This window comes from Buttiauxella brennerae ATCC 51605, assembly GCF_001654925.1.
Lineage (GTDB): Bacteria > Pseudomonadota > Gammaproteobacteria > Enterobacterales > Enterobacteriaceae > Buttiauxella > Buttiauxella brennerae.
On sequence record NZ_LXER01000032.1, the window covers coordinates 57,672 to 115,143 of the forward strand.

Consider the following 57,472-nt stretch of genomic DNA (forward strand, 5'->3'; position numbering starts at 1 on the left):
CAGCGGCGAACCGAGGATCCAGGTGACGTAATACATCATCGCGCCGCCACGGATACACACCGCCATAATATTGAGAATGGTGAGCAGGCCGACGATGCGCCACTGGTCGTTTTGCCAGATATCGCGCAAATCTTCACGCGCAGAAGTGGTGCTCGGTGGCGCTTCCACGCGTTCTTTAGTGAAGAAGAAACAGGTCGCCAGCATGATAAATGCCACCACAGACAGCACCGCAATGCCGCCCTGGAAGCCGAAGGCTTTATCTTCACCGCCAATAAATTTGACCAGTGGCATCATCAACACGGTGGAAAGCATGCCGCCCGCCGTCGCCAGCACAAAGCGCCAGGATTGCAGGGAGATGCGTTGCGTTGGGTCGTTGGTGATAACGCCGCCGAGCGCGCAATAAGGGATGTTGACCACGGTGTACATCAGCGTCAGCAGCGTGTAGGTGATGGCGGCGTAAATCATTTTGCCGTGCAGGCTGAAATCTGGCGTGCTGTAAGCAAACACACAGACGATGCCGAACGGGATCGCGCCGAACAATATCCACGGGCGGAATTTCCCCCAGCGGCTGCGGGTGCGGTCGGCAATCAGCCCCATGCACGGGTCGGAAATCGCATCCAGCGCACGCGCCAGCAGGAACATGGTGCCGACGAACCCGGCAGGGATACCGAAGATATCGGTATAAAAGAACATCATGTACATCATGACGTTATCGAAAATGATATGGCTTGCGGCATCACCCAGGCCGTAACCAAACTTTTCCTTCGCGGAAAGTATCTGACTTTTCATTGCTCTCTTCCTTGGCCAAACGGCTGCGAAAATTCTCTGCCTAACGTTTTAGTGGATTGCGAGGGGCGCAGGAATTCCAATTTCTGGTTATCAGATTACGTTTCTTAATAACTGTGAGCAGTGTCGCTCTCTTAGCAGACTAAGAGTTAAGGAATGCGTGTTTTTCGGGCGGTTTGATTGATCTGGCTAATAGTTTCTGAGAAATGATTGGGGAAAGAGGAAACCATTGTTTGGTAAGGATGAAAAACTGGGTATACTGCGCACCGCCTCCATGTAGCAATCGAGGCTAGGAAGATCGTCGTCTCCGGTGAGGCGGCTGGACTTCAACTCCAGTTGGTGCCGCCAGCGGTGCCGGGCAGGTTCGACTCCTGTGATCTTCCGCCATTAAGCACTCTCGAAGTGTAATTTAACCTAAATTTCTTCCTATTATATGAATGAGTCATTTAATATTAAATTCTTTATTATGCAAGAGCATAGGAATTTAAAAAGACTTTCTATATATCATCTATCTTTTTTCAATCTGTTAGGAATGTTCATCATTTATTGGCGTATTCACTAGGTGAAATTTGTGATATAGATCAATCCAAATCTATCAAATTTTCTATTAACTGAAGTCTCATTATGTGAAGCTATTGTCTTTGACAAAAGATAAAACTACTTTAGGTGAGAAATTAGTGATCAAAGAAATACAAAAAAACATTCAAGAATGGATGCAAAGAATACCAGTAGTTGTTCTTGGTAGTGGAGCATCGGTCCCTCACGGGATTCCCGGAATGTGGCATCTCGGCCAGCATTTGATTTCAACAAAATTACCTCAAATATGCTCATCAGAAGAACACACAAAAGGATGGCAGGAATTCTTATCTCTAATTGAAACCACGGATTTAGAATCTGCTCTTACCAAAGTAAATGTTACAACAGAAGTCACTCAGCATATTGTTAATTCAACATGGCATTTTCTGAACGCGTCGGATCTAAACGTATATTATAATGTACTTGCTGATAGACAACTCTTACCATTAAGTAAATTATTCAAATTTCTACTGAGTGGAACAATGAGGGAAGTAAATGTTGTGACACCAAACTATGACCGGATTGCTGAGTACGCTGCTGAATCAGCGGGATTCTGTGCTTTCTCTGGTTTTAACTTTGGTTATATTGGTGAAAGAGCACAAAACCCACATCCCGTTATAATACAAAATAATCAAAGGTTACGTACAGTTAATGTTTGGAAGGTTCATGGCTCATTCGGATGGTTTTTTGATAGCTCTGGAGTTGTCGTATCAGTACCACCGATGCACCAATTACCCCCAAATTTAAGCCCTGTAATTGTAACTCCTGGGGTCGAAAAATTTAGAAAAACTCACGATGAGCCATTCCGCAGCACAATACAAAATGCTGATAGGGTAATGGGTAATGCTTCCGCATTTTTATGTATAGGATATGGTTTCAATGATAGTCATTTACAACCTAGATTAATTGAAAGATGCAAAAACCATGAAGTTCCATTGATATTAATAACAAAAGAAATAAGCTCAACTGCTCATGACTTTTTCAAAAGTGGAGATTGTAAGAAGTATATAGCCATTGAGAATTTTGAAGGAGGGATACGATATTTCACCGAAGAAGATCCAAGTGGAGTAATTGTGAAAGGCGTTGCATACTGGGAGCTAGACAACTTTATTTCTTTATTTGCTTAAGGATACACACAGTGCCAATTCTTGATTATAACGATAACGAAATTTTAGGGCGCGTTAGATCTGTTGATACAGCAACAGTAATTGTTGCTGTAGAAGATGTTGAACGTCTTCGTAAGTTACAGGTAAATCGCCTTGCAGTATTACAAAGTAGTCGCCCTGGCCAACACTTAATTGGAATAATTCAAAAAATAACAAGAACTGCGATTGAATCTAAAGAAAAGAAAAACGACCCCGATAAAAATAATGAAGAAGATTTTAATGAACAAAATAATGTAAAAATAACTTTAATTGGTACCTTAATAAATCGTTTAGGTGATAAAAGTAATGTTTTTCGCAGAACACTTGAAACAGTTCCAGAAATTGAAGCCAATTGTTTTTCTTTAGAAGGCGAAAGACTGACGAACTTTATGAGAGTGATTGCCAATATTGCTGAAGATAAACAACGACTATCTATTGGTCAATATACTCTTGATGATGCTGCCGATGCTTATCTAAATGGTAATAAATTTTTCCAACGCCATGCTGTTATTGTTGGTAGCACTGGCTCAGGAAAATCATGGACAACAGCAAGAATTCTTGAACAAGTGGCAAGACTAGACAACGCAAATGCTATTGTTTTTGATGTTCACGGAGAATATTCACCACTGATAGGATCTGGTTTTCAACATTACAGGATTGCAGGGCCTGCAGATCTTGATACAAATACCTCTTTAGAGGATGGTGTTTTATTTTTACCATTTTGGTTACTTGGTTATGAAGCAATGACATCCATGTTTGTAGATAGAAGTGATCAGAATGCTCCAAATCAGACAATGTTAATGTCGAGGACTATTGTTAACGCAAAGCGTAAATACCTTGAAAATGGAATGCATAATGACATTCTAGATAACTTCACAATAGACAGTCCAATTCCTTTTAATCTAGATTTTGTAATAAATGAACTAAATAGGCTCAACTCAGAAATGGTGCCGGGAGTGAAAGCTGGTACTGAAAAAGCAGGCGAGTTTAATGGGAAACTGAGCAGGTTAATTCAGCGTCTAGAGAATAAAATGACAGATCGTCGGTTGGGTTTCCTTTTCCAAGGGACAAACGAAACGATGCAATTTGATTGGCTAGAGAAATTGGTAACTGCTTTGATTGCTGGCACTAAAGATCAGACAAGCCAAAAAGGCGGGGTTAAAATAATAGATTTCTCAGAGGTCCCATCTGATATCCTACCATTAATGGTTAGTTTGGTTGCAAAAATAGTATTTTCTATCCAGCAATGGACCTTATCGACAAATCGACATCCCATTGCTATTTTTTGCGATGAAGCTCATCTTTATATTCCGGAAAGAAATTCTGCGGGTAGCTCTGGTGATATTTCAGTTGAGATATTCGAACGCATCGCAAAGGAAGGCCGTAAGTATGGTGTGGGACTTGTAGTTGTTAGTCAGAGACCTTCGGAAGTAAATAGAACAGTCTTAAGCCAATGCAATAACTTAGTAGCTATGAGGCTAACAAATGGTGATGACCAGGCTGTAGTTCGTCGATTATTACCAGATAGCTTAGGAGGATTTGGTGACTTATTACCAGTATTAGACACTGGAGAAGCATTAGTCGTAGGAGATGCAAGTTTGCTTCCGACAAGAATTAGGATTTCCGAACCTAGTAATAGACCTAATAGTAATACTATTGATTTTTGGGAGCGCTGGGCTGAAGATGCAAGTGTTGGTGGGCATATTTCTGCTGTAAATGGCTGGCGAAAACAAAGCGTTCAAACGGAAATCCTATAAATATTATTCATGGCCCCAGAACGATATTTTATTTATTCTGGGGTACTTTAGATATAATCAGCAAAAAAAAATTTATATTTTTAATAATCCCGCGCCGCCCCCTAAATGCTCCAACTCCTTCCTCCCAAGCTCTTTCAGCCAATTACCCAAACTCATGCCTGCATCTTTCGCTGCAACTTCAAATTGAGCTTTCAGTTCCGGTGTGATGCGGATCTGAAATGTTGGAGATTTACCTGATGTTGACCGTTTTACATCCCTTTTCACAGTTGACATGTACGTACCCACAGGATTATTTTAAGTAGTCATCTGACACCCTATCATAGGGCTACCTGAAAAAAAACGCCCCCGAAAGGTATTACGAGTACCAGACGGAGGCTCACCACAATCGTTAAAGGAGTTAACGACATGGCTAACACGAATACTACCACAACCGCTCGCCCTGAAATCCTGTGCACTCAACCAGTAATTGAATCCGCAATCACAACGCTTTTAAAAACCCCGCTCGGTGCCACGCACGATCTCTTCCAGGTGCTCGACGCCTGCCAGCATTATGTTGATGCGCTGATTGAAAACGACGACAACACCGAACGCATGGCCTTGTGCGGGCGCTTGCTTGCCGCGCTTGAAGTATTGAAAGTTGCGCTAAAAACGCCGCTGCCCGCACATTTAATCGAGCGCCTGACGGTGGATGTGGCAGAACCCGATAACTATCGCGGCCCGCTTTCTACTGATTCCGAAACCCTGCGCGAGTACTGTTCCGCACTTACTATCTTGCTGCTGCAACGCCAGCAGTCGCCTGAGCAGGAAGAACAGCTCACAGGTTTATTGTTCGAGTTGATTAACCTTCTGGTCGAGGATTTAAAAACGCCGCGCTTTGTTCGCACCGATGGCGGGCTGGCAATGATCAGTGGCGAGGCAGTGCCAGGAATTCACTAGGTTTTGTAGGGCGGTTAAGTACAGCGTCACTCGCCAAAAATGGTGGATGACGCTTATCCACCCAACGAATACTGGTCCGGGAATCAAACCATGAATAACATGATTAAAATTGACGGCCACACCGCCATTGTTAGCTTCGACCCAGACATTGAAATGTTTCGCGGCGAGTTCGTTGGCTTAAACGGCGGTGCAGATTTTTACGCCTACAGTGTGCAGGAATTGAAAACAGAGGGAGCCGAATCTCTGAAATTCTTTCTTGATACATGTCGTGCAAAAAACATTGAGCCTTATAAATCATACAGCGGGAAGATTTCTGCACGTCTAACACCTGAAGACCATGCAGCTCTTGAACGTATCGCGCTGGCATGCGGCGAGAGTATTAATCAGTTACTCAATCAGGGCGCAAAATTAATCATTAAGCAACATGATGCGTGATTAGCAGGGCCAGCAATTAATCAGGTTTTGTAGCGCGGATTCGCTTGCGACATCCGCCATTTTTTAAAGCAACGCCTTCATCCACACGTCCCCTGCATGCTCTTCTTTGTCACTCCAGCATGTGAGATACTGCGCCAATATTATTTCCGCCGCATAAGCAAAAGAATCAGTCCGTTAGACTTACCTGGCGTAAACGAAATAAAACAAGGGGTTACGTGATGCGTAGCCCTTTTTTAATGCCTGATAAAGCAGGCAGCAATTGAAGAGGTTTTTATGAATTGGGATGTGTTGAAGTGGTTGATTGGCATCTACTTTGGCTGTTTTTTTGGTCTTCTCAAAGTGGCCTACTCAGACCCCAAATTTTATCTTGAGTATATTGATAAAAAGCTCACCTGGTTCTGTTACACCTGCATGATAGCGTTCAGCGCCTTCTGGTACGGGCTATACGCTTGCAGAAGCTACACGGTAGATAACATCGACCTCATTTCAGAACAGCTGACTCATTTAGACAAAGAATATAACTACGTCACTTCATACCTTCTGGTGCTGATTATTACATCCTGTTTATCCTTTGCTGCCAGCATTTTGTTTATTGATGTCGCACGCAGGAAACAAGCGCATTTGGCTTCTTAAGCCTCGCTAACACTCTGAACACGTTGAAAGCCCACATGGTAAAACTATGTGGGCTTTTTTTTGGCTGTAACAGGGCCAAACTCACCCTGCTTAAAACCATTCGTCATACACCTTAACAATCTGTCTTGAGCGCAGCAGGTAGAATCCCCTTCTTATTTAAAAGGGATATTTCAGTATGAAAAAATTGATGGCAGTTCTGCTATTAAGCGGTGTGGCGCTTTCGATCACGGCGTGTTCGAGCGATTACGTTATGTCGACCAAAACAGGCGATATGATTGTGACACAGGGGAAACCGCAAGTGGATTCAGATACTGGCCTGATCAGTTACACCGATCAGCAAGGTAACGAGCATCAGATTAATGACGACCAAATCGTGCAGATGATTAAGAAAGACTGATCTGTTGCGAAAATATCAGCCAGCTTAGGTTGGCTGATATGACATCCCCCCACTTATTTCCCCCTACAAAAAAATTCGTGCTGGAGGGGGTGCTCCTTCACTCCTAACAGAAAAATTTTTCATTTTCCTGGCAATATTTCTGCTTCTCATTCGTCTACCTCATCAGAAGCAATAATGAACTAATCTGATGAGGAGTAAAAATGATGAGAGATTTTGATATGCGTGGACATGGCCGGGAGCGCGGTCACGGATTCGGTGGTCACCCGATGGCTAAACCACTTCTGATGGGCATTGTGTTTATTGCCGCGTTGAGCCTGCTGGTGATGTCGCTGTGGAATGCACTGCTGCCTGCGATTATCGGCGTGAAAAGCATTGGTTTCTGGCAGGCGCTTGGGTTGCTGGCGCTGTGCCGTATTCTGTTCGGCGGCCTTGGGCTGCGTCCTGGGATGTTAGGTATGGGCCGGGAGCGCCGTCGTATGCATGAACGCTGGATGCAAATGACACCAGAGCAGCGCGACCAGTTTGTTCAACAGCGCCGCGGAGGATTCTGGCGTCATGGTCGCGGCCATTGCCATCATCGCGATGAGCGGCAGGGTGAGAATGAGCATTGCCGTCAGAAGCCGGATGATAACGCCCAGAAACCGACGCAAGCTGAGTGACGGCAATGAAAGCCGGGACGGCAGGACATTCTCGAGTCATGCTGGCGCTCAATGCGTGTCGCTCGAAGCTGAAAGCTTTTATCGTTGGCCGCACGCCGGTACGTGATGACGCAGACGATATCCTGCAAGAAGTGACATGGCAGTTGATGAAAGTGGAGCAACCGGTGGAGAACGTCGCCGCCTGGTTGTTTCGCGCCGCACGTAATGAAATGACCGACAGGGCACGCAAAAAGCGCGAGCTTCCGCTTTCTGATTATTATTCTGACGACGATGAGGGTTTTCTTCCGGAAGACGAACTGGCGGAAACGTTGTTTGGCGTGCCGCAGTCACCAGAAGACGAATATCTGAGCCAACTGCTCTGGGATGAGCTGGAAGATGCGATGTCGGAGCTTCCTGTGGCGCAGCGTGAGGCGTTCGAAAAAACCGAACTCCACGGCTACAGCTTTAAAGAGTTAGCGGAAGAAACAGGCATTAGCGTTCAGGCACTGTCATCCCGCAAGCACAAAGCCGTGCTTTATCTACGAATCCGTCTTCGCAATCTTTATGATGAGCTAACGGAAGACTGAGTGCGCAGAATCGGGTTTTTCTGAACTAAAAGCCCCCTGCCCGGAGTGGTGCAAGGGGTTGATTGAGCTTATTGTCCGACCCGCCACGCAACATCACGCATGGCATTGCGCGCTGCCTGGCTGATGCCACCAAGCTGGAAGAAGCCGTGGATCACACCGAGATAGCGTTGGCAGGTGGACTCAACGCCCTGGTCCATCAGGCACTCATGCAGCACCTCGCCTTCATTGCGAAGGGGGTCGTATTCAGCGGTGATGATATGCACCGGTGGCAGGCCTGCAAAATCTTCACGAAATAACGGGCTGGCTTCATCATCCATTGCGTCCAGAGCGGGCATATAGGCTTCGTAACCGGAAAGCAGCGTATCGCGGGTAATGATGTAGTCGTAGCCATTTTCCTGATAGCTGACAGATTCCGCCGTCGCGTCCAGCATCGGGTAAATCAGCACGAGGCGCGCAGGCAACCAGTTTCCCGCACTTTTCAGGCGCAGGGCGGTGACCAGGGCAATATGTCCACCGGCGCTGTCGCCCGCGAGCGTGATTCGTTCACGATCCACTTCCAGCTGTTCAGCCGCTTGCCAGATAGCGTCCGCTGCACGCTCAGCATCATCATGTGCTGCCGGATAAGTGTGCTCCGGTGCCACGCGATACTGAACGGCAATCACCCGGCAACCACTGTGATAGCAAAGCTGGCGTAACTGATTGTCATGGGTTTCAAACCCACCGCTGACAAAGCAACCGCCGTGGTAGTAGATCACGGCAGGAAGCGATCCGGTGGCATTGAGCGGGGAAAACATACGTAACGTGCAGCCATCAAGACAGATGTCTTTCACGTCGACCCGGGTTTCCGTGTCGCCCGCTAAAACCGTGCTGGCGATATACCCGGCGCGGCGTTCGGCAAAAGTTTGTTGACGTGAAGAAGGACGGCCAGAGTCGATGAATTCATCAACCAGCCCGGAAATTGCGGGTTCGAGGGACATACGGTGATCCTGTGTGATGACCAGGGCGGATAAGCCAAAGCTCACCGCCCTGGGAACTGATTACTCGCCTTCCCCTGGGAACAGGAAAGGATTGATGCTGCTGCGGGCAAAGCCTTCTTGCTCCATGCGCGCATCCAGCACCAGCGAAGCTAAATCGTCGGCCACGGCTTCCACTTTGGCATCTTTTTCCTGATAGAGGATCTTCAGGTAAGTGCCGCAGTCGCCACAGCTTTCCGCTTTAATCGCTGACTGTTCGCTTTCCAGCGACCAGTAGTTCAGGTCGCGGGTTTGCTCGCAGTTGCTGCATTTAATGCGCACCACATGCCATTCGGTTTCGCACAGGTTGCAGTGCAAATAACGCAGGCCACTGGTGCCACCGATTTGCACGACGCTGGATACCGGAATCGAACCACAAACCGGGCAGAACTGGCGTTGCTCGCCGTATTCCGCTTTCGCACGGCCCGGGATCAGGCTTGCCATTTGCGCCCAGTAGAGTGACAACGCCGCCCAAATGAACGGGGCTTTGTCGCTCGAAACCAGCGCAAAATCAGCGTTAAACAGCGCAGTCGCCATCTCTTCCAGTTCTTGCGAAGAGGCTTTTTCCAGGTTTTCGATAACCGCTAATGCCTGGCCGTCCATTTCTGGTTTCAACTCGGCAATCAGTGAATTCAGCAGGCGCTGCCAGTGCGGGTCACGCGGTAGCACGTGAATATCCAATGGCGGCTTACCCGTTTCAGACGCTTTCTGAATCAGATCGGTTAAATCCATTTGCAGCGGGTGGTCGTAGAGCACCACTTCCTGCGCATGGGCGATAAGTGCCGCAAAGCGCAAGAAATCGCCCAGCGGATTATCAGTCGCCAACTCGCGCAGGCGTTCTGCGCGGCGGTTGTAGAGGTTTTTCAGCCTTGGGAACAATAACGGCGGGATCATTTCCGCCGTGCGTTTATCGCTCTTCTCCAGCTGATCTTGCGGGATTATGCGAATACTCATTCCTGTCGTTTTTCCTGTTTTTGGCGAACTTCACGATACCATTTCGGATGGTGTTTCTTCGCCCAGGTCGTGGTGACCCAGCCTTCCACCATCGCAGTAATCGTGCCTTTCACCCAAAGGGCGGCGTAGATGTGGACCATAATAACCACAATCAGTGCCACTGCGGCAAATGAATGCACCATCAGGGCTACGCGAATCACCGGGATTGAGAAAGCAGGAGCGAAGTAAGGACGCCAGATAATCACGCCGCTCACCAGCAGTAACACCAGGAAAATAATCGCCGCCCAGAACACGCATTTCTGGCCGAAGTTATAACGCCCGGTATCACCCACTTCCTCGTTGACGATGATCTTACGAATATTCTTCGCCCAAAAGATATCATCCCGATTGATTAGGTTGTGGTGCCAGTAACGGAAAAACATGATGATAAACGAGGCAAACATCACCACACCGACGAACGGGTGGAGGATGCGCGCCAGCTGCGGCGTGCCGAGAACATGCATCAACCAGTTGAAGGAGGGGAAGAAAAAGCCCAGCCCGCTAATGGCCGCCAACATAAAGCAGAAGGCGGTTACCCAATGGTTGATGCGCTCAGGCGCGCTATAACGCTGAATAGTCACTTGTTTTTTCATGGTTTGCGCACCTCGTCATCCTCATGGTGCAAGTTATCGTCCTCTTCTTCGGCACGGTTCGGGCCGACACCCACATAGTGGAACACGCTGGCGGCAAAGGTTGCAGCAAAGCCAATGGCGGCCAGCGGCTTCCAGACACCTTTCCAGAATTTCACGGTTGGGCTGATGGACGGATTTTCCGGCAGGCCGTGATACAGCGTCGGCTTGTCCGCATGATGCAGCACGTACATGACGTGAGTGCCGCCAACGCCTTCCGGGTCGTACAATCCGGCGTTGTCGAAACCACGCGTTTTCAACTCAGCCACACGATCCCCCGCCAGCGTTTTCATATCCTCTTTCGAGCCGAAATGAATCGCCCCGGTTGGGCACGTTTTAACGCAAGCAGGCTCCTGGCCGACGGTCACACGGTCTACACACAAGGTGCATTTGTAGACACGGTTGTCCTCCGGGTTCAGGCGCGGCACGTCGAACGGGCAACCGGCGATACAGTAACCGCAGCCGATGCACTGTTCGGACTGGAAATCGACAATGCCGTTGGCGTACTGAATGATCGCACCTTCAGCCGGGCAGGCTTTCAGGCAGCCCGGATCCGCACAGTGCATACAGCCATCTTTGCGGATCAGCCATTCCAGCTTGTCGTTTTGCTCCACTTCCGAGAAACGCATCACCGTCCACGATTTCGCGGTCAGATCCGCCGGGTTGTCATACACCCCGACGTTGCTGCCGATCTCATCGCGCAGATCGTTCCACTCCGAACAAGCCACCTGGCAGGCTTTGCAGCCGATGCAGGTGGTCACGTCGATAAGTTTCGCGACCTCTTGCTGGTGATCCCGCGCCTGAGGCGCGGGCGTGAGGCCGTTGGTGGCGGAACGGCGGATAATATCTTGAGATTGATAAGCCATAATTCCTCTCCGCTACACCTTTTCCACATTGACCAGGAACGCCTTAAATTCAGGCGTTTGCGTGTTGGCATCACCGACAAATGGCGTCAGGGTGTTAGCGATAAAGCCTTTCTTCGCCACGCCTTCATAACCCCAGTGAATCGGAATACCGATGGTGTCCACTTTCTGGCCGTTCACATCGAGCTGGCGTATACGCTTGGTCACCACCGCTTTGGCTTTAATAAAGCCACGGTTGGAGGAGACTTTCACCGTGTCGCCGTGAGCAATACCGAGTGAATTTGCGAGCTTCTCGCCAATCTCGATAAACTGCTCTGGCTGCGCGATGGCGTTGAGTACCGCGTGTTTGGTCCAGTAGTGGAAGTGCTCGGTCAGACGATACGTGGTGCCGACATACGGGAACTTGTCGTGTTTTCCCATCGCTTCCAGGTCACCTTTAAACACGCGCGCCGCCGGGTTAGAAACCACGTTCGGGTGCAGCGGGTTGGTGCCAAGCGGTGTTTCAAACGGCTCGTAATGTTCAGGGAACGGCCCTTCCGCCATCTTGTCGATAGCAAACAGACGCCCTAAACCTTCCGGCTGCATGATGAATGGCCCAACGTCGGTGCCCGGTGCAGCAGTGCTGTAGTCGGCAATATCCGCGCCGCTCCACTTCGCGCCATCCCAGGAAATCAGGCGGCGTTTTTCATCCCACGGTTTACCTGCGGGATCAGCAGAAGCACGGTTATACAGAATGCGGCGGTTAAGCGGCCACGCCCAGGCCCAGCCTAGTGTGTTCCCTAAACCTGATGGGTCCGCGTTATCGCGGCGTGCCATCTGGTTACCGTCTGGCGTCCAGGAACCAGCGAAAATCCAGCAGCCACTGGAAGTGGTGCCGTCGTCGCGAAGTTGTGCAAACGAGCTGAGTTGCTGGCCTTTTTTCACCAGCACCGCGCCGGTTGCCGGGTCGACCACGTCCTGCAACGCTTTACCGTTGCTTTCCATCGCCACTTCTTCCGGCGCCGGGTTATCAGGCGTCTGGTAATTCCAGCTCATGTTCAGCACTTGCTCAGGCACCGCACCGCCTTCGGCCTGGTACATATGGCGCAGGCGGCTAAAGATACCCGCAAGGATTTCGCCGTCGTTCAGCGCTTCCCCTGGGGCGTCCGCACCTTTCCAGTGCCACTGCAACCAGCGGCCGGAGTTAACGATAGAACCGTTTTCTTCAGCAAAGCAGGTGGATGGCAGGCGGAACACTTCGGTCTGGATTTTCGACGGGTCGACATCGTTCATCTCGCCGTGGTTTTGCCAGAAGTTCGAGGTTTCAGTGTTCAGCGGGTCGATGGTCACGAGGAATTTCAACTTCGACAGTGACGCAATAACCTTGTTTTTATTCGGGAACGAGGCGACAGGGTTAAAGCCCTGGCACAGATAACCGTTCACGTGGCCCTGGTTCATCATCTCGAAATATTGCAGGACGTCGTAGCCCTTGTCCCACTTCGGCAACCAGTCATAACCCCAGCTGTTTTCCGCTGTGGCTTTGTCACCAAAGAAGGCTTTCATCATCGAAACGAAGAATTTCGGGTAGTTGCCCCAATAGTTGACCTGGCCTTCCAGCAGCGGTTTCGGCGTGTTGGCGGCAAGATAAGTCTGGAGATCGGCTTGTTTCTCGTTCGGCAGCGTCATGTAGCCCGGCAGGCTTTGTGACAGCAGGCCGAGGTCCGTCAGACCCTGAATGTTGGAGTGACCGCGCAGGGCGTTCACGCCACCGCCTGCCATTCCCATGTTGCCGAGCAGCAACTGAATCATCGCCATGGTGCGAATGTTCTGCGCGCCCACGGAGTGTTGCGTCCAGCCCAGCGCATACAAGAACGATGCGGTTTTATTTTTTGCGCTGGTTTCTGCGATGTATTCACAAACTTTCAGGAAATCATCTTTCGGGGTGCCGCAAATATTGGAAACCACATCTGGCGTGTAACGAGAAACGTGCTCTTTGAGCAGGTTCCATACGCAACGCGGGTGAGTCAGCGTCAGGTCGCGTTTGGCGAAACCTTTTTCGTCCAGCTCATAGTTCCAGGTGGTTTTGTCGTATTTACGGTTTGCCGCGTCGTAGCCCGAGAACAGGCCGTCTTCGAAGCTGTAATCCTCACGCACAATCAGATTGGCGTTGGTGTAAGCCTCAACGTATTCGCGGTTGAATTTATTGTTGTTTATCAGGTACAGCAGCACGCCTGACAGGAAAGCAATGTCAGAACCGGAACGAATCGGGGTGTAGAAATCCGCCACCGATGCAGTTCGCGTAAAGCGCGGATCGATAACAATCAGCTTCGCGCCGTTGTGGATTTTGGCTTCCATCGCCCAGCGGAACCCGACTGGATGCGCTTCTGCCGCGTTTCCACCCATCACAATAATGAGATCGGCGTTCTTGATATCAACCCAGTGGTTGGTCATCGCACCGCGACCAAATGTTGGAGCAAGACTTGCTACCGTTGGTCCGTGTCAGACACGCGCCTGGTTATCCACGGCTAACATGCCGAGGGCGCGGGAAAATTTCTGGGTTAAATAGCCTGTTTCATTACTGGAAGCGGATGCACACAACATGCCGGTGGAAAGCCAACGGTTGACCGTTGTTCCCTGGGCGTTCTGGGCAATAAAGTTCGCGTCGCGGTCAGCTTTCATCAGTTTGGCAATACGGTCAAATGCCGTTTCCCAACTGATCTGCTCCCACTTATCCGAGCCTGGTGCGCGGTAAGACGGGAATTTGAGACGGCTTTCACTGTGGATGAAATCCACAAGTCCTGCACCTTTAGGGCAAAGTGCACCACGGTTAACCGGGTGATCCGGGTCGCCTTCGATATGGAAGATAGATGCTTTGGCATTTTTCGCGCCGTCGCCGAGGCTATACATCAATAGCCCACAACCAACGGAACAGTATGTGCAGGTATTACGCGTTTCACGGGTGCGCAGCAATTTATATTGCCGTGTTTCCGCTAGTGCCACGCCTGGGGCAAAGCCCAATGCAGCTGCCGTAGTCCCTGCCATACCGCCAGCACAGATCTTAAAGAACTGTCTTCTGCTGACCTGCATGGGTGCTCCTTGTTTCGACATTTTTCACATGACTTATAAGTGTAATTTTTGCGGTTTGACCGATGAAGGTTCACAATCAAACCCAAACTGGAAATACCCCCTAATCCAATAGGGGTAGTGTTTCCAGAATACCACATTAGAATTAAGGCTGTTCCAATCAGGTTAAGACAAAGTGAACAATTCCAACTCAAATCAGAACAAATTTGTGAACGCCGTCACTGGCGCACGGACAATAGCGCTATGGCAGCGCCAGGATTTAGATCGGGCAAAAGATGACTGGCTGGCAGAAGAAGTCCCGGTGGCTCTGGTCTACAATGGCATTTCGCATGTGGTTATGATGGCATCGCCCAAAGATCTGGAACTATTTGCGTTAGGATTTTCTTTATCTGAAGGGATTATTGAGTCCCCGGCAGACATTTACGGAATTGATGTTTCGCCAGTGTGTAACGGCCTGGAAGTGCAAATTGAGCTCTCAAGCCGCCGCTTTATGGGGCTGAAAGAACGCCGCCGTTCTCTTGCCGGGCGCACTGGCTGCGGCGTTTGTGGAGTTGAGCAACTCAACGATATTGGCCGCCCAATCTCTCCCCTGCCGTTTACGCAAACATTCGACCTGAACAACCTTGATGCAGCCTTAAACCAGATGCGTGACTACCAGCCAGTCGGGCAACTCACCGGCTGCACGCATGCCGCACTCTGGCTTAATGAAAACGGCACTATTCTGGATGGCAAAGAAGACATTGGCCGCCACGTAGCGCTGGATAAACTGCTCGGCGCCCGTGGGCGTGAGGGTTGGCAAAACGGTGCAGTTTTAGTCTCAAGCCGCGCCAGCTATGAGATGGTGCAAAAATCTGCTCAGTGCGGCGTCGAAATTCTGTTTGCTGTATCTGCCGCCACCACGCTTGCCGTTGAAGTGGCAAGCCGTTGCAATCTGACGCTAATCGGTTTTAGCAAACCAGGCCGTGCGACGGTATATACCCATCCGCAGCGGTTGTGTTAACCAGTTGTACATTCCGTTACGTACCGACACCAATCACTCACTGAAGGTATTTGTTTATTGGAATAAAGTTATTTCAACGGGCCAGCAGGCCACACATAAACAAATACGAGACTATCAAAATGAAAAAAGTATTAACTCTGATTGCTGTTGCTGTAATGGGTCTGTCCTCTGCTGCTTTCGCTGCTGAAGCGACTGCTACACCGGCTCCTGCAAAACACACCACTACTGTGCACCACAAGAAACACCAGAAAGCAGCACCGGTAGCTCAGAAAGCGCAAGCGGCTAAAAAGCACCACAAAAAAGCCACTACCACTGCAACTCCAGCAGCACCGCAGAAAGCCCAGGCTGCTAAAAAGCACCACAAAAAAGCAGAGACCACTGCAACTCCAGTAGCGCCACAGAAAGCTCAGGCTGCTAAAAAGCACCACAAAAAAGCAGCTGCACCAGTAGCGCCAGCAGCAAAACCAGCGGTTAAACCAGCTGCATAAGTTGCAATGAAATCCCTCTTAATTAGAAACACCCGGCTTGCCGGGTGTTTTTTTATCAAATCGGAAACGCTGGTAAAGCGCTATCGGTTTGAAATTATCCTTACACTTGTCATTCTTTACGGCATGGTGGCTGTCAGCCTTTTTCTTTAATTCTTACGCCAGCAAAGCCATAAACTCGTCATAACTTTTCAGCCCGCTAATCGTCTGCGGCTCACAACCATTCAGCGCGTTTGCCAGATAGCTAAATATTTTCAACTCCTGCCGTGATGCACTACTGGTGCATGCCAACAGCAGGTGCCACACCATTTGGTTATTCACCATAACTGGCTGCGCCAGGCGAATAAAATACCCGCGAAATTTTTCACTCGACTCGCTCCAGCAATGGGGAATGGCGATGTGGTTGACCACCAGATTTTGCCCTTCGGATTCGCGCTGATAAACACGCTGCGCGTCGCCCTGGTGCAATAACTTCTCATTCACCAACCGCGCACAAATTTGCTCGATGACGTCGAGCCAGTTTTCATCAGACCGATTGGCGTATAAAAAACTCAATTCTTCAGGAATAAATAGCGGCAGCTTCTGCTTGATCAGCGCATATTCCAGCTTCTCTTTCAGTAGGTTAATTCCCGCCTGGCCGATGATATTTTTGATGGTAATGGTTTCTATCGGAAAATCATTCAGTGCAAAGTGACTATTGTTGATAACTAAAACCGGGGTGATTTCTTCACTCAACGCCCGCAGCCGATCGGGCGTCCGGGCGATAACCACCCGGCAGTTCAACAGTTCGCGCTCAATCGCCATTTGGTTGATGGTGGCAATGGCATTTTGCGCAGCAAGCAAAACAATGGTGTGCTTTTCGCCCTGGTTGCGCTCCAGCGCACAGGCGAAATACAGGCCCACCAGATCGCTGTCGTAAATCTCGATATTGAGCCGCTGCCTTATCTGGTTTATCAGCCCGATACTGAGATCAAAAGCCACAGGCCATGCCGCTTTCAGGTTATTCATCGAACCCTGTCGGCTTTCCTGCAGCCACACCGGGCAAGCAGCACAACGCGCGATATGTGCGGTTAAATCGACAATCAACTGTTGGTCATACTCCTCAAGCCCATGCGCCTGCCAAAGTTGGCCGACCAGTTCGTTGATTGCCGGTTCGTTGATGCTTAATGCCCTTTCGCGCAGCAGGTTTGTCAGCGCATCGGCTTCACGTAATGAAGGTTCGGAAAGGTACATCCCTGCGGCGTCGTAAACGGCACGAAAAGTATCGGCATTGCCGTTTTCGGGTTCAGCGCCCTGATTGCGTAACGTATAAACCGCTACCAGCAGCGACGCCATAAATTCTGGGTTATCACTTTTACCAGTCAATTGTTGTTGAAGCGCAAAAAACTCAGTCTCAGCGCCAGCAATCTGCGGATCTTTTTTAACAAGATTCGCCAGAATGATCAGTTTCTTACGGCGCGGTTCATCGACAAAATGCCCGGAATTCGGTTTGCTGGTAATTGTGAACCAACGTTCATAGCGCAGCTTGAGACGGGTCAGTTTATCGTTAACGATTTTCTCAGGCAGGTTGAGCGTTTCCGCCAGCTGCAAGCGGGTGACGAACGGGTTGGTAAGCAGCAGGAAAAGCATACGATCATCATTATCATGGCGCTGTAACTGCATGAAATAACTGCGTCTGTCGAAGATATCTAACTGATAACCGTTCGGCGTGGTGATAATGTGTGCGGTGCCGCTGAGGGTGAAATTAAGATAATCAATGTCACGCAAAACGGTGCGGCTCGACACATTTAACCCACGCGATAACGCCACCATTGTGAGGGACTGGTTTTCCAGTTTTTCCAGCAGAGATAACTGACGTTCGTTGAGCATTTCCGATGCACCGAGCCGAAGAAGAGAAGGTCGACGCTAACGCCAACCCTCCCTCTAAGGCAATCTTAAATTGTCTTTAAATATAATTATTTAGCTCATGAATGAATTCAGAATTTATATTCTCCAGAAGATGTTTGATCACCCCAAATGCAGCTTCATAATCGCGCGCTGAAATCATTGAGCTGTTGGCATGGAGATAGCGCGTTGGCAGGCACAGCGACATCACCGGCCGCCCGCCGCCCATGACGTTAAAACGCCCGCCGTCGGTGGCTCCGGTTTTCATGGTGCAGAACTGAACGGGCGCGTTGGCAGCTTTGCTGCTTTCCTTGAGTGCCGCGACCAGTTTTTGGTTGGGGAAATAGCGTTTATCAAACAGCATCACAGCCGGGCCGCACCCGAGTTTAAGCGGAAACTTAATCGGATCGATGCCGGGAATATCTCCGGCCACGGCGGTATCGAGCACAATCACCACATCTGGCTTCACACACTCTGCGGCAGTCTGTGCACCACGTAGGCCCACTTCTTCTTCTACGGTCGCAATGCCATAAAGTGTGATATCCGGGTTATTCACCGCCTGAAACAGTTCAGCCATTAACGCGCAGCCCGCCCGGTTATCCAGCGCTTTAGCGGTAATTTTATCGTCACCCCAGCGGGCAAAATTCGCTTCCGGGTTAATAAAATCACCCACCTCAATACCACGTTCCGCAACCTCTTCCCGGCTGCAGGCGCCGATATCAATAAACATTTCGTCGTGGGCCATCGGCTGCTGTTTTTGTTTTTCACTCAGCGCGTGCGGCGCAACAGAACCAATCAGGCCGGGGATTTTTTCGCCGCTGCGGGTGCGCACCGTCACGCGGTGGTTCAGCATCGACTGGTTCCACCACGAGCCGATGGTGTCGAACCAGATAAAACCCTGCTCGCTAATGTGCTTCACCATAAAGCCCACTTCATCCATATGGCCGACTATCGCGACTTTCGGCCCGCGGTTGCCTTTGCGGGCGACAAAACTGCCCAGCCCGTCAAAGGTGATTTCGTCTGCGCAGCTGCGCAGCTCACGCGCCAGTACCTGGCGAACTTCTTGTTCATCGCCACTCACGGCGCTGGCATCGGAAAGGTTTTTCAGCAGATCAATGTTCATGGGCAACGTCCTGTTTTGCAGCAAGTTTGCGGGCGGAGTGCTTCAGCCACGCCCCTTTAAGCACGATGATGAGCGTAATGTTCAATGCGAGTCCTGCGGCAAGCACCGCATAAAACGGAATAGCCGGCGACATCAGGCCAATCAGCGGGTCGAATACGCCAAGGCCTGGTGCCAGGCGTTGAATGCCAAAAGCGATAACCAGCATGCCAGTGATGCCGCCGCTCAAAGTATTCGCGGTGATCATCGGCAAAGGCGCGGCCAACGCATATGGGATTGCAGGCTCTGTGGCGACGGTTGCGCCCACCACAATCGCGCTGCCTGCGGCGTCTTTTTCCTGTTGGGTAAATAATTTTGGCGCAATAAACGTGGCGATACCGGCGGCCATCGGTGGCATTAGCGCGACGACACCGACAATCGCGTACCAGTCATAAATGTGTTTTTCGAGCAGCGAGAAGCAGAAGAACCATGCGGTTTTATTGATTGGGCCGCCCATATCAAACGCCAGCATCGCACCGACAAGGAATGCCGCAACCAATTTCATCGACGGCGGAATGGTATTCAGGAAGTGCAGCAGGCCATCCATGATGCTCGCCATAAATGGCCCAACCACGTAGTACGTCAGCACACCGAAAACCAGCAGCGTAACAAACGGGATCAGCATCGAACCAAGCAACGGCTGCAGCGCTTTACCCAGTTTCACTTTGCGGAAGTAACGCACGAAGTAGCCAATCGCTAGCCCCAGTACCACCGCGCCGAGGAAACCCGCGCCAGACTGCGTGCCGAGCAATCCCTTGTCATTCGCCAGATAGCAAACCAGAAACGCCGGGGCAAATGCGGGTTTATCGCTTATCGACCACGCAATGTACGCGCCCATAATCGGAATCATAAATTTGAAACCGAGATAGCCGATAGATTCGATCACCCAGCTAAACGACGGCGCGCCTTTGCTCATGTCCTGATACGGCAGACCAAATTGCACCAGCATATTGGCGAGTGCCACCAGAATACCGCCACCTATCACGAACGGCAGCGCAGCAGAAACACCCGCCATCAGCTGGCTCATCACGCTGCCCTGCTTCACTTCCTGATTGCCCAGTTTTACGCCGCTATCAGCCGCAAAAAGTTTTGAATGTGTAGGCAACTGCTCGAATATCTGGTTAATGTTTTTCAGCGCTTGTGAAATCGCCAGCTCATAGACTTTTTTCCCGGCGAAACGGGCGCGATCCTCTTCATTCAACCCGCGCCCAATGGCGAGAATAACGTAGTCTGCCGCGGTGATTTCATCATCCAGCAGACGGTTTTCAACACCGCTGGAACCCTGGGTTTCGACTTTAATGCTGTGTCCAAGCGCACGGGCTTTTTGCTCCAGCGCTTCCGCCACCATGTATGTGTGGGCGATGCCTGCTGGGCAGTTGGTGATCGCGACAATTTTCAGAGAGGCTTCCATCGCATAGTCCTCAGGAAAGAGTTTGATTAAGCAGCGCGGATACGTCCTGTGCACTGCCAGTCTTAAGCTGCTGGATAAAATCCTGATGGATAATTTTGCGGCACAGCATGGAGATAACGTTCACCTGCTCATCGCCGCCAATCTCGGGAATACCTATGCAAATCCAGCAGTTAACGCCTTCTTCATCCATCGCTTTCCAGTCGATGTCCGTCGAACTTCTGGCAAACAGAACGAATGGCTTTGCCACTGCCGGGCTTTTACCGTGCGGCACAGCCACACCGGAACCAAAGCCGGTGGAATGGTTCTGCTCGCGCAGCAACAGGGTTTGCAAAAAGGTTTGTTTATCGGTGACATAACCAAGGTCAGCCGCCATGGTTGCCAAGTTTTTCAGCACCGAATACGCGCTGTTTCCACCGATATTCAGGTTGATGGCTGCGGGATTAAGAAAGGACATGAAATCGCTCCGTCGAAGATTCAGAGCGTTATTGTAGAAAGTTAAGGCGCTGCAAATAACGACGGATATGTCACTGCTGCTGTGACATATCCGCAATCATTAAAGGTGTGATTTTGTGGGCAGGTGCACGTTCCGGGAAACTCACACCTCTTTTGAAATCAGCTCCATTTCTTTGCGCGTATAGACAATATGGTTGTCCGGTATATCTTTGTTAACAAAAGACATCGCGCCAATGGTGACATTCGAACCGATAGTAATATCACCAATAATGCAGCTGTTAGCCCCCACATTCACATTATCGCCAATGACTGTTTTACCCTTGTCACCACGCGTTTTCTGCCCGATGGTAATGCTCTGGCGTAGAACAATATTTCTACCAATCTCACAATCAGGGCGAATAACCAGCCCCGGGAAATGCCGGATCTCCAACCCTTCGGCAATAGTCGCCAGTGGGGAAATATCTATAGCGTATTCACGATTTAACTTGATCAGCTTTTTCTTCGCATAGCGGGAGAGAAAACCTTTTTTGGCTTTAAAAAAATATCCCCAAAGACGAAACCAAAAATAGAAACGGCGATCGGGACATTTCCAGGCCCGATGAATGACTCGCATCCATGAAAAAGCGCGGTCGCTTTTAAGAACTTCTTTTTGCAGGCATTTCTTCAGATGTGAGTACATAAAAAACCATGATTCTAAACAGGATATGAATATCCTATCGCAGATTGTTTATCGACCCTAGCGCTGGAATGGCGTACATTTTTTATCCTCAGACTCGAATGAAGGCCGGTAATTTAAGGATAAGGACATGTCAGTAAGAAGAAGAATGGAAGTGGGTGAACTCTACACAGACCACTGCGAAGGGCTGCCGGAAGAGCGCCGCGCCGGGAAAGAGCTGGTCTACGACTACAACCTGACGCGCCCTTCACAGGAAGCGCGCCGTGCGGAGTTGCTCCAGGAATTATTTGGCGATATAGGTGAGAACGGTTGGATTGAGCCGCCCCTGCGCGTGGCTTATGGCAGCCACACTCATATCGGCAAAAACTTCTACGCCAACTTTAATCTCGTTCTGGTGGACGATGCCACCATCACGATTGGCGATGACGTGATGGTTGCGCCGAACGTGACAATTTCTACCGCGGGCCACCCTATCGACCCGGAAATCCGCATCACAGGGCAACAGTTTTCGCGCCCCGTCACGATTGAGGATAACGTCTGGCTGGGAACGGGCGTGATGATTAATCCAGGCGTGGTTATAGGCCGCAATAGCGTGATCGGTGCCGGTAGCGTGGTGACAAAATCCATTCCGCCGAACGTGGTCGCAGCGGGTGTGCCTTGCCGGGTGCTGCGTGAAATTACCGCGGAAGATAAATTGGCTTTTGCCGGTTAGTCATCCCCTTTTAAATTGTAAAGACGGATAAGGTTTATCCGTCTTTACGCCAGTTTATTTTTGCCATCTAAATTAAACCCTTCCCTTTTCAGCCATATAAAAATGCGTTAGCAGTCACATTTTTGAAAGCTAATAAATACCCATCAAAACGAAACACACGCCGAAATTATTATTTTCACCCGCCAAGATTAATCCATTGAAATATAGAATATTTTCAACAAAAGTTCAGTTACCCACACTCAACAAAATGTGATGAATACCACAAAAAATAGCAATAAAAACTCTCTGTCAATTTCCCTAAGCCTCAAATGAATCCTGTTTTTGTGACATCCATTGCAAATCCAAGTCTTGTTTAAAGGGAAAAATGTCTGCAAGCAAATAAACGAGGCGAGCGTCATGAGAATCGGCATGGTAATTAGCGGCGGTGATGTCACGGGAATAAATAACTTTGTTTTTCAGATTTCCCGACTGGCACAAGCAGAAATCGTTTTGTTTAACGGTGGCATTCCTGGTTTGTTGCAGAATAATCACCAGGCTATATCCGTACGGGATCTAGTGGATTTTTCTGTCGCTGCCATTCCGATTATGTCTTCAGGAAGAACGAGTCGTAAATTAATGGGCAGTGAATATGAAACTGTCGCCAGACACTTAAAGTCCTCACATATTGATGTGCTTATTATGGCAGGTGGAGATGGCTCCTTACAGTTTCTGAATAACCTTAGCGAATATGGTGTGAATTGTTTCGGCGTCGGCATGACCATCGATAATGATGTTTACGGCAGTGATTACACCATTGGTTTTTCAACCGCCTGCGAACAAGTGATTAAAGAAGTCGGCAAACTTCGTAATACAGGGCGAGCTTTGCCGGGGCGTGTTTTTATGGTGGAACTGCTGGGCGGTTACTGCGGCGAGCTGACGCTGCAATCGGCAATTAAAAGCAACGCTGATTTTGCGCTAATTCCCGAGTGCCAACAGGCTTTAAGCGAACTGGCACACAAGATTAGCGCACGCCTTGAGACACAAAACAGCGTCGTGATTTTGTGCTCAGAAGGTTACACCAAAGAATATTCCCCCGGTTTCCAGGGGGCGATTGACACCATGATTAAACAGCTTGAACCGAAAATTGGCGTACGAATTCGTAAGTCGATTATTGGTTATAGCTTGCGTAACGGTGACCCTACCTGCGAGGAAATCTATCAGGGCACGATTATGGCAAGTGAAGTCGTTCGTTGTATCCAGTCCGGTATGAGAAATAAAGCCATTATTATTAATTCGAGTAACAAACCGATCCCTATAGATTTAATCAGTATGCAAAAACGCCTCGTCGACACCGAAGGGCATCATTATAAATTAGCGAAGCAGCTCAATATTATTTGAGGAGACTTTCAATGCTTAAAATTCTTTGTGTATGTGGCTGCGGTTTAGGTTCCAGTTTCGCCATTGAAATGGCTGCAACTGCCGTACTTAAAAAACTTCAGATTCCGGCAGAAATTGATCACACCACAGTATCAGAAGCGGGGGCCTTTAAATCTGACATTATTTTAACGCAAAAAACGTTCGCCGATATTTTAACGGCCGATGCCAGCGAGGAAGAAATTAAACGCGTCATTGTGCTGCACCGCCTCACGGATAAAGACGAAATCGAACAAAAGATTGTCGCCTTTTTAAAAGATCGCAATGTGAAGGTATTCGACCATGAATAGCATCATTAACTTTATTGTTAAAGACCTGCTAGGACAGGCATCAATATTGATTGCCTTTATTGCCATGCTCGGTCTTTTGCTGCAAAAAAAATCAAAGGGTAAAGTCGCGGAAGGGACGTTTAAAACGCTGCTTGGTTTTTTAATCATGATGGCGGGTATCAACATTATTGTCGATACGCTCACTTTCTTGAACGATATCTTCACCCACGGCTTTGGTATGAAAGGCTACATCACCGATGTGGCAGCTATTGCCGGCCTTGCAAACCGCGAGCTGGGTTCCGAAGTGGCACTCACGCTAATGGTGATATTTATCGTCAACATCATCATTGCCCGTATCACGCCGTTTAAATACATCTTTCTCACTGGGCAAGCACTGCTTTGGATGGCAACGATTGGTGCAGTGATCGGCTATAAAGCCGGGCTGACTGGGCTACCGTTGATTCTTACTGGTGGGATCTTCGGTGGAATTATGGCTGTGTTGATGCCTGCTCTCGCTCAACCCGTAGTGCGCCGGATTACCGGTTCTGACGATGTAGCTCTGGGTCACTTCTGCACTATTGGTTATCTGGTGCAGGCTGCGGTGGCGAAGGTTGTCGGCAAAGGTTCTAAATCTACCGAAGATCTGGTGCTGCCGGATAACTTCAAATTCTTGCAAGATACTTACCTTTCGATGGCCGTGGTGATGATCCCTATGTACCTCATCCCGGCGCTGGCGGCTGGCCCGGAATACATCGGCCAATACTCTCACGGCGTGAATTACCTGATGTTTGCCTTTATGCAGGCGATTCAGTTTGTTGCCGGGGTATTCGTACTCTACAGCGGTGTGCGTCTACTGCTTAACGAGTTGGTGCCTGCGTTCCGTGGTATTGCGATGCGTATCGTGCCTGATGCCAAACCTGCGCTGGACTGCCCGGTTCTGTTCCCTTACGCCCCCAATGCCGTGATTGTTGGTTTCCTGGCCACCACCGTCGGCTCCATCATCGGCATGATTGTCTTCCCAATGTTCGGCCTGGCAATGATTCTGCCTGGTTTGTTAACCAACTTCTTTGCTGGCGGCACCGCAGGGATTTTCGGTAACGCAATGGGCGGCAGACGCGGCGCAATCATCGGCGGTGTAGTGCACGGCCTGTTTATTACCTTCCTTCCTGCCATCCTGGTGCCAATGCTTGAAAGCTACGGCTTTACCGGTGTGACTTTCAGCGATTCAGATGTGATCAGTAGTGGCCTGATTTTGGGGCATGTCTTCCAGAATAACTGGACGTTTGTCGGCTTATTCATCCTGTTCGTAGCGCTTATCGCCTGGTTCGTGAATGGCAAATCAACCAAACCTCAAGAGGAAAAAGCACATGAGTCTGTATAACTTCCCGGATTTATTACAGGTAGCCAAAGAGCGTAAATTTAAAGCGGTAGGCTCCTTTAATTTGCACTGTCTTGAAATGCTGCCCGCTTATTTTAAAGCTGCCAAAGCAACCAATAGCCCGTTAATGATTCAAATTTCCACCGGGACTGCAGAATATTTAGGTTATCGTTTATTAGTCGATTCAATTCGTTCTTTATCCGAAAGCCAGCAAATACCAACCTGCTTGCATTTGGATCACTGCTCAGATATTGAGTCCATTAAAACAGCCATCGATGCAGGGTTTAGTTCAGTAATGTATGACGGTTCCCATCTGGACATGGCGGATAATATTGCTAATACACGTAAGGTTATTGATATTGCCCGCCCGCGTAATATCTCAGTAGAAGCAGAACTGGGAGCGATTGGCGGCTCAGAAGATGGCAAAGCGGTCGCCATGGAAGATATTTGCTTTACCACCACCGAAGATGCCAAACGTTTCGTTGATGAAACCGGGGTGGATATGTTGGCGGTGTCCGTCGGTACGGTACACGGCCTGTATACCGGCAAAGCGAAAATTCAGCATCAACGCCTGGCGGATATCAGCGAAGTGACCAAAACTCCGCTGGTACTGCACGGTGGCACGGGTGTTAGCGATGAAGATATGCGCCGCGCCGTCGCCGGAGGCATTGATAAAGTGAACGTTGGCACCGAAATGAATGTGCAATGGGTCGGGCACTGCAAAGAAACCTTCGAGAAGGGCAAAGTGAATGACAGCGTGCGCAAATTTTTAATACCAGCAAATGATGCAGTCGCTGCTGTATTAATCGAAAAGATCGCATTATTTAAATAAAGCAGGCGTTATCCTCTACTCTTCATTGTAACCCTGGTTGCGTGGCAACCGTCGGGCGGGAGCTAGCTATGTTTGGATCTTTAAAAAAACTTTTCCACAGTGATAATTCGGATACGGCGCAATATGATATTCAAGCCGTACAACTTGAAACTGAATTAACTGCTCTGGAAAATACGTTAACCGAAAATCCCAATAATGGCGAAACACAAAAAGCATTAATGTTGCGCTATAACCAGACGTTACAAGTTTTTGCGAAGAGTAAAACACACCGTCAGCATATCGATGCTTTATTTGTCAAAATTGATGAGCTGAGAAATATTATTCGTAAGAATATTTAGGGAGAACTCATGGCCATTAAAGAGTTATTAATTGAAGCGCAGGCAATACAAGTTGGCGTGCGCGAAACGGACTGGAAAAAGGTGATTAGACTTGCGGCTCAGCCGCTGGTTGATAATGGCTATATCCTGCCTTCCTATCATGAGGCAGTGATTAATAACACTCTGGAGCATGGCGCGTATTACGTTTTTGAAGAGGGCGTCGCCATGCCCCATGCCCGCCCCGAATGCGGGGTGATAAAAAACTGCTTCAGTATGGTGTTACTTGATGAACCCATCGCCTTTGCCGACAGCGAAAAGGCCGACATCGTGATTATGTTTGCCGCCTGCGACAGCAACGGGCACATCGAAGAAGGCATCCGCGCGATAGTGAATTTGTTGGGCGATGACGATGTCATGGCAAAACTGCGTCGGGCAAAAGTTAAGGAAGAGGTGATCGCAATATTATGAGCCAGTCCACGCGAACACAGGGAAAAACGGTGGTACTTGTGAACGGCGTACCCGCCTCAGGAAAAAGCACTATCGCCCGATTGTTGTCCGAACATTTTACGTTACCGCTACTGACTATCGACGGTATTAAAGAACCTTTTATGGCGCAGTTCAATGAGATAGACAGGCCGTTTAATCGCCGCCTGGGAAATGCCGCCTATGAAGTGATCTGGTCGATTGTGGCCGACAGCCCGGTGCAATGCGTGTTTATTATTGATGCATGGTTTGGCTTCCAGCCGAAAGAAGCACTTGAACGTTATCTTGAGCAGGCGGGAGTCACTCGGGTGTTGGAAGTGTGGAACCATATTCCCGGCCCCCTTGCCGCCGAACGTTATGCGCAGCGGCTTGGCGTAAGACGCCCCGGCCATCCGGGGGAAGAATATCTGCCAGAGCTGGTGAAACTTGCGGATAGCGCAGAACCGATGTCGCTGGGGCCGGTTTATACCGTGGACCACCGAGAGTCGATAGACACCGCAGGTCTCCTTGCATGGCTGAGTGAAGAATTTGGAGACTAACCCGAATGTTGCTTCCGTAAGCCGATTAAGCCCTCTGCGTTCCAGAGGGCTTAGGAAGAAATCAAGAAGCAGGAGAAGCTACGAGCTTGCGCGTCTTACCATAAATAATGGTCAGAACCGCAGGGACAGTAAATGCGACGATTATCGCAAACACTTCATAAATCATTTTTGAATCTGGGCCGCTGAACAGACCTAACTCAAACACATTGAGCACCGGCAGGAAGCTGTAAGTTTTAACACCCAGCAAACCGGTAATGCCACCACCCAACGCGGCACCAATACAACCGAACACAAATAACATTCTGTATTTCAGATTCACGCCGTACAGCGCCGGTTCAGTAATACCGAAGAAGGCAGAAATTGAGGCAGAAATCGCAATCTGTTTGTCCTTGAGGTTGCGGGCAATAAAGATTGCACCGAATGCCGCGCCAAACTGCCCCATTACCGCAGACATGAACATCGCCATAATGGTGTCGTAGCCGTTGACCTGAATATTTATCAGCGCCAGGGGGATGATGCCCCAGTGCACACCGAACACCACAAACAGCTGGCCAATACCGGCAAGGAGCGCGCCAGAAATGACTGGACTGAGGTTATAGAGCCATGCATATCCGTTAGCAATACCGACTCCGACGTAATCCGCAATCGGGCCAATCAAGGTGAACACTACAAAACCGCAGATGATGAGCGATAAACAAGGCACAAATACAAACGCAGCCAGCTCCGGGATTATCTTCTTCAGCCAGCGTTCCACATAGCTCAGGAACAACACGGCAAATACAGCAGGGATAACCGCACCACCATAAATCTTAACGTTCAGCGCAAGTCCCATAATATGGAATGCACCGGGAACACTTGGGTCGGTTAAAGGGAAAATCATCGCCGCTGTCAGTGCCAGCGCAGTAAATTTATTCGTTTTAAAACGTTCAGATGCCGTAACTGCGATAAACAACGGCAACATCACAAACACACCGCTCGACAGCGCATTAAACACGGTGAACACGTAAGAATGCGTATCTACCAGGTTCATTGTTTGCAGCAATACCACAATCCCTTTTACGACACCGACGCCCGCCAGCACACCGATGTAAGGCGTGAAAATAGCGGAAAGTGTCGCCAGCAAGCGGCTTATCCATGAGCCTTGCGCAGTTGTTTCTTCAGCTGCAGGCGTTTGTTCACCGAGCAGTTCTTTAATCGCTGAACATACCTGATCGACTTTCGGGCCAATCACTATCTGGAACTGACTCGGGCTATCCACTAATTTCACGACTTCAGGAAGACCATATAGCGCTTCCGGATTCACTTTATTTTTATCTTTTAATGTAAAACGTAAGCGTGTTGCGCAATGAGTAATATGTTCGATATTCCCAGGCTCACCAACATGCTTAATTATTTGTTGGGCAAGCTGACTATATGTCGTCATGGTATTTCCTTAGTTTCAAGGTTTGCGCTGTATTTATTGCCCGATAAACATATCAGGCAACGTTGTAGGGTAAATTAGTCATCAAGGAATAATCAGGCGTAATCGCCAGGTTTTGTTTTACTCTTAACGGAAATACCAAAATCGGTGAAAATACGTTGTGGCAAATTATTCCCTTTCGCTTCCGCGATATGGTGCGCCAGAATCTGGAAAGGAATAACCATCAGTAACGGGGCGATAAATATATCTACCTCAGCATTAATGGCGAGCGTTCGTTCATCGCTGCTTTCGCCTAATTTAACGGTGTAAATATAATCGGTATATTTTTGCTCATAGGCTTTCAGCAGTAATAAGCGCTCGCGCGCTTCTCCAGGTGTGTCGAGGAAAAACATCCGGTGATTACCGTTCACTTCAAAATAAGGGCCATGCATAAAGGCTTCCAGTTCTACCCCTTGTGATGGCACGCGAATAGTTTCCGCAAACTTGGTTTCCATTTCTTTAATCACACCCACGCTCGGGCCATAGCCAATTGCCGTAAATCTTGGGGAGGAAGTTAGCTCGTCTTTCCATTTTTCGAAAAAGAGTTCAGTTGTATCAATAATCTGTGGGATAGATTTTACTGCTACGGTTAATTTCGCTAATTCTTCAGCTTCCTGCGTTTCAGTGATTAAACCATTGCAGCGCGCGGTATAAAGACCGAGTAACATGAATTTAAAGATAGTCGCCACATAACCTTTAGTGACGTAACCCACGCGCTCTTCACCAATTTCAATATCGATGGCGTGATCGACGGTTTTCGCCAGTTCGCTGGACAGTTTGCTGGTTAAACCGTAGGTCACCACCGGGAAACTTTTGCGAATGTGTTTTATCGCATTGATGGTGGATGTGCTTTCGCCGCTTTGCGATACGCCAAGCACCAGATCGGTCGCGGTATCCATTTTTTCGTAGTGCTGGAAGTGGAACGGCTCCTCTACGGTAACACGCACGTTCGCCAGGTTTTCAACATAATATTTCGCGCTTTTGATGGCATTAATACTTGAACCAGTAGCTAAAACCAACCACGTGCCCTTTCCTTTAATCTCTGGCAGATCATGTGGATAACCATAAAGCATTGCTGAAAGTGTAGCTTGCTCTTCGTGAATGTAAGTCATCATTGTCGGCTTCATTGGCCCTCCTGAAATCAAAACCTGAAAACGTTTTCAGGTTTTAGGCTAGAGGAGCTTGAGTGGAGTTGTCAATCCACTTTTCAGCAATTGTGGTGGGGATCAAAAAATATCGTGTACGGGGGTTTTGGAGCAGTCAGAAATAGTGAAATGCTACGAGAGAGCTAGCAGGACTCGCCTGGTATCAGACTCAGTTGGATTTTTTCAGGCACTACAGATTCAGTCGTATCTTTCAGCAATGTCATTAAAACTTGCATCACTGTTTTACCGATGAGTTCATTGTGATGGTTCACCGTGGTAATTCGCGGAATGAAATATTCACTACCTGGGAAATACTCACAGCTGGCAATAGCAATATCGTCAGGCACAGAAATATTTTTGTCTTTTAATGCCCGAATTGCACCTTTTGCCACATGGTCATTAATCGCCACAATAGCTTCGGGCAATTTTTCACTTTGCGAGAGCAACTTATCTACCGCTTCATAGCCATGTTGTAAGTAGAAGTTATTTAATACAATGTGATTATCGTCAACCATTATATTAGCTTGCTGAAGCGTTTTTTTAAACGAATCTATACGTTGCTGGGTAATATAAACACTTTTCGAGCCACCAATAAAACCGATGCTTTTATAGCCCTTACTTATCAGATAATTAGTTGCAAGTGCAACACACCCAGACTGATCGCGCTCTACACAAGAATAATCTACACCGGCCAATTGCCGCCCAACCACAATTACAGGAATGGCCGCACAAAGTTTCTTCAACTCATGAAAATAAGAGTCTGGCACATTATAATAATCAATATTCCCACCAAGAATAATAACTCCATCAATCTGGCTATCAGTAATCGAGTTGAAAATATTTTCTTCAGGAATAATTTCACCCTGCGATGAGGATTTATTAGCTGATTGCGTATCGTAGAGTGTGACTTTATATCCCGCCCGCAAACTCTCATTTTCGATTTGAGCAACCAGCATCACAAAATATGGGTTACTGATATCGGAAACGACAATCGCCAGCGTCTGTGTCTTTTTGGAAATCATACCGCGCGCCAACAAATTGGGGCTGAATTGCTGCTCCTGAATAACTTTTTCAACCCTGGCGCGAGTTTTATCCGCCACCCAGCTGTTGTTATTCAGAACACGGGAAACTGTCGCAATAGATACATTGGCCAGTTCAGCAATATCCTTGATTGTTAGCGGCTTTTTCATTTTTTTGTCTCGTCCCTACAAGGCGTTAATAGTAGGGCAACGCGCCGGGTGAAGCAAAGGGGGATTTCTCCTTATCAAACACCCTCCACTTTTCCCAAAATCTGCCGATAACTTATACACGCGCCAGGGCGACTACCCGCCAGGTTATCGGACAGAGGTTTAAATGGATAGTTTTCAAAAAGATATCGATGAAAGGGCTAACCTGGCGTTATCCAATAAATTTGAACTGTTGTTGTTTCGCTTAGGAGAAGGCCAACACGGTGGCAAATCCGAGCTATATGGCATCAACGTTTTTAAACTGCGTGAAATTGTGCCGATGCCGAAAATCAACCGTGCGGCGGGAATGAAATCGCCCCTGCTGGGCATGGCCAATATTCGCGATCAGTTTATTCCGGTCATCGACCTGCCAGCCGTTACGGGCTGCACGCCACAAACCGGCCTGAATTTATTGCTGATAACCGAGTACGCACGCAGCACGCAGGCCTTTGCGGTGGAGTCGGTAGAAAATATTATTCGCCTCGACTGGAGCCAGGTACACGCTGCTGAATCGGGCGTGAGCAGCCGCAACATCACCAGTATTGCGTCCCTGAACAACGATGAATACAAAGGCGAACTGGCGCTGGTACTCGATGTAGAACAGATCCTCTACGACATTATTCCTTCCGGGCGCAAAGTTGATATGGCGGCCATCGAAGGGAACACAAACCCTCTGAAACCGGGTGCTGTCGCGATTGTTGCCGAAGACTCGAAAGTCGCCCGTCAGATGCTGGAGCAAGGGCTGAAAGGGATGGGGATCCCGGTGATAATGCACTCCACGGGGCTTGAAGCGTGGGAGAAAATCAAAGTGATTGCCGCAGAAGCCAAAGCCGCAGGCCAGCCGATCACCGACCGCATTGGTATGGTATTAACCGATATTGAAATGCCGGAAATGGACGGTTTTACCCTGACGCGAAACATCAAAACAGATATCACGTTAAAACACATTCCGGTGGTGATTCACTCGTCTTTATCCGGCAGCGCCAACGAAGATCACGTGCGCAAAGTGGGCGCGAATGGTTATGTGGCAAAGTTCGATGTGAAAGAGTTATCACAGGTGATTAATAAGGCGCTGGAAGGTGTGGTGGTTTAGTTTGCGAGCCATGCCGCAGAGCTTAACTTTCCGCACGCAAACCGCTTGCTGGCGATAATCAATCGCAGTATTGTTGCGCCGCACCTGCAAAATCAGGTGCCGGGATTAGCCTCCTGAAAAACTTGTCGGCGACATACGACGCGCCAGCGTCTTTTTTATGTCGTGCGTTCGGCTACACCCAATATTATGGTGGGCTGGATGGGGGCATCGAAAGATGCGCCAGTGTCCGATAAGGCTGGTAAGGCTAACCCTGTTCAGTCCACCACCCAGAGATTAGCCTCTCAGGTGGTGGTTAAAAAAATCACTTGTCGGAGGCTGCCACTATGGCTACTACCCCAACCCAAACTCATACTTCAGAAAACTCACCGCTTACGCTTTCTTTTGATATTAATACCGATTTCACCGTGCTGGCAGACTATTGCGAACGCTTCGCTGACTCGCTGATTGAAAGCGCAAAACCGGGGGAAAGACGCGTCCTTTGCTACCGCCTCGCGGAATGCCTGGAGCTGCTTTACTCGACGCTGAACGACCCCATTCCAGAACATCTGGTTGAAAGTTTCACCGTGGATCATATTCCGGCAGCAGTATCCACTTTTGAACCTGAACCGGAAGATCTTTGCCGCTATTGCCTGACGCTGGCAAACATCCTCAATAGCCACAATTTTTCTGCCATGGAAGAAAAAGCGCTGACCGGACTGTTGTTTGAACTCACGGGCCATTTTGCCGATGAGTTACGAACGCCGCGTTTCATCCGCACAGCAATAACGATGTAAATCTGCGAACCCGGCTCGAAAAAGCCGGGTTTTCCCTTTTTGGTTCTGCGTTACGAAGCCCATCCTGTATCATTGCCGCAGAGCAATCATAAGGACAACGTAGTGATGAACGAAAAAGTCAGTCAGGACAGCATCAACAAAGCATTATGGTCAGTGTGCGATACCTTCCGTGGCACCATCAGCGCCGACACCTACCGCGATTTTATTCTTACCATGCTGTTTCTGAAGTACATTTCGGATGTCTGGCAAGACCATTACGACAGCTATCAAAAAGAGCATGGCGACGAACCAGAACTGATTAACGAGCTGATGAAGAACGAGCGTTTCGTTCTGCCGCCGGACGCCAGTTTTTACGCGCTGTACGAGCGCCGCTTCGAGGCGGGCAACGGCGAGCGCATCGACCAGGCGCTGCATGCCATTGAAGAAGCTAACGGCACCAAGCTAAAAGATTCCGGTAAAAGTGTGTTCCAGGACATCTCTTTTAACACCGACAAATTAGGTGAAGAAAAGCAGAAGAACACCATTCTGCGCCAGGTGCTGGAAGACTTCGCCAAACCTGAGCTAAACCTGAAACCAAGCCGCGTCGGTTCGCTTGATGTGATCGGCAACGGTTACGAATATCTGATTAAAAACTTTGCCTCTAATGGCGGGCAAAAAGCCGGTGAGTTCTATACCCCGCCGGAGGTTTCCGACCTGCTGGCTGAGCTGTTAGACCCGCAGCCAGGCGATACCATTTGCGACCCGGCGTGTGGTTCTGCTTCGCTGCTGATGAAATGTGGCCGCAAAGTGCGTGAAAACCACGGCGGTAAGAATTACGCGTTATATGGCCAGGAAGCGATTGGTTCCACCTGGTCGTTCGCCAAAATGAACATGTTCCTGCACGGCGAAGACAACCATAAAATCGAGTGGGGCGACACCATTCGCAACCCGAAATTACTCGATAAAAACGCCAACCTGATGCTGTTTGATATCGTGACCGCCAACCCACCGTTTAGCCTCGATAAATGGGGCCACGAAGACGCCGCCCACGATCATTTTGGCCGTTTCAGCCGTGGCGTGCCGCCAAAAACCAAAGGCGATTACGCGTTTATTCTGCATATGATTGAAACGCTGAAACCTAAGAGTGGGCGTATGGGCGTAGTAGTGCCGCACGGCGTGCTGTTCCGTGGCTCCACGGAAGGTAAAATCCGCGAAAAGCTGATTGAAGAAAACCTGCTCGATGCAGTGATTGGCCTGCCGGAAAAACTGTTCTTCGGCACCGGTATTCCGGCGGCGATCCTTATCTTTAAGAAAGAGAAAGTCGACGATAACGTGTTGTTTATCGACGCCAGCCGCGAGTTTAAATCCGGCAAAAACCAGAACCAGTTAAGCGTTGAGAATATTGCCAAAATCGTTAAAACCTACCGCGATGGCGATAACGCTGAGAAATACGCTTATCTCGCCAGCCTGCAAGAGATCCGCGATAACGACTACAACCTGAATATCCCACGCTATGTCGATACTTTTGAGGAAGAAGAGGAAATCGATTTAATGGCGGTACGTGCCGAGCGCGTCAAGTTAGAAGAAGAATTAGACGCGCTGGAAGTGGAGATGGCGGGGTATTTGAAGGAGCTGGGTTATGAGTAAGGTGCCTGGGGGGTGGGTAAGAACAACATTAGAAGATTTTATTGAAATTAAGCACGGATTTGCCTTTAAGAGTGAGTTTTTCTCTGATACTGGTGATTATGTATTAATGACACCAGGCAGCTTTTATGAAGAAGGCGGTTTTAGAGACCAAAAAGGGAAGACAAAGTATTATTCTGGAACCATACCAGATGGTTATATTCTGAATAAAGGTGACGTCCTGCTTGCTATGACAGAACAAGGTGCAGGGCTGCTAGGCAGTGCTGCAATTGTTCCAGAGAATAATAAATATTTACATAATCAGCGTCTTGGTTTACTGAAAGTAAAAGATATATCAAGAGCTTCTGCTGAATTTTTCTTTTGGTTGTATAACTTTCCATTAATTAGAAAACAAATCAATGAACAAGCTAGTGGTACAAAAGTTAAACATACTTCACCAGATCGCCTACGCGGAGTAACTGCTTTAGTACCACCTTTGTCAGAACAACAAAAAATCGCCAAAATCCTCTCAACTTGGGATAAGGCTATTTCGACTACAGAACAGTTAATTAGCAATAGCCAGCAGCAGAAAAAAGCGCTGATGGATAAGTTGTTGACTGGCACGAAACGATTATCTAAGGCAATAGATCCATTCAAGGAATATAGATTCTCTGAATTATTAGAGATTGACAGTAAAACGTTATCCAATAAATTTAATAAAGACTTTGAGTTTGATTATATTTCTTTGTCTGATGTTAATAATGGCTATATATCTGATAAACTGAAAAAGTATACAGTAGAAGAGGCACCTAGCCGCGCAAAGCGGGTAGTACATAAAGGTGATGTTTTATTATCAACAGTAAGGCCTAACCTTCAAGGGTTTGCTAAAATTGAAGAAAAACATGATGGTTTTATTGCATCAACAGGATTTTCAGTATTAACTTCAAATAAAAATGTATGCAGTGATTATATTTATCATTATGTTTTTAGCAAACACATAACGGATCAAATAAATTCACTTGTAGCCGGTACTAACTATCCTGCAATTAATTCTTCTGATGTGGCAAATTTAGTTATTTATTGCCCCGATTATAAAGAGCAAGTTGAAATATCTAGTGTATTGAATATTAGTTGTAAAATGATTCAACTACTGCAAAAAAAACTCGCGGGTCTAAAACAAGAAAAACAGGCGCTAATGCAGCAGTTATTAACCGGCAAACGGCGCGTGGTGGTGTAACACCTCGCACTCTGCGTACCCTACAAAAAGGATATTGTTATGACGAACTCATCTCTAACGCCTGCCCCGGATGGGGAGTTTGTTCTGTTTCAGTCAGCGGATGGCAAGGTACGTTTAGAGTGCCGTTTTGCATCAGATTCGCTTTGGTTATCCCAGGCAGCAATGGCTGATTTGTATCAGGTTACGCCGCAGGCAATAACCCAACATATCCGCGCGGTTTATGACGAAGGTGAGCTTGAACAAAGTTCAACCTGTAAGGATTACTTACAAGTTCAAACCGAGGGCGCAAGACAGATCCAGCGCAAAATTCGTCATTACAATCTGGGGGTTATCCTCGCGGTCGGCTACCGTGTGCGCTCAACGCGCGGCACGCAGTTCCGTCAGTGGGCCACGCAAACCCTGCAAGAATACCTGATTAAAGGCTTTGTCATGGATGACGAACGCCTGAAGAACCCTCCAGTCGGTAAATCTGTGGTGCCAGATTATTTCGACGACATGCTGGAACGCATTCGCGATATTCGCTCAAGCGAAAGGCGCGTCTATTTGCGGGTGCTGGATATTTTCACCATGGCAGCGGATTACCGACCTTCTACTAAAGAAACCACGCAATTCTTTCGCGTCATTCAAAACAAACTGCATTACGCCAGCACCGGTTTAACCGCCGCCGAGCTTATTGCTAAACGCGTGGATGCCAGCCAGCCGAATATGGGATTAACCAGTTTTAAATATGATGAAGTGCGCCGTACCGATGTCACGATTGCCAAAAACTACCTCAATGAAAGCGAAATTGACGAGCTGAATCGTATTGTTTCAATGTGGCTGGACTTTGCTGAAGACCAGGCAAAACGGCGCAAACAAGTATTTCTGCGCGACTGGCAGACCAAACTCGATCAGTTTCTGGCATTTAATGACCGCGAAGTCCTGCAGCACTCCGGTTCCGTCAGCAAAAAAGAGGCGGATGAGAAAGCGCAGCAAACCTTTGAAGATTTTGCCCAACGTCGCCGTCGCCTGAAAGAAGCGGAAGGCGAGCGGATGAATATTGAAGTCTTGCGAACCATCGCCAGCAAAGAGAAAAAAGGCCACTAACATGAACCCACTCCCGCCTAAATTTAAGGAAGAGTACAGCGCCAAACTTCCGGCGCTGGTGCTGCTCACCAGCATGGGGTGGTCTTTTCTCACGCCAGCCGCAGCGCTGGCGGCGCGTAATGGGAAATACGATGAAGTGGTGCTGCGCAATGAGCTACGTAGCCAACTAGCGAAACGCCGCTTCAGCTTTGCGGGTAAAACGTATCCGCTGTCAGAAAAATCTATCGATAACCTGATTAACCAAGTGTGCAGCCCGGCGCTAAACGAAGGGCTGAAAACCGCAAACGAAAAACTCTATAACCACCTGCTGTACGGTATTTCAGTGACGGAGTTTGTCGGGAATAAAAAAGTCAGCATAACGGTGGCGCTGATTGACTGGCACAACGAAGCCAATAACAGCTTCCTGTTCACCGAAGAATTTACCGTGGCACGTTCGTCGGGTGTCGGGAACCGTCGCCCTGATATCGTCTGCTTTGTTAACGGTATTCCGCTGGCGGTCATCGAAGCCAAACGGCCAGACAGCCACGCTAAAAAAGGCCCGACTATCGACGAAGGGGTTTCCCAAAGTTTGCGTAACCAGCAAGTTGACGAGATCCCTCGCCTGTTTGCCTACAACCAGTTGCTACTATCGATAAATGGCATTGACGGGCGTTATGCCACGTGCGGCACACCGCAAAAGTTCTGGGCGGTGTGGAGCGAAGAAGATATTAGCCATGCGCAGATGTATGCGGTGAAAAACAAAGATCTTTCCTCCCACCAGGTTAACGCCCTGTTTACCCATCGCAAAGCGGAGTACCTGGAGTGGTACAAAGCCTGGCGTGCGGGCGGGGAACTGGCCGTAAGTGGGCAGGATAAGTTACTGATAAGCCTGTTATCGCCTGCACGCCTGCTGGAAATGACACGCCTCTTCACCCTGTTCGATAAAAAAATCGGCAAACTGGTTGCACGTTATCAGCAGGTGTTTGGCATCAAGCGCTTGATTGAGCGAATCAGCCAGAAACGTTCCGACGGCGGGCGTGAAGGCGGCGTTATCTGGCATACCACCGGTTCGGGAAAATCGTTCACCATGGTGATGCTAAGTCGCGCATTGTTGATGGTTGATGAACTGAAAAAGTGCCGGATTTTTGTGGTGACGGACAGAACCGATCTGGAAACCCAAATCAGTAATACCTTCGCATCGGGCGGCGAGCTTTCCGGCAAAAACGACCACAAGTTAGCGATGGCGACCAGCGGCCATCGTCTGGCTAAACAAATCAGTAAAGGCACCGAGCGTATTATTTTCTCGCTGATCCACAAATTTAATTCCGCCACGCGGCTACCTGAATGCGTTAACACCAGCGCGGATATTATTGTGCTGGTCGACGAAGGCCACCGCAGCCAGGGCGGGGAGAATAATATTCGTATGCAGCAGGCGCTACCGAATGCAGCATTTGTGGCCTTTACCGGTACGCCGCTACTGAAAGACGATAAAACCACCAACAAATTTGGCCCGATTGTTCATGCCTACACCATGCAGCGTGCAGTAGAAGATGGCACGGTCACGCCACTGTTGTATGAAGAGCGCAAACCGGATTTAGACACCCACTCACGCGCTGTTGATAAAGGTTTTGAACGCATTACCGCAGGTCTTTCTCAGGAACAAACCACTGACCTGAAAAGAAAATTCACCCAAAAGGGGCTTATTTATCAGTCTGATAATCGTATTGAGATTATCGCGCAGGACATCGCCGCTCACTTCAGCAAAAACATTAAAGATAATCTCAGAGGGCAACTGGCCTGCGACAGCAAAGCATCGGCTATCAAGTATAAAAAGTATCTCGATGAAGCCGGGCTGTTCGAGTCTGCCATTGTCATGAGCCCGCCGGATAGTCGCGAGGGCAATACCGACACCGATGAGGAGTCGATGCCTGAGATCAGCCAGTGGTGGAAAAAGAATGTCGGAACCACTGATGAGAAAGTGTATACCCGCCAGTTAGTCGAGCGTTTTGCAAGCGAAGGTGATTTGAAAATGCTTATCGTGGTGGATAAGTTACTCACCGGTTTTGATGAGCCAAAAAACACCGTGCTTTATATCGACAAGCCTTTGAAAGGCCATAATTTGATTCAGGCAATCGCCCGCGTCAACCGTTTGCATCCTGATAAGGATTTTGGCTTGTTGATTGATTACCGGGGGATTCTGGCCGAGCTGGATACGACTATCGCAAAGTATCAGGACCTCGCTGCGCGAACCCAGGGCGGCTACGATATTGACGATCTTACCGGGCTTTACCGGGCAATGAGCACCGAGTACAAGCGTTTGCCACAGCTGTATAAAAACCTGTGGGCGATTTTTAAAGAGGTCAAAAACACGCATGACCACGAGCAAATGCGCCAGGTTCTGGTGCCTAAAATGGAAATGCGTGATGGCGAGCTGGTAGATGTGAATCTAAAAGTAAGGGAAGACTTTTATCAGGCACTCTCTGAATTTGCTACCTGTATGAAAGTCGCCCTGCAATCTGCCACGTTCTTTGAAGATAAAACCTTTAGTGAGGCAGACCGCGAGCATTACAAAGTGACCTTGCGGGAATTTATCGCTTTACGCCAGTCAGCAAAACAGGATGCTGGCGAAACGGTCGATTACGATAAATACGCCGATGAAATAAAAAAACTGCTCGATAAACATGTTATTGGCGTTGAAGTACGCGAGCCGGATGGCATCTATGAAGTCAATAAGATGGGCAAACACACGCAGCCAGAAGAGTGGTCTGAAGATAAAACTCGCAACGAAACTGACATCATTAAAACGCGGGTGACCAAAATGATTGAACAAGACCTGCGTGACGACCCGTATGCCCAGGAAGCCTTCTCGGCTTTGCTACTTAAAGCGATAGAAGAAGTGGAAAGCTTGTTTGACCATCCGCTGAAAGAGTATCTGTTGTTTAGCGAATTTGAAGATCGCGTGAAAGCACGAACGCTGGATACCATCCCCAATCTCTTTCACGGCAACCATCATGCGCAGGCGTATTACGGCGTGTTTATGAAAATTTTACCGCATGTTTTCGCGGTCAATGATGAACAGGTGCAGGTTAAATGGGTGGGTCTTGCTTTTAAACTTGATGGGCTGGTAGAAAGGTCGGTCACTGAAAACTCGATTAATCCACAGAATATTGAGGCTGATATTCGCAAGAAGCTGCTGCCGATGATGTTCCAGGAGTGCAAAGCAATTGGTGGTGGGATGGATCAGGCAAAATCCATTGTGGAAATGGTGGTGCAAATTACCCGTGTCGGACTTAGCGGTATTTAAGGGGACAAGATGAGCGTCAGAATTCCTCGTACTGTGATAGAAGCCAATCGCCCTGCACTATCATTCTGGTATGGCGATGAACCGATTAGTTTCGAACGAGTAGGTCGCAGTAGCCAAAAATCGCAGGTACTGATTAAAGTCCATCCTGACTGCCGTGTCCTGGTTGCAGCCCCACTGTCAGCCAGTGACGAAGAGGTGGTACAAGCGGTTAAAAAGCGGGCTCGTTGGGTTTGGTTACAACTGCGAGATTTCCGCCAGCAACTGGAACACATTACCCCTCGTCGTTATATCAGCGGTGAAAGCCATTATTATTTGGGCAAACAACATATGCTCAAAGTTATTGAAAGTGAAGATGAAATCCCCCGAGTGAAGCTACTGCGTGGCAAGTTAGAGGTTGTGGTGCGCCAGCGTGACTCTGCCGTGGTCAATCAGCTTCTGGATAAATGGTACCGACTACGGGCAAGAGAAGTCTTTTCCCGCAGGTTGAATGCCATGATGGAACAGACTTTATGGGTTGAAACATTGCCACCAATACGTGTTCTGGCGATGCAAACACAATGGGGAAGCTGTTCGCCACTTGGACGGATCACGCTCAATCCACAGCTGGTTAAGGCACCGCGTGAATGTATTGATTACGTGATCTTGCATGAGCTTTGCCACATTGCAGAACACAACCACAGCGAGCGCTTTTATCGCCTGATGAATCAGGTCATGCCGGGATGGGAGAAGATAAAAGTACAACTGGATAATATGGCTAACCGACTCCTTTCTGCATAAGTGCCAGCGGGACGCTAGTTTGTTGCGGTGGGAGACGCTACGCTTTCCCTCTCTACAAATTCAGCGTAGCGTCTCTGGTACTTACTCTAAATAAAACACCTCTTTCAGCTCCGCACTCACCGGGCTGTTGTCGGCATTACTCGGCATGATTTCGCTCATATGCTTCCACCAGCGTTGGCAAACTTCCGTTTGGGCGACGGCATTCCAGCGGGCTTCGGACTCAATTTCTACCGTGGCAAAAAGTAGGTTGCGTTGAGCATCAAGATAAATAGCGTAGTGATGAGCACCGTGCTGTTTAAGTACCGCTTCCAGCTCGGGCCAAATTGGGGTGTGTCGGCGTTGATACTCTTCATGCGCATCCGGGTTTACCTGCATCACAAAGGCTTTGCGGATCATAACGCCTCCAGATAGAGCTCGCGGACTTCCTCGCGCGTTGCCACGCGTGGATTACACCCTGCGCACGGGTCGGCCAGAGCGTTATCCAGCCAGTCTTCGATATCAGCCGTTTTAATGCCGAGCTGGCTAAAGCCTGATGGGATACCCACGCGCGTTGAAAGCGAGCGAATGGCGAGAATCGCCTCAAAACTCGCTTCTTCTTCGTTCATATCCTGAGTATTTACGCCCATCGCTGCGGCAACTTTCGCAAAACGTGCAACGGCTTTCGGGCGGTTAAAGGCTTCAATCACGGGGAGCAAAATCGCGTTGCACACGCCGTGCGGCAGGTTGTGGGTCGCACCCGGTTGATGTGCCAACGCATGCACCAGGCCAAGACCGGCGCTGTTAAATGCCATGCCCGCCAGGTACTGCCCGTAAGCCATCATTTCACGCGCTTCAAGGTTTTTGCCATCGTCGACCGCTTTCGGCAACCACTGGCTAATCAGGCGGATAGACTCCAGCGCGTTGGCGTCGGTCAGCGGGTGCGCCGCAACAGAAACATAGGCTTCGATGGCGTGAGTCAGCGCATCCATGCCGGTTGCCGCAGTGACACTTGCCGGGATATCGAGCATTACGCTTGCGTCATCCACGGCGATATCCGGGATCAGGTTGGTGTCGATAATCACTTCTTTCACATGGCGCACGGAATCGGTGATGACCGCATTGCTGGTCATCTCAGCCGCAGTCCCGGCGGTGGTGTTAATCGCCACCAGCGGCACGCCTGGATTAGTCACTTTACCCACACCTGAATAGGCGGTTGATGGGCCTGGGTTTGCGGTGAGGATCTTCACCGCTTTGGCGGTATCAATCGGGCTGCCGCCACCGAAGGCAATCAGGTAATCGCAACCCGCCGCCTGATAAGCCACAAAGCCTTTTTGCACCAGTTCTTCGGTCGGGTTTGGGAACACTTCATCAAACAGTTCATAAGAAAGCTGATGTTCGTCAAGCGCGCTAAACAGGCTTTCAAGCAAGCCCATTTTCACCAGTTGTCCGTCAGTGATGATTAACGCTTTTCCCCAGGGTTTCGCAGCAATCAATTTCACCATATCGCCGATGGCACCCGCACCGTGAAGACTGATTTTTGGTAAGGCCAACATAAAGCTCATGACTATTCTCCTTAATATTGATGTTTTAAAAATCCATACCCTCACCCCGGCCCTCTCCCCCAGGAGAGGGGGAGAACCAGGGAGGGAAAAAATCAAACTCGCCGACGACCTAAAAAACGCCGCGTAATAATCGGTAGAGAAATCACGGTGATCAGCATCGCGCCGACAATAATCGACATCACAATGCCCGGCACATTCAGCAGGCTCAGGCCGAAGGTCACCAGCCCCATCAGGAATGCGGCGATAATCACGCCCGCCATACTTCCCGAACCACCCAAAATATTGACGCCGCCCAATACCGCCATCGTCACCACACTCAGCTCCCAGCCCATAGCGATGGTCGGGCGCGTGCTGCCAAGACGCGAAGTCAGCAGCACCGACGCCAGCCCTGCCATGACCCCCACCAGCACAAACAACATCAGGTTGTGGCGTTTCACGTTAATCCCTGAATACCAGGCACCGGTCGGGTTATTGCCGATGGCGTAGGTCCGGCGACCAAAGTTGGTTTTATGCAGTAAGAAAGCGAACAACGCCGCCAGTACAATGAACAGCGCAAATTCAAACGACAGTGCGCCCCAGACGTAACCTTGCCCAAACCAGGCAAAACTTTCCGGGTAATGATTAAGTGCCTGGTCACCTAGCAATATGTAGGTGATGCCGCGGTACAAACTCATGGTGCCGATGGTGATAACAATCGACGAAAGGTTAAAGCGCGTAACCAGTAGGCCGTTGAACAAACCGCACAACAGCCCGACGCCAAGCCCGATACACACAAGCCCTGCCGTATCGACGCCCGCCTGAGCGCAGAAGCCCATCACCGTTGAACTAAGCGCAATAGTGGACGCCACAGACAGGTCAATTTCACGGGCAATAATCAACATCGCCATCGGCAGTACGATGATCGCTTTTTCAGTGAAGTTGAAAGTGGCGTCCGACAGGTTCCAGATGTTGAGGAAATACGGCGATGCCAACGCGTTAGCCACAAATACTGCCAGCGTCACCGCCAGTAAGAACGACTCCCAGCACAGTAAGCGGCTCCACCGTGGCACCGTGGCGTCTTGCGGTGGTACAGATTCAGAAATCAGCGTTTTGTTCATGGTTTCACCGCCTGTTCTTTGCCACCAGGAGAGTGTTGGGAAAGCGCTGCATCACGCAGAATCAGCCGTCCTTTGCGTTTATTGCCGCGTTCGTTAAGCAACACCGCAATCACAATCACCAGGCCTGAAATCGCCATTTGCCAGAACGGCGAAACGCCAATCACCGGCAGCGCATTGTTGATAACGCCAAGGAATAACGCCCCAAGCAGGCAACCGAGCACACGCCCGATACCGCCCATGGTGCTAATTCCACCAATCACGCAGGCAGCGACGATTTGCAGTTCAAAACCGTTCGCCACATCGACATACGCCACAGCAAAACGCGAAATCCACAAATAGCCGCAGAACCCCGCCAGCGCACCCGAAAGGCTAAAGCTAATGAACTGCATTTTCCCGGCATTAATACCGGTGTAATACGCCGCCGTCGCGTTGCCGCCTGCGGTGTACATCGCCCGCCCGGTGCGGCTGTAACGCAAGAAATACCCAACCAACAAAAGGGCTGCGACCGCACACCAGCTCAATAACGGCATGCCCAAAACCACCGCACGCGGCAGCGCAAGGAAATCGTTGCTCATCTGGTGGGCGTTAATCCAGCCACCGTTTGACAGCAGGAAGATAATGCCGCGATAAATACTCATGGTGCCGAGCGTGACGACAATCGCCGGAATGCCCAGCTTCCAGACCAACAAACCGTTGATCACGCCCATCACCAGGCCCAGCACCGTTGCCAGTGAAAGCAGTGCCCAGACGGGGATTTGTGGGTAGTGAAAGTTTAATAGCGCGACAATCATGCCAGTAAGCGCGAGGTTCGCCGCCATCGACAAATCAATGCCTTTGGTCAGCAGCACCATCATCTGGCCGAGCGCGAGAATGATAAGAATCGAGGTGTCGTTAAACATCTCCACCAGGTTGCCAGGGGCCAGGAACGACGGCACGCGGCTGCCAATGCCCAGCACCATCAATAAGATGACGCCCGCCAGCAGAAATTCACGGTGTTTCAGTAGAGATTGCCACATTATGCCGCCTCCTCATGGGACCCGCTGGCTGCGCTGACAATCATTTCTGCCGTGGCTTCACCCGCCCGATATTCCGCCACCATCAACCCTTCATGCATCACGATAATGCGGTCGGCCATGCCCATCACTTCCGGGAGTTCGGACGACACCATAATCACTGCCAGCCCATGGCCAACCAGCTCGGACATAAACTGGTGCACTGCGGCTTTCGAGCCGATGTCGATGCCCTTGGTCGGTTCATCGAGAATGATGACTTCCGGCTGAGTCGCCAGCCATTTGCCGATCACCACTTTTTGCTGGTTACCGCCGGAAAGTGTTTCAACCGGCTGTTTCCAGCTGAAGGCTTTGACCTGCAAGCGCTTAGCGTATTCATCAGCCAGCGCCCATTCACGGGCATCGTTTAGCACACCGCGTGGATTAAGGCGGCTGAGTTGCGGCAAGCTAATATTTTGGTAGATAGGTAGTTCAATGATTGCGCCCTGCTTCTGGCGCTCTTCCGGCACGCAGACAATTCCGGCTTTGATGGCATCGGCAGGCTGGCGGAATTTCAGCGGCTGGCCGTTTAACACAATCTCACCTTGAGACGGACGCGAAACCCCTGAAAGCGCCTGCATCAGTTCGGTACGCCCGGCACCGACCAGGCCGTAGAACCCCAGAATTTCACCTTTGCGAAGCGTGAAGTTGATATGGGCAAACTCGGTTGGATGGCAGAGATCTTTCACCTCTAACACCACGTCACCGGGTTCGCAGTTCACTTTCGGGAAGGCGTGAGTAATTTCGCGCCCGACCATCATGGTGACCATGCGTTCTTCGGTTATCTCGTTGATTTTCCCGGAGCTGATATACACCCCATCGCGCAGAATGGTGTAGTGGTCGGCAATGGCAAAAATCTCATCGAATTTATGCGAGATAAAAAGAATCGCTTTACCCTCGCCTTTCAGCCGTTCAACGATTTGATAGAACTCGACGATTTCGTGCTGCGACAGAGCGGCGGTCGGCTCATCTAGGATCACCACTTGCGCTTCAAACGATAGTGCACGCGCAATTGCCACCATGTGGCGTTGAGCAATGCTGAGCGTTTTGAGCGTGGCGCGCGGGTCAATTTGTACTTCAAGGCGCGTGAGAATTTCCTGCGCTTTCTGGTGCATAGCGGGCCAGTCGAGCTTTTTGAAAATGCCGCGATACAGATAATGGCCGACAAAAATGTTCTCGGTGACGGTCAGTTCGTCGAACAGCACCGTTTCCTGGTGGATAGCCGTGATACCGACTTTGTGCGCCGACTCAGGGTTAGGCAACGTTATCGGAATCGCTTTATAAAGCAGTTCGCCCTCTTCAGGCTGATAAATCCCGGTCATGACTTTAACCAGCGTGGATTTACCTGCACCGTTTTCACCGATAAGCGCTGTGACTTTTCCCGGCCACAAGTCGAGATGAACATTTTCAAGGGCGCGAACGCCGGGGAAGACTTTGGTTATCCCCTTGAGGGATAGCAGCGGTGTCGTGAGTGCCATGGTTAAGTTCTCCGTTGATTCTGGGTGCCCTCACCCCGACCCTCTCCCCCAGGAGAGGGAGAAAATCTCGATCCGTCCCCTCTCCCTCAGGAGAGAGAGAAAACCTCGATCCGTCCCCTCTCCCTCAGGGAGAGGGTTAGGGTGAGGGTGGCTTCTAAAACCTAAATCAGAAAATTTTGGAGAATTTATCGATGTTGCTGGCGTCATAAACAAACGGCTCAGCCATTGCACCGCTGCCGTCTGCATCCAGTTTCACTTTGCCGAGCTTGCCCATACTGGCTTCATCTTTCGTCGCTGTACCTTTGACTAAATCATCAGCCAGATAGGTTGCGGCATAGCCGAGATCGATAGGGTTCCAGATAGCAAAACTTTTCGACGCGCCGGATTTCACCGCACCCGCCATTTCAGACGGCAGGCCGAGGCCCGTCACATAAACTTTGCCGATTTTCCCCTGGTCTTTCACCGCTTGTGCCGCAGCAACAATCCCGACGGATGACGGTGAAACAATGACTTTTAAATCAGGGTAGGATTTCAGCAAGCCCACGGTTTCACGGTAGCTTTTATCAGAAAGATCATCGCCATAAGCGACCGTTACCAGATTGACCGATGGGTACTTAGGCAGCACCTTTTTCATCTCTTCAATCCAGATATTCTGGTTAGTTGAGGTTGGCGTGGCGCTGAGAATAGCAACATCGCCTTTTTCCACGTTCATCGCTTTCAGCGCATCGGCGGCAAGTTTGACGTTAGTTTCGCCAATCAATGCGTTATTGGAAGGATTAAGGTGAATCTGGCGACCCTCTTTTGCGACACCAGAATCCCACGAAACCACTTTAATTCCGCGCTGCATGGCCTTTTTCAGCACCGGAACCAGTGCGTCTGGGTCATTGGCAGAAATAGCAATGGCATCAACACCTTGAGCGATCAAGCCGTTGAGAACTTCAATTTGTGCTTCAGCAGTCGTCGTGGTTGGACCGGTATAAATGACTTTGACATCACCCAACTCTTTGGCGGCTTCCTGCGCCCCGACGTTTGCTGCTTCAAAGAAACCATTACCCAGTGATTTCGCCACCAGCGCGATTTTCACTTCAGCAAGGGCAGAGGTGGACAGAGCGAGTGCGACAACGGTGAGCGTACAACCTAATATTGCTTTAGTTTTCATTGCTTGTACTCCGATGTATGTAGGGTTTGCAGGTTTTTTTATTTTTTTTCATAGGGTGGATTAATCCACCCTATGTTTACGACTTACAGTTCTAAAGCACTGGCTAACGGGGTGACACCAAAACGTTTGCCAAGCGCGATAAGCTCATCACGAGAGATGGTTTGTTTCATGCCACCCATCGAAATAACTTTTACCAGCACTTCAGCCGACTTCTCAGCGGTATCAATAAGACCGAACGCGTCATCAAGCGTTGGGCCGCTACCGAATACCCCGTGGAACGGCCACAACACCAGCGAATGTTTTGTCATTTCGCCAGCGGTCGCGGTGCCAATTTCGTCGGTGCCCGGCACCATCCACGGTAGAATGCCCACGCCGTCCGGGAACACCACCAGACACTCGGTGCTGCCTTCCCACAATTTACGGGTAATCACATCCGTGTTGTTTTCCAGCACATAGGTCAGGGCAATCAGGTTGGTGGCGTGGCAATGCATAATGACGCGATCTTTCCCGCCCGTGGTTTTGATACGCACGCTGTGTGACTGGAAATGCGACGCCAGTTCAGATGTCGGTACCGCTTCGTTTTCCAGCCCCCACAAAATGTGGTAGCCCGTACCGCGATTGTCCACTTTCACCACACCAATATTTGCCGCCGGGTCGAGTTGCACGTTGCGGAAAAACTTACCGGAACCGGTGACGATGAACGGCGTATTCGCCAGTTCAGGCATCGGCTGGCTTAATGCGATGTAACGCGGTGCGGCGTGGAAATCAGCCTGGAATGGCGTGATATCAGCCTCATCCAGACGCATGGTGATGTTGCCGCCGTTACGTTCGTCCCAGCCTTTCAGCCAGGCATCGCTTGTTGCTTTGATCATGCCTTCTACAAACCAGGCGTTAAGGATGTTCTGCATAGTCTTGTGGTTCCTGTTGTGTTCATTTTTCTCCTTCTCCCTCTTAGAAGAAGGCCGGGATGAGGGTGGTTAACCGCGTTGGCTCAACACGTCTTTTTCATAAGTCCGCACTGTTTTCAGCCACTGGGCATCAACCGGTGTGTCGTTACGCTGGCAATACATTTCCCAGACCGCCGCCCACGGCAGCGATTTCTGCTCTTCGAGCAACGCCAGACGTGCGGTGTAGTCGCCTTCCAGCTCAAGCTGGCGCAGGGTTTCGGTTGGCTCCAGCAAGGCACGCAGCAACGCTTTCTTCATGTTGCGGGTACCGATAACCCACGCGGCGATGCGGTTAATGGAAGCATCGAAGAAATCCAGACCGATGTGAACGCGATCGAACAGATCGTGGCGAATAATCTCGCTGGCGATCGCTTGAGTTTCATCATCCAGCAGCACCACATGATCGCTGTCCCAGCGTACCGGGCGGCTCACGTGCAGCAGCAGGCGTGGCACATACAACATCGCGCTGGAGATTTTGTCGGAGATAACTTCGGTCGGGTGGAAGTGGCCTGCGTCCAGGCACAGCGCGGTCTGGCGGCTGGTCGCATAACCGAAATAGAATTCGTTGGAGCCAACGGTGTAGCTTTCCGCACCGATACCAAACAATTTGCTTTCTACCGCGTCGATATGGTGTGCCGGGTTGAGCTTTTCGCTCATCGCTTCATCCAGTGCCGCCACTAAACGCTGGCGCGGAGCCAGGCGGTCAACGGTGATGTCTTTCATGCCATCCGGGATCCAGATATTCATGACCGATGGCGTGCCTAGTTGTTCGCCGAAGTAGGCGGACACTTTGCGACTGGCTTTTACGTGGTCAATCCAGAACTGGCGAACTTCATCGTCAGCATGCGAAAGAGTAAAACCGTCGGCACTTAACGGGTGCGAGAAGCAAGACGGGTTAAAGTCCAGCCCCAGCTTGTTGGCCTTCGCCCATTCAACCCAGTTTTTAAAGTGTTCGGGTTTGATTTTATCGCGTGCAACCGCCTGCTCGGACTCCAGATAAATCGCGTGCAGATTCAGGCGTTTTGGGCCAGGGATCAGGCTTAATGCGCGTTCCAGGTCAGTGCGTAATTCAGCTGCATTGCGGGCTTTGCCCGGATAGTTGCCTGTTGCCTGAATCCCACCACTGAGTGCGCCTTCCGGGTTTTCGAATCCCGCGACATCATCACCTTGCCAGCAATGCATAGAAACCGGCAGGCGGTCTAGCTGTTGCAGTGCGGCTTCAACATCAACACCGACAGCAGCAAAGCGCTGTTTTGCCAGTTCCCAGGCTTGTTCAAGAGATGTGGTCATGCGCAAAACTCCTTACGTTTTTGAGTGCTCAGCGGAAACTGCGCGATATACCGGGCAATTTCGCTATCGGATTGGGGAATAAAAGATTTCAGTTCATAGCTGGCGGCGACAATTTTGCGGAAGTCGTCAACATCAGTAATTTCATCCAGCGCCATTAACTGGCAGCCAATATTGCCAAGCGTTGAAGCCTCAATCGGCCCGGCAAATACCGGAATACCGCAGGCGTCAGCACAAAGCTGGTTAAGTAAGGCGTTCTGGCTACCACCGCCCACAATATTCAGGCAGCTAAACGCACGACCACGAACGGATGCCAGCTCCGCCAGGGTTTTGGCATACAGCAGCGCCAGGCTGTCGAATATGCAGCGTGCAAGTTCGTTATCGGTGAACGGCACCGGCTGGTTGCTTTCGCGACACGCAGCCTGAATTTCGCGGCTCATGCTTTCAGGGTTAATAAAACGATCGTCGTTTGGGTTGATCACAAAACGGCAGGCCGGTGTTTGTTTGGTGCGATCAATAAGATCCGCCAGATCGGTGATCCCCAACTCGCGGGTCACGCGCTGCAACAGCCACAACCCCATAATGTTTTTCAGCACCCGGTAGCGCCCTTCCGCACCGCCTTCGTTGGTGATGTTGGCGGCTAATGCCGCGCTGTTGGCATAAGGTGTTTTGCTCTCAAAGCCCATCAGCGACCAGGTGCCAGAAGAAAGGTAAGCGGCATCTTTGTCTTTCAGCGGTGCACCAATCACCGCGCTGGCGGTGTCATGCGTGGCAACGGAAACCACCGGAATCTTGTTACCTTCGCGGCAAATCCACTGGCCGATAACATTGCCCGGATGCGTTGGTGTGCCGAACCATTTCTGCGGTACACCCGCCCACTCGAGCAGAGTTTCATCCCAGTTGTCGCTGTTGATGTTCACCAGTTGGGTGGTGGTGGCGTTGGTATATTCCCAGTTCAGCGCGCCAGTCAGGCGGAAGCAGAAATAATCCGGAATCAGCAAAGCGTGTTCGACTTTATCGAGCAGTTCGGGCTGTTGCTGCGCCAGGGCCCGAAACTGATAAAGCGTATTGAAAGGTAAGAACTGAATGCCAGTACGGCGATAAATTTCTTCACGGCCTAACTGGCTTAAAGCCTCGTCCATCACACCGTCGGTGCGGTTATCGCGATAGGAAACTGGTTGGCCGACACGGTTACCGTCGCGGTCAATCAGCACGTAATCCACGCCCCAGGTATCAATGCCAATGCTGTCGATGGCGATACCTTCATCGCAGGCTTTTTGCAGACCCGTGCGGATTTCCAACTCCAGCGCGTCCACATCCCAGACCGTGGAACCGTCGATCTGTTTTAAGCAGTTGGTGAAACGATGGATTTCTCGCAGGCAAATGCTGCGGGTATCACGTTCAAAGCGTGCCAGCATGACACGGCCGCTTGAAGCGCCCAGGTCTACCGCAACGCTATGGCGTAGAGTCATTTTTGGGGGTCCTTGCTAAATGAATTGACTCCACTCTAAAAAGTAACGCCATCGGTCACCTTCTCGTTACTGACAGCGCTAATCCGCCGCTGGCAAAGAAGCAAAGATGAACGTGAGTCATGTCACAGATTTATGTTTACACCCTTTATTCATCGGCTTGTGATGCTTGCCGCATTTCCTGATAATTCCCGTCCGTTCTTAAAAAACGAGCAAGTTTTAATTGATTTCGTGTCGAAACTTTAAGGTGCAGATGAGAATCGTTATCTACTATCAGGCAATGTTAAAAAAGCTTGGGGTAATGATGACGGTATTACATGGTTTTGACTTTTTCCCATCAGGGCATGCATCCGTGGCCATTGAGCCGCGTTTACCCCAGGCTGCATTCCCGGAGCATCATCATGACTTTTGTGAAATCGTCATCGTTGAACACGGCACCGGGACACACGTTTTTAACGGCCAGCCGTATACATTAAGCGGTGGTTCAGTCTGTTTTGTGCGTGACCACGACCGCCATCTGTATGAGCACACCGAAAACCTCTGCCTGACCAATATTCTTTACCGTGCGCCGGATGCATTTTGCTTTTTGTCCGGATTGGATAAATTATTGCCTCAGGAGCAAGACGGTCATTACCCGTCGCACTGGCGTGTGAATCAGCCCGTTTTGCAGCAGGTTCGCGGCCTGATCGAGCAATTTGAGTGCATTAGTGAAGCGGCGGATACCCATTCCATCGCCAACCGTGAAATTCTGTTTATGCAATTGCTGGTACTGCTGCGCAAAGGCAGCATGATGGAAGGCGCAAGCAACTCGGAAGGCCGCTTAAACCAACTGATGGCGTGGCTGGAAGATCATTTTGCCGAGGATATTTGCTGGGAAGCGTTGGCCGCGCAATTCACGCTTTCTCTTCGCACTTTGCATCGCCAGCTAAAACAGCAAACGGGCATGACTCCCCAGCGTTATCTCAACCGTTTACGGCTGATGAAAGCTCGTCACCTGTTGCGCCACGGCGATGAGAGCGTCACAGACATCGCCTTCCAGTGCGGATTTGGTGACAGCAATCATTTCTCCACGCTGTTTAAGCGTGAGTTTTCCTGGTCACCACGCGAAATCCGCCAGGGTCGGGACACGCAACTTCAGTAATCGCGAAGGCAATCACCGTTTTTTTATCCAGAAAAGCCAATACTTTCTGATTCTTTCGGTTTTTGAGGCATCACGGTGGCGGGTCATTTAGTTCTCAAAAAAGCAGATTTCTTCGCTTCTGCCGCGCAGCCCGTGGCGGTGGCGGACCGCTATCCGCAAAATATCTTCGCTGAACATACCCACGATTTTTGCGAGCTGGTACTGGTGTGGCGCGGCAACGGGTTGCACGTCCTTAACGACCGCCCTTACCGTATAACCTGCGGTGACCTGTTTTATATCCGCGCCGAGGACCGACATAGCTACGAGTCGGTTAACGGCTTAGTGCTGCATAACATTATCTATTGCCCGGAACGGTTAAAACTCAACGTCGACTGGAATGATTTGCTGCATAGCGCGCGAGCAGCGGGAGAAGATCCACGCTGGCGGCTGAGCAGCCACGGCATGGCACAAGCGCGGCAAATTATCGGGCAACTGGAACATGAAAGTGTGAAAACGGACGCGCTGTCGGTATGTCTGACCGAGAGCCTGTTTTTGCAACTATGCATTTTGTTGCGTCGCCACCGTTATCAATCACAGGACGCGACCGGACCCGACAGCAGTGAAACCCTCGATTTATTAATGGCGGCATTGGGGAAAAGCCTCGATTCGGCCTTTGAGCTTGCGCAGTTTTGCCAGCGGCATCAGGTGGCAGAGCGCCATTTACGCCAGCTTTTCCGCCAGCAAACGGGCATGAGCATCAGCCAGTATTTGCGCCAACTGCGCATCTGCCAGGCGCAAGATTTACTGCGTCACAGTGAATTGTTGATTGGGGATATCGCCACGCGTTGCGGCTTTGAAGACAGTAATTACTTTTCGGTAGTGTTTACCAAAGAAACGGGAATGACGCCACGGATGTGGCGCCAACGATATACCCTTCATCTTTCAAATTGCTGATGCGTTAGCGGCTCTCGTTTACCCGAATCACTTACCTGATTATGCAGCCATACCGAGACCGACGATATTCGCAGCAATAATAATCACCACGCAACCAAGACTCAGTACCCCAACTGGCCGTCTGCCCGCTGATTTCCACTCTTTCATAATCAAGCCAACCAACCCGCCACACAGCACGTAGAAGCTCATGTGCAACATCCAACTCATGTAGTCGTATTGTGCTGGGATTTTGGCGTGACCCCATGCGTAGAAGAAGAATTGCAGATACCACATCAAACCGGCCAGTGCGGCGAACAGCACATTGCTGATGATCAGCGGTTTTGCCAGAGAGAAGTCGGCTTTTATCGACAAACTCTTCATATTTGCCAGACGAATGAAGCAATAACCGAGGTTAATCACCGCACCGCCGCCCATGATGATCACGTAACTTGGCAGCGCGACATACAACGGGTCAACGCCTAACGCGGCGGCGGCTTCATGCATCGGTTTTGCGGCGTCCATCGCAAATGACATACCCGCCGAGAAGATACCGCACATCACCGCCAGAACCAGCCCTTTCTTCAGGTTGAACTCTTCGGCTTTGATACCCATTTTGCGTTCTTTAAGTTGGCCTGCGCGGGTCACAATCGCCACACCAACCAGAGCCACAAGAACGCCCAGCAAAGTCATGCGTCCGCCAGGTGTTCCCACTAATACATCAAATTTTCCGGCAATAATTGGCGTCATTAAGGTGCCGACTATCAGCGTAATACCAATCGCGATACCGATACCCATCGACATGCCGAGATAGCGCATTGTCAGGCCATAGTTAATATTGCCAATGCCCCACATCGCGCCAAACAGGAAAACTGGCAGTAATGTCGAAGCGCTAAACGAACCGAAATAAGCCCAAAAATCAGGGAGCAAAACGTAACTGACTGTCCATGGCAAAATTATCCAGGAAACGAAGCCGCCAACCGCCCACATTGTTTCCCAGGACCAGCGCTGTACTTTTTTGAAAGGGGCGTAAAAGCAGGCAGCACTTGCAGCACCCACCAAATGCCAGATTATCCCCATTGTGATAGCATTACTCATTATTCATATCCCTCTGTTTTAACTAAAAAACTCAGGGGTGAAAGCTGGCTACCCCATTGCCACTGAGTCTAAGGATTGAGCAACTGGCTCACCTTCCATGTGCTGCCGTAGCAGGGGGATAACTGGCAAAATTCAGGGGGTACGATTGACAGCGGTCACAGTTCTTTATACCCGCCGCCCGTCATTTTTCGGGTTAACAGATTTTTACGCTTTGCACATCCAGCAGCCAGGCGAGCTTTTCCAGAACCTCGCCCTGATGCCCAAGCCCAATTGCGCAATGATGAGCCGGCCCGCCAAGACTCCATTGCGTGGTGAAATCACGTGCCGACAGCGGGAAGCGATAGCGGCTATTGGTGTTGCCGATATCGAGTACCTCGCCGGCTACCGCCTCTCCTTCGGCATACTGCAAACGCACACCGTTTTGCGCATCCTCAACAATAGAAAGGAAAGTGACCGGGCCGGGTTTCACCGTCATCTGAATCGACACGCCTTTGCCCGGTTTGCCGTGATAAACCGGCAACGGCACGAGGCGCACGTCGCCTTCCGCCATCAATGGGTGCGCTGGGCCATCGTGTCCCCAGAGCACAACATCGTCGGCAAATTCAATGCCATAAGGCTCCGAGAACGAACCACCCGCGCCGAGCAACTGCTGGATTTTCATCGCCAGCACGTTTTTGATTTCGTACTCCCCGGCGACAGGAACGCCACGCTGAGTCAGCAGCGTGTTGCCGAGAATGATCGAGGTAATAATGTTCTCGTAAGCGTTGCCATTGCGCCCTTCGTAGTAGTAAGCCAGCGCGCCGAGACGATTGTTTTCGATGAGTTTATCCATGGCGCAGGCGGTTTGTACGGCTCGCTCCAGTTCGGCTCTTTCACAAATCGGGTCGATTTGCAGCGAGGCTTCCACTTCCTGCCATTTTTGTGTGCTGGCGCCTGCCGTCACCTGTTCGCGGTATTCCGCGAGCTCGCACATTTCCAGCGGTTTGAAGCGCACGCCGAGTCTGGCGCTCAGGTTGGTCATATTGCTGTAAACGTCGACCATGCCGTCGTAATAGCGGCCGAGTACACCCACCTGACAGGCCGCTAATCCCTTTTGTACTTCTAGCGCTTGCAGCCACTGTTCCGTTTGCTGCCAGACGTAATCATCGCCCTGCACAGCGCCAACGATCAGCTGATAGCGAATCTCCGCCCGATTAAATACGTTCGTCAGTTCTGGTGCGCTGCACGCCTGGCAATGCGCCAGCCATTCACCAGTGCGTTCGCCACGATCGGCCATGTCGCGGATTTTTCCGTACGGCAAACCCAGTTCGGGTTGTAGAGCGAGGATAATCACCGGCTTGTTGATCTTTTGCACCAGCGGCAGAACGGTGGAACTCAGCGCGTAGGTACTGATATAAAGCACGATGGCATCGACCGGTTGGCTTTGCAGTTGCGTGGCAAAAGTATCGGCTTTGGCAACGCTATCAATCAGGCCGCCGTTGATAACCGTGGCGCTCAGCTTCGTGAGGCGTTGGTCAATTTGCTGCAAGTAACCCGTCAGACGTTGTTCGAGACCAAAAAACTGCGGCCAGTAAGTATCAAGTCCGATACCGAAAAGGGCGACGTTAAGCGACATAGGGGTGCTCCAGGCAGGAAAGAAGCGCCGACTATCGCCCTATTTGTGCCACACTTCCTTTGCGGTAATGCCAGTTTCTGGACAGAGTGGCAAAAAACGATTTATCTACCTGACAATGCTCACATTTTCACCATCATGCCAAAATGTTATAACCATATTAAAAGTACGGCATTGATAATCATTTTCAATATCATTTAATTAACTATAATGAACCAACTGATTACGCGGCGTTAACAGCCTGTGCGCCGTTCGAGTTAATAAATGGAGATGTTAAACATGAGTTATACACTGCCATCCCTGCCTTACGCTTACGACGCCCTGGAACCCCATTTCGACAAGCAAACGATGGAAATCCATCACAGCAAACACCACCAGGCGTACGTAAATAACGCGAATGCAGCGCTGGAATCTCTGCCAGAGTTCGCAAGCCTGCCAGTTGAAGAGCTGATCACTAAACTGGATCAACTGCCAGCAGACAAGAAAACCGTTCTGCGTAACAACGCAGGCGGCCACGCTAACCACAGCTTCTTCTGGAAAGGCCTGAAAACGGGCACCACCCTGCAAGGTGATCTGAAGGCAGCCATCGAGCGTGATTTCGGTAGCGTTGATAACTTCAAAGCAGAATTTGAGAAAGCAGCAGCAACTCGCTTCGGCTCTGGCTGGGCGTGGCTGGTACTGAAAGGCGACAAACTGGCTGTAGTTTCTACTGCAAACCAGGACAGCCCGCTGATGGGCGAAGCAGTTTCTGGCGTTTCCGGTTTCCCAATCGTGGGCCTGGACGTTTGGGAACACGCTTACTACCTGAAATTCCAAAACCGTCGCCCTGACTACATCAAAGCATTCTGGGATGTCGTGAACTGGGACGAAGCAGCAGCACGTTTTGCCGCTAAAAAATAAGTTGCATTGCAGCTGACGAGAGGCGAGCCTGATGGCTCGCTTTTTTTATGTCTAAGCTCACCGGGACAGGGAGGATCAGATGCACCATCCGCTAAATGTTTATATTGGCAAAGTCCGTGAATACGAAGGCAGCAGGCCGAGTGCTATCGCCAAATATCAGGTCGACGGAGAGCTAAAACTCACGGAACTGGGGCTCGAAGGCGATCAGCAGGCTGAAAAAATCATTCATGGTGGGCCGGATCGCGCGTTGTGCCACTATCCGCGTGAACATTATCTTCACTGGGCGCGGGAATTCCCCGAACAAGCAGAGCTGTTTACCGCTCCGGCTTATGGCGAAAACTTATCGACCGAAGGCCTGACTGAAAAAGATGTCTATATTGGCGATATTTTTCGTTGGGGTGAGGCGCTGATTCAGGTCACGCAACCGCGCTCGCCGTGCTTTAAGCTCAATTACCATTTTGGCATTAGCGATATGGCGTCGTTGATGCAGGAAACGGGTTATTGCGGCTGGCTTTATCGGGTGGTGATGGCGGGAAAAGTGTCGACGGATTCACCGCTGGAGCTGGTGTCGCGCGTGAGTGATGTGACGGTGGCAGAAGCGATCGCTACGGCCTGGCATATGCCGTTTGATGATGAGCAGTA

The 57,472-nt window shown here is 49.9% G+C and carries 55 protein-coding genes, 1 tRNA gene and 1 pseudogene (2 of these 57 only partly in view); 31 read left to right on the forward strand and 26 right to left on the reverse strand.

Annotated elements, in window-relative coordinates:
* On the reverse strand, positions 1-789 hold the 5' portion of the coding sequence (locus tag M975_RS17490) for a glycoside-pentoside-hexuronide family transporter (protein WP_064561173.1). 606 nt of this gene lie to the left of the window's left edge; only the first 789 of its 1,395 coding nucleotides appear in the window; the start codon lies at positions 787-789; its stop codon lies off the left edge, out of view.
* 289 nt (positions 790-1,078) lie between these two features.
* Here M975_RS17490 and M975_RS23025 point away from each other — a divergent pair.
* From M975_RS23025 to M975_RS17500, 3 genes are all read left to right on the forward strand, one after another.
* Positions 1,079-1,173 (forward strand) — tRNA-Sec (locus M975_RS23025).
* Between the two features lie 254 nt (positions 1,174-1,427).
* Positions 1,428-2,489, forward strand: a complete 1,062-nt coding sequence (locus M975_RS17495; protein WP_209438137.1) for an SIR2 family protein — start codon at positions 1,428-1,430, stop codon at positions 2,487-2,489.
* A gap of 11 nt (positions 2,490-2,500) precedes the next feature.
* Positions 2,501-4,264: an ATP-binding protein gene (locus M975_RS17500; protein WP_064561174.1), complete on the forward strand. Its 1,764-nt coding sequence runs from the start codon at positions 2,501-2,503 to the stop codon at positions 4,262-4,264.
* Between the two features lie 72 nt (positions 4,265-4,336).
* Here M975_RS17500 and M975_RS17505 read toward each other — a convergent pair whose 3' ends face one another.
* Positions 4,337-4,537, reverse strand: coding sequence for a toxin-antitoxin system HicB family antitoxin (locus M975_RS17505; RefSeq protein ID WP_064561175.1), 201 nt, complete (start codon positions 4,535-4,537; stop codon positions 4,337-4,339).
* Between the two features lie 132 nt (positions 4,538-4,669).
* Between M975_RS17505 and M975_RS17510 the strand changes: the two genes are divergently transcribed.
* The 6 genes from M975_RS17510 (at position 4,670) to M975_RS17535 (ending at position 7,890) form a co-directional block, all read left to right on the forward strand.
* Complete coding sequence (locus M975_RS17510) at positions 4,670-5,200, forward strand: hypothetical protein (protein WP_064561176.1); 531 nt, start codon at positions 4,670-4,672, stop codon at positions 5,198-5,200.
* A 90-nt stretch (positions 5,201-5,290) separates the two neighbouring features.
* Complete coding sequence (locus tag M975_RS17515) at positions 5,291-5,635, forward strand: type II toxin-antitoxin system HicB family antitoxin (protein WP_064561177.1); 345 nt, start codon at positions 5,291-5,293, stop codon at positions 5,633-5,635.
* Positions 5,636-5,908: 273 nt separating this feature from the next.
* Positions 5,909-6,268: a hypothetical protein gene (locus M975_RS17520; RefSeq protein WP_064561178.1), complete on the forward strand. Its 360-nt coding sequence runs from the start codon at positions 5,909-5,911 to the stop codon at positions 6,266-6,268.
* A gap of 175 nt (positions 6,269-6,443) precedes the next feature.
* Positions 6,444-6,665 (forward strand): YgdI/YgdR family lipoprotein, encoded by a 222-nt coding sequence (locus M975_RS17525; RefSeq protein ID WP_064561179.1) that lies wholly within the window; start codon positions 6,444-6,446, stop codon positions 6,663-6,665.
* A gap of 203 nt (positions 6,666-6,868) precedes the next feature.
* A complete protein-coding gene (locus M975_RS17530) occupies positions 6,869-7,324 on the forward strand; it encodes a hypothetical protein (RefSeq protein ID WP_064561387.1) in 456 nt (151 codons plus the stop codon).
* A gap of 5 nt (positions 7,325-7,329) precedes the next feature.
* Complete coding sequence (locus M975_RS17535) at positions 7,330-7,890, forward strand: RNA polymerase sigma factor (protein WP_064561180.1); 561 nt, start codon at positions 7,330-7,332, stop codon at positions 7,888-7,890.
* A 68-nt stretch (positions 7,891-7,958) separates the two neighbouring features.
* Here the strand turns inward: M975_RS17535 and M975_RS17540 are convergent, their stop codons facing one another.
* Genes M975_RS17540 through fdnG form a run of 5 tightly spaced genes read right to left on the reverse strand, consistent with a single transcriptional unit; the run spans position 7,959 to position 14,454 of the window.
* Positions 7,959-8,867 carry an alpha/beta hydrolase gene (locus M975_RS17540; RefSeq protein ID WP_064561181.1) on the reverse strand — a complete coding sequence of 303 codons (909 nt, stop codon included), beginning with the start codon at positions 8,865-8,867 and terminating at the stop codon, positions 7,959-7,961.
* 60 nt (positions 8,868-8,927) lie between these two features.
* A complete protein-coding gene (gene fdhE / locus M975_RS17545; RefSeq protein WP_064561182.1) occupies positions 8,928-9,857 on the reverse strand; it encodes a formate dehydrogenase accessory protein FdhE in 930 nt (309 codons plus the stop codon).
* Positions 9,854-10,489, reverse strand: coding sequence for a formate dehydrogenase cytochrome b556 subunit (gene fdoI, locus M975_RS17550; protein ID WP_064561183.1), 636 nt, complete (start codon positions 10,487-10,489; stop codon positions 9,854-9,856). Before fdoI ends, fdhE begins: the two co-directional genes overlap by 4 nt.
* Complete coding sequence (gene fdxH / locus M975_RS17555; protein WP_064561184.1) at positions 10,486-11,391, reverse strand: formate dehydrogenase subunit beta; 906 nt, start codon at positions 11,389-11,391, stop codon at positions 10,486-10,488. Before fdxH ends, fdoI begins: the two co-directional genes overlap by 4 nt.
* A gap of 12 nt (positions 11,392-11,403) precedes the next feature.
* Complete coding sequence (gene fdnG / locus M975_RS17560; RefSeq protein ID WP_157093406.1) at positions 11,404-14,454, reverse strand: formate dehydrogenase-N subunit alpha; 3,051 nt, start codon at positions 14,452-14,454, stop codon at positions 11,404-11,406.
* 172 nt (positions 14,455-14,626) lie between these two features.
* On the opposite strand from fdnG, the gene fdhD reads away from it, so the two are divergent.
* The 3 genes from fdhD (at position 14,627) to ydgU (ending at position 16,089) form a co-directional block, all read left to right on the forward strand.
* Complete coding sequence (gene fdhD, locus M975_RS17570; protein ID WP_064561186.1) at positions 14,627-15,451, forward strand: formate dehydrogenase accessory sulfurtransferase FdhD; 825 nt, start codon at positions 14,627-14,629, stop codon at positions 15,449-15,451.
* Between the two features lie 119 nt (positions 15,452-15,570).
* Positions 15,571-15,939, forward strand: a complete 369-nt coding sequence (gene asr, locus M975_RS17575; protein WP_064561187.1) for an acid resistance repetitive basic protein Asr — start codon at positions 15,571-15,573, stop codon at positions 15,937-15,939.
* A gap of 6 nt (positions 15,940-15,945) precedes the next feature.
* Complete coding sequence (gene ydgU, locus M975_RS23645; RefSeq protein WP_483413590.1) at positions 15,946-16,089, forward strand: small membrane protein YdgU; 144 nt, start codon at positions 15,946-15,948, stop codon at positions 16,087-16,089.
* Between the two features lie 3 nt (positions 16,090-16,092).
* Here the strand turns inward: ydgU and M975_RS17580 are convergent, their stop codons facing one another.
* The 5 genes and pseudogenes from M975_RS17580 to M975_RS17600 form a co-directional block, all read right to left on the reverse strand.
* Positions 16,093-17,805 (reverse strand): putative frv operon regulatory protein, encoded by a 1,713-nt coding sequence (locus M975_RS17580; protein ID WP_064561188.1) that lies wholly within the window; start codon positions 17,803-17,805, stop codon positions 16,093-16,095.
* 150 nt (positions 17,806-17,955) lie between these two features.
* Positions 17,956-18,943: pseudogene (locus M975_RS17585) on the reverse strand (aminopeptidase); the annotation flags it as partial.
* A complete protein-coding gene (locus M975_RS17590; protein ID WP_064561190.1) occupies positions 18,933-20,390 on the reverse strand; it encodes a PTS fructose-like transporter subunit IIBC in 1,458 nt (485 codons plus the stop codon). The gene M975_RS17590 and the pseudogene M975_RS17585, both read right to left, overlap by 11 nt.
* 10 nt (positions 20,391-20,400) lie before the next feature.
* The gene (locus M975_RS17595) at positions 20,401-20,844 is read right to left on the reverse strand and encodes a PTS fructose transporter subunit IIA (protein WP_064561191.1); all 444 of its coding nucleotides are present in this window, start codon (positions 20,842-20,844) and stop codon (positions 20,401-20,403) included.
* Between the two features lie 141 nt (positions 20,845-20,985).
* Entirely contained in the window at positions 20,986-21,522 is a 537-nt protein-coding gene (locus tag M975_RS17600; protein WP_064561192.1) for a serine acetyltransferase, read from the reverse strand.
* Between the two features lie 127 nt (positions 21,523-21,649).
* Here M975_RS17600 and M975_RS17605 point away from each other — a divergent pair, with 127 nt between their 5' ends.
* From M975_RS17605 to M975_RS17640, 8 genes are all read left to right on the forward strand, one after another.
* Positions 21,650-22,231: a maltose acetyltransferase domain-containing protein gene (locus M975_RS17605; RefSeq protein WP_064561193.1), complete on the forward strand. Its 582-nt coding sequence runs from the start codon at positions 21,650-21,652 to the stop codon at positions 22,229-22,231.
* A gap of 396 nt (positions 22,232-22,627) precedes the next feature.
* Positions 22,628-23,608 (forward strand): 6-phosphofructokinase, encoded by a 981-nt coding sequence (locus tag M975_RS17610; RefSeq protein ID WP_064561194.1) that lies wholly within the window; start codon positions 22,628-22,630, stop codon positions 23,606-23,608.
* A gap of 11 nt (positions 23,609-23,619) precedes the next feature.
* Entirely contained in the window at positions 23,620-23,934 is a 315-nt protein-coding gene (locus M975_RS17615) for a PTS sugar transporter subunit IIB (RefSeq protein ID WP_034460367.1), read from the forward strand.
* Positions 23,927-25,294, forward strand: a complete 1,368-nt coding sequence (locus tag M975_RS17620) for a PTS sugar transporter subunit IIC (protein WP_064561195.1) — start codon at positions 23,927-23,929, stop codon at positions 25,292-25,294. The genes M975_RS17615 and M975_RS17620 overlap by 8 nt, the downstream gene beginning before the upstream one ends.
* On the forward strand, positions 25,281-26,123 hold the full coding sequence (locus tag M975_RS17625) for a class II fructose-bisphosphate aldolase (RefSeq protein ID WP_034499299.1): 843 nt from the start codon (positions 25,281-25,283) through the stop codon (positions 26,121-26,123). The genes M975_RS17620 and M975_RS17625 overlap by 14 nt, the downstream gene beginning before the upstream one ends.
* Before the next feature lie 68 nt (positions 26,124-26,191).
* Positions 26,192-26,461 (forward strand): hypothetical protein, encoded by a 270-nt coding sequence (locus tag M975_RS17630; RefSeq protein ID WP_064561196.1) that lies wholly within the window; start codon positions 26,192-26,194, stop codon positions 26,459-26,461.
* Positions 26,462-26,470: 9 nt separating this feature from the next.
* Positions 26,471-26,908 (forward strand): PTS sugar transporter subunit IIA, encoded by a 438-nt coding sequence (locus tag M975_RS17635; RefSeq protein ID WP_064561197.1) that lies wholly within the window; start codon positions 26,471-26,473, stop codon positions 26,906-26,908.
* On the forward strand, positions 26,905-27,462 hold the full coding sequence (locus M975_RS17640) for a P-loop nucleotide/nucleoside kinase family protein (RefSeq protein WP_064561198.1): 558 nt from the start codon (positions 26,905-26,907) through the stop codon (positions 27,460-27,462). The genes M975_RS17635 and M975_RS17640 overlap by 4 nt, the downstream gene beginning before the upstream one ends.
* Positions 27,463-27,523: 61 nt before the next feature.
* Here M975_RS17640 and M975_RS17645 read toward each other — a convergent pair whose 3' ends face one another.
* From M975_RS17645 to M975_RS17655, 3 genes are all read right to left on the reverse strand, one after another.
* Positions 27,524-28,885 (reverse strand): PTS transporter subunit EIIC, encoded by a 1,362-nt coding sequence (locus M975_RS17645; protein WP_064561199.1) that lies wholly within the window; start codon positions 28,883-28,885, stop codon positions 27,524-27,526.
* Between the two features lie 92 nt (positions 28,886-28,977).
* The gene (locus tag M975_RS17650; protein ID WP_064561200.1) at positions 28,978-30,048 is read right to left on the reverse strand and encodes an SIS domain-containing protein; all 1,071 of its coding nucleotides are present in this window, start codon (positions 30,046-30,048) and stop codon (positions 28,978-28,980) included.
* Positions 30,049-30,209: 161 nt separating this feature from the next.
* On the reverse strand, positions 30,210-31,256 hold the full coding sequence (locus tag M975_RS17655) for a LacI family DNA-binding transcriptional regulator (RefSeq protein WP_064561201.1): 1,047 nt from the start codon (positions 31,254-31,256) through the stop codon (positions 30,210-30,212).
* 163 nt (positions 31,257-31,419) lie between these two features.
* Here M975_RS17655 and M975_RS17660 point away from each other — a divergent pair, with 163 nt between their 5' ends.
* The 7 genes from M975_RS17660 (at position 31,420) to M975_RS17690 (ending at position 41,143) form a co-directional block, all read left to right on the forward strand.
* Positions 31,420-32,385 carry a chemotaxis protein gene (locus tag M975_RS17660; protein ID WP_064561202.1) on the forward strand — a complete coding sequence of 322 codons (966 nt, stop codon included), beginning with the start codon at positions 31,420-31,422 and terminating at the stop codon, positions 32,383-32,385.
* 323 nt (positions 32,386-32,708) lie between these two features.
* Positions 32,709-33,158 carry a hypothetical protein gene (locus tag M975_RS17665; protein WP_064561203.1) on the forward strand — a complete coding sequence of 150 codons (450 nt, stop codon included), beginning with the start codon at positions 32,709-32,711 and terminating at the stop codon, positions 33,156-33,158.
* A gap of 105 nt (positions 33,159-33,263) precedes the next feature.
* Positions 33,264-34,784 carry a type I restriction-modification system subunit M gene (locus tag M975_RS17670; protein WP_064561204.1) on the forward strand — a complete coding sequence of 507 codons (1,521 nt, stop codon included), beginning with the start codon at positions 33,264-33,266 and terminating at the stop codon, positions 34,782-34,784.
* Positions 34,777-35,997 carry a restriction endonuclease subunit S gene (locus M975_RS23140; protein ID WP_064561205.1) on the forward strand — a complete coding sequence of 407 codons (1,221 nt, stop codon included), beginning with the start codon at positions 34,777-34,779 and terminating at the stop codon, positions 35,995-35,997. The genes M975_RS17670 and M975_RS23140 overlap by 8 nt, the downstream gene beginning before the upstream one ends.
* A gap of 39 nt (positions 35,998-36,036) precedes the next feature.
* On the forward strand, positions 36,037-37,083 hold the full coding sequence (locus M975_RS17680; RefSeq protein ID WP_064561206.1) for a virulence RhuM family protein: 1,047 nt from the start codon (positions 36,037-36,039) through the stop codon (positions 37,081-37,083).
* Between the two features lies 1 nt (position 37,084).
* Positions 37,085-40,366, forward strand: coding sequence for a type I restriction endonuclease subunit R (locus M975_RS17685; protein ID WP_064561207.1), 3,282 nt, complete (start codon positions 37,085-37,087; stop codon positions 40,364-40,366).
* 9 nt (positions 40,367-40,375) lie between these two features.
* On the forward strand, positions 40,376-41,143 hold the full coding sequence (locus M975_RS17690; RefSeq protein ID WP_064561208.1) for a M48 family metallopeptidase: 768 nt from the start codon (positions 40,376-40,378) through the stop codon (positions 41,141-41,143).
* Positions 41,144-41,224: 81 nt separating this feature from the next.
* On the opposite strand, the gene rhaM is transcribed toward M975_RS17690, so the two are convergent.
* The 9 genes from rhaM to rhaB all read right to left on the reverse strand — a co-directional run bounded on the left by rhaM (position 41,225) and on the right by rhaB (position 51,173).
* A complete protein-coding gene (gene rhaM, locus M975_RS17695) occupies positions 41,225-41,539 on the reverse strand; it encodes an L-rhamnose mutarotase (protein ID WP_064561209.1) in 315 nt (104 codons plus the stop codon).
* Positions 41,536-42,684 (reverse strand): lactaldehyde reductase, encoded by a 1,149-nt coding sequence (gene fucO / locus M975_RS17700; protein WP_064561210.1) that lies wholly within the window; start codon positions 42,682-42,684, stop codon positions 41,536-41,538. Before fucO ends, rhaM begins: the two co-directional genes overlap by 4 nt.
* A 92-nt stretch (positions 42,685-42,776) precedes the next feature.
* Positions 42,777-43,781: an ABC transporter permease gene (locus M975_RS17705; protein WP_064561211.1), complete on the reverse strand. Its 1,005-nt coding sequence runs from the start codon at positions 43,779-43,781 to the stop codon at positions 42,777-42,779.
* Positions 43,778-44,797: an ABC transporter permease gene (locus tag M975_RS17710; protein ID WP_064561212.1), complete on the reverse strand. Its 1,020-nt coding sequence runs from the start codon at positions 44,795-44,797 to the stop codon at positions 43,778-43,780. Before M975_RS17710 ends, M975_RS17705 begins: the two co-directional genes overlap by 4 nt.
* A complete protein-coding gene (locus M975_RS17715) occupies positions 44,797-46,308 on the reverse strand; it encodes a sugar ABC transporter ATP-binding protein (protein ID WP_064561213.1) in 1,512 nt (503 codons plus the stop codon). Before M975_RS17715 ends, M975_RS17710 begins: the two co-directional genes overlap by 1 nt.
* Positions 46,309-46,474: 166 nt before the next feature.
* Positions 46,475-47,467, reverse strand: a complete 993-nt coding sequence (gene rhaS, locus M975_RS17720) for a rhamnose ABC transporter substrate-binding protein (RefSeq protein WP_064561214.1) — start codon at positions 47,465-47,467, stop codon at positions 46,475-46,477.
* Positions 47,468-47,550: 83 nt separating this feature from the next.
* The gene (gene rhaD, locus M975_RS17725) at positions 47,551-48,375 is read right to left on the reverse strand and encodes a rhamnulose-1-phosphate aldolase (protein WP_064561215.1); all 825 of its coding nucleotides are present in this window, start codon (positions 48,373-48,375) and stop codon (positions 47,551-47,553) included.
* A gap of 69 nt (positions 48,376-48,444) precedes the next feature.
* Positions 48,445-49,704, reverse strand: a complete 1,260-nt coding sequence (rhaA, locus tag M975_RS17730) for an L-rhamnose isomerase (protein WP_064561216.1) — start codon at positions 49,702-49,704, stop codon at positions 48,445-48,447.
* On the reverse strand, positions 49,701-51,173 hold the full coding sequence (gene rhaB, locus M975_RS17735) for a rhamnulokinase (RefSeq protein WP_064561217.1): 1,473 nt from the start codon (positions 51,171-51,173) through the stop codon (positions 49,701-49,703). The genes rhaA and rhaB overlap by 4 nt, the downstream gene beginning before the upstream one ends.
* Before the next feature lie 301 nt (positions 51,174-51,474).
* On the opposite strand from rhaB, the gene rhaS (M975_RS17740) reads away from it, so the two are divergent.
* Both rhaS (M975_RS17740) and rhaR read left to right on the forward strand, forming a co-directional pair.
* Positions 51,475-52,311, forward strand: coding sequence for an HTH-type transcriptional activator RhaS (gene rhaS, locus M975_RS17740; protein ID WP_064561388.1), 837 nt, complete (start codon positions 51,475-51,477; stop codon positions 52,309-52,311).
* A gap of 75 nt (positions 52,312-52,386) precedes the next feature.
* Positions 52,387-53,244 carry an HTH-type transcriptional activator RhaR gene (gene rhaR, locus M975_RS17745; RefSeq protein WP_064561218.1) on the forward strand — a complete coding sequence of 286 codons (858 nt, stop codon included), beginning with the start codon at positions 52,387-52,389 and terminating at the stop codon, positions 53,242-53,244.
* 39 nt (positions 53,245-53,283) lie between these two features.
* Here the strand turns inward: rhaR and rhaT are convergent, their stop codons facing one another.
* Both rhaT and M975_RS17755 read right to left on the reverse strand, forming a co-directional pair.
* Complete coding sequence (rhaT, locus tag M975_RS17750) at positions 53,284-54,318, reverse strand: L-rhamnose/proton symporter RhaT (RefSeq protein WP_064561219.1); 1,035 nt, start codon at positions 54,316-54,318, stop codon at positions 53,284-53,286.
* A 193-nt stretch (positions 54,319-54,511) separates the two neighbouring features.
* The gene (locus M975_RS17755; protein ID WP_064561220.1) at positions 54,512-55,933 is read right to left on the reverse strand and encodes an L-fucose/L-arabinose isomerase family protein; all 1,422 of its coding nucleotides are present in this window, start codon (positions 55,931-55,933) and stop codon (positions 54,512-54,514) included.
* 276 nt (positions 55,934-56,209) lie between these two features.
* On the opposite strand from M975_RS17755, the gene sodA reads away from it, so the two are divergent.
* Both sodA and yiiM read left to right on the forward strand, forming a co-directional pair.
* On the forward strand, positions 56,210-56,830 hold the full coding sequence (gene sodA / locus M975_RS17760; RefSeq protein ID WP_064561221.1) for a superoxide dismutase [Mn]: 621 nt from the start codon (positions 56,210-56,212) through the stop codon (positions 56,828-56,830).
* Between the two features lie 79 nt (positions 56,831-56,909).
* A protein-coding gene (yiiM, locus tag M975_RS17765) for a 6-hydroxyaminopurine reductase (protein ID WP_064561222.1) crosses the window boundary here: on the forward strand, positions 56,910-57,472 show its 5' portion. 112 nt of this gene lie beyond the right edge of the window; 563 of the gene's 675 nt are visible here — the first part of the coding sequence; its start codon is at positions 56,910-56,912; the stop codon falls past the right edge of the window.

Excerpts from the sequence above, each read along its gene's own strand:
- M975_RS17505 (WP_064561175.1), bottom strand. The coding sequence starts at position 4,537 with ATGTCAACTGTGAAAAGGGATGTAAAACGGTCAACATCAGGTAAATCT.
- M975_RS17510 (WP_064561176.1), top strand. The coding sequence starts at position 4,670 with ATGGCTAACACGAATACTACCACAACCGCTCGCCCTGAAATCCTGTGC.
- M975_RS17515 (WP_064561177.1), top strand. The coding sequence starts at position 5,291 with ATGAATAACATGATTAAAATTGACGGCCACACCGCCATTGTTAGCTTC.
- M975_RS17520 (WP_064561178.1), top strand. The coding sequence starts at position 5,909 with ATGAATTGGGATGTGTTGAAGTGGTTGATTGGCATCTACTTTGGCTGT.
- M975_RS17525 (WP_064561179.1), top strand. The coding sequence starts at position 6,444 with ATGAAAAAATTGATGGCAGTTCTGCTATTAAGCGGTGTGGCGCTTTCG.
- M975_RS17530 (WP_064561387.1), top strand. The coding sequence starts at position 6,869 with ATGAGAGATTTTGATATGCGTGGACATGGCCGGGAGCGCGGTCACGGA.
- M975_RS17535 (WP_064561180.1), top strand. The coding sequence starts at position 7,330 with ATGAAAGCCGGGACGGCAGGACATTCTCGAGTCATGCTGGCGCTCAAT.
- M975_RS17540 (WP_064561181.1), bottom strand. The coding sequence starts at position 8,867 with ATGTCCCTCGAACCCGCAATTTCCGGGCTGGTTGATGAATTCATCGAC.
- fdhE (WP_064561182.1), bottom strand. The coding sequence starts at position 9,857 with ATGAGTATTCGCATAATCCCGCAAGATCAGCTGGAGAAGAGCGATAAA.
- fdoI (WP_064561183.1), bottom strand. The coding sequence starts at position 10,489 with ATGAAAAAACAAGTGACTATTCAGCGTTATAGCGCGCCTGAGCGCATC.
- fdxH (WP_064561184.1), bottom strand. The coding sequence starts at position 11,391 with ATGGCTTATCAATCTCAAGATATTATCCGCCGTTCCGCCACCAACGGC.
- asr (WP_064561187.1), top strand. The coding sequence starts at position 15,571 with ATGAAAAAAGTATTAACTCTGATTGCTGTTGCTGTAATGGGTCTGTCC.
- ydgU (WP_483413590.1), top strand. The coding sequence starts at position 15,946 with ATGAAATCCCTCTTAATTAGAAACACCCGGCTTGCCGGGTGTTTTTTT.
- M975_RS17580 (WP_064561188.1), bottom strand. The coding sequence starts at position 17,805 with ATGCTCAACGAACGTCAGTTATCTCTGCTGGAAAAACTGGAAAACCAG.
- M975_RS17590 (WP_064561190.1), bottom strand. The coding sequence starts at position 20,390 with ATGGAAGCCTCTCTGAAAATTGTCGCGATCACCAACTGCCCAGCAGGC.
- M975_RS17595 (WP_064561191.1), bottom strand. The coding sequence starts at position 20,844 with ATGTCCTTTCTTAATCCCGCAGCCATCAACCTGAATATCGGTGGAAAC.
- M975_RS17600 (WP_064561192.1), bottom strand. The coding sequence starts at position 21,522 with ATGTACTCACATCTGAAGAAATGCCTGCAAAAAGAAGTTCTTAAAAGC.
- M975_RS17605 (WP_064561193.1), top strand. The coding sequence starts at position 21,650 with ATGTCAGTAAGAAGAAGAATGGAAGTGGGTGAACTCTACACAGACCAC.
- M975_RS17610 (WP_064561194.1), top strand. The coding sequence starts at position 22,628 with ATGAGAATCGGCATGGTAATTAGCGGCGGTGATGTCACGGGAATAAAT.
- M975_RS17615 (WP_034460367.1), top strand. The coding sequence starts at position 23,620 with ATGCTTAAAATTCTTTGTGTATGTGGCTGCGGTTTAGGTTCCAGTTTC.
- M975_RS17620 (WP_064561195.1), top strand. The coding sequence starts at position 23,927 with ATGAATAGCATCATTAACTTTATTGTTAAAGACCTGCTAGGACAGGCA.
- M975_RS17625 (WP_034499299.1), top strand. The coding sequence starts at position 25,281 with ATGAGTCTGTATAACTTCCCGGATTTATTACAGGTAGCCAAAGAGCGT.
- M975_RS17630 (WP_064561196.1), top strand. The coding sequence starts at position 26,192 with ATGTTTGGATCTTTAAAAAAACTTTTCCACAGTGATAATTCGGATACG.
- M975_RS17635 (WP_064561197.1), top strand. The coding sequence starts at position 26,471 with ATGGCCATTAAAGAGTTATTAATTGAAGCGCAGGCAATACAAGTTGGC.
- M975_RS17640 (WP_064561198.1), top strand. The coding sequence starts at position 26,905 with ATGAGCCAGTCCACGCGAACACAGGGAAAAACGGTGGTACTTGTGAAC.
- M975_RS17645 (WP_064561199.1), bottom strand. The coding sequence starts at position 28,885 with ATGACGACATATAGTCAGCTTGCCCAACAAATAATTAAGCATGTTGGT.
- M975_RS17650 (WP_064561200.1), bottom strand. The coding sequence starts at position 30,048 with ATGAAGCCGACAATGATGACTTACATTCACGAAGAGCAAGCTACACTT.
- M975_RS17655 (WP_064561201.1), bottom strand. The coding sequence starts at position 31,256 with ATGAAAAAGCCGCTAACAATCAAGGATATTGCTGAACTGGCCAATGTA.
- M975_RS17660 (WP_064561202.1), top strand. The coding sequence starts at position 31,420 with ATGGATAGTTTTCAAAAAGATATCGATGAAAGGGCTAACCTGGCGTTA.
- M975_RS17665 (WP_064561203.1), top strand. The coding sequence starts at position 32,709 with ATGGCTACTACCCCAACCCAAACTCATACTTCAGAAAACTCACCGCTT.
- M975_RS17670 (WP_064561204.1), top strand. The coding sequence starts at position 33,264 with ATGAACGAAAAAGTCAGTCAGGACAGCATCAACAAAGCATTATGGTCA.
- M975_RS23140 (WP_064561205.1), top strand. The coding sequence starts at position 34,777 with ATGAGTAAGGTGCCTGGGGGGTGGGTAAGAACAACATTAGAAGATTTT.
- M975_RS17680 (WP_064561206.1), top strand. The coding sequence starts at position 36,037 with ATGACGAACTCATCTCTAACGCCTGCCCCGGATGGGGAGTTTGTTCTG.
- M975_RS17685 (WP_064561207.1), top strand. The coding sequence starts at position 37,085 with ATGAACCCACTCCCGCCTAAATTTAAGGAAGAGTACAGCGCCAAACTT.
- M975_RS17690 (WP_064561208.1), top strand. The coding sequence starts at position 40,376 with ATGAGCGTCAGAATTCCTCGTACTGTGATAGAAGCCAATCGCCCTGCA.
- rhaM (WP_064561209.1), bottom strand. The coding sequence starts at position 41,539 with ATGATCCGCAAAGCCTTTGTGATGCAGGTAAACCCGGATGCGCATGAA.
- fucO (WP_064561210.1), bottom strand. The coding sequence starts at position 42,684 with ATGAGCTTTATGTTGGCCTTACCAAAAATCAGTCTTCACGGTGCGGGT.
- M975_RS17705 (WP_064561211.1), bottom strand. The coding sequence starts at position 43,781 with ATGAACAAAACGCTGATTTCTGAATCTGTACCACCGCAAGACGCCACG.
- M975_RS17710 (WP_064561212.1), bottom strand. The coding sequence starts at position 44,797 with ATGTGGCAATCTCTACTGAAACACCGTGAATTTCTGCTGGCGGGCGTC.
- M975_RS17715 (WP_064561213.1), bottom strand. The coding sequence starts at position 46,308 with ATGGCACTCACGACACCGCTGCTATCCCTCAAGGGGATAACCAAAGTC.
- rhaS (WP_064561214.1), bottom strand. The coding sequence starts at position 47,467 with ATGAAAACTAAAGCAATATTAGGTTGTACGCTCACCGTTGTCGCACTC.
- rhaD (WP_064561215.1), bottom strand. The coding sequence starts at position 48,375 with ATGCAGAACATCCTTAACGCCTGGTTTGTAGAAGGCATGATCAAAGCA.
- rhaA (WP_064561216.1), bottom strand. The coding sequence starts at position 49,704 with ATGACCACATCTCTTGAACAAGCCTGGGAACTGGCAAAACAGCGCTTT.
- rhaB (WP_064561217.1), bottom strand. The coding sequence starts at position 51,173 with ATGACTCTACGCCATAGCGTTGCGGTAGACCTGGGCGCTTCAAGCGGC.
- rhaS (WP_064561388.1), top strand. The coding sequence starts at position 51,475 with ATGACGGTATTACATGGTTTTGACTTTTTCCCATCAGGGCATGCATCC.
- rhaT (WP_064561219.1), bottom strand. The coding sequence starts at position 54,318 with ATGAGTAATGCTATCACAATGGGGATAATCTGGCATTTGGTGGGTGCT.
- M975_RS17755 (WP_064561220.1), bottom strand. The coding sequence starts at position 55,933 with ATGTCGCTTAACGTCGCCCTTTTCGGTATCGGACTTGATACTTACTGG.
- sodA (WP_064561221.1), top strand. The coding sequence starts at position 56,210 with ATGAGTTATACACTGCCATCCCTGCCTTACGCTTACGACGCCCTGGAA.